Below are 53,889 nucleotides of genomic sequence, written 5' to 3'. Positions count from 1 at the left end.
GGCAATGTCGTGCGGCGCATGTTCGCCGACATCGATGCGGACATCTATCTGATGGCCGATGGCGACGGCACCTATGCGCCGGAAGATGCCTCGCTGCTGATCAACATCCTGCAGACCGAGCGCTGCGACATGGTGGTTGGCACCAGGCGCGGCGTCACCGACGATGCCGGCCGTTCCGGCCATGCCTTCGGCAACCGCATCTTCAACAGCCTCTACAAGCGGCTGTTCGGCGCCGACTTCACCGACATCTTCTCCGGCTACCGCGTCTTCTCGAGGCGTTTCGTCAAGAGCTTTCCCGCGGTTTCCGGCGGCTTCGAGATCGAGACCGAAATGTCGGTGCATGCCTCGCAGCTCAAACTGCCGGTGAGCGAGATCGCGCTCGATTATGGCCGCCGGCCTGAGGGATCGTCGTCGAAGCTGTCGACCTATCGCGACGGCGCCAGGATCCTGTGGATGTTCGCCATGCTGATGAAGGAAACGCAGCCGCTGCGCTTCTTCGGCGCCTTCGCGATTTTCTTCCTGGCGTCGAGCCTTGCCCTGATGACGCCGGTGCTGATCGAATTCGCCCAGACCGGCCTCGTGCCGCGCATGCCGACCTGGGTGCTGTCGGTCGGCCTGCTGCTGCTCTCGATGCTTGCGATGGTGACCGGATTGATCCTCGATTCGGTATCGCGCGGACGCGCCGAGCAGAAGCGCATTTTTTATCTCTCGGTGCCGTCAGGCCGGGTCGAACGGCGCGAACGCACTGGTGAAATCCCGAAGGCCGAACCGGGCAAGACGCCCCGGGCCGCCTGAGGCCGTGAGCCGGCTCGTCCGCTTCGTCCTGGCCGGCGGCGTTGGTTTCGTCGCCGATGCCGCGGCGCTCTGGCTGCTCTTGGCGGTGACGCCGCTCGGTCCCTTCGTCGCCCGTGTCCTGTCGATCGGCTTTGCGCTGTGCGTCACCTGGCAGATCAACCGGCACCTGACCTTTTCGCCGTCGAGCCGCGGCGTGGCGCAGGAGGGCGCACGCTATGGCGGCGTCGGCATTGCCACCAGCATCGTCAACTATCTCGTCTACTGCGCCATCCTGTTCGCGCTGCCGGCAATGCCGCCGCTGGCGGCACTTGCGATCGCCTCGCTGGTAGCGATGGCGCTGTCGTTCCTCGGTTACTCCCGGCTGGTCTTCGACCGTTAGGGGGTCTGGGCCAAGCAAGCGCGATTGGCAGAAGCCGCCAAGTTCCGTATATCGGCGACTTGCCTTGCCGCAATTCCGGACGGAAAACCGCTACGCACTTTTCCTGGACTTGCTCGACCCGCTGGAGACCAGAAGATGACCCTGAAGATCGCCGTCCAGATGGACCATGTCTCCACCGTCTCGATCGCCGGCGACACGTCGTTTGCGCTGTCGCTGGAGGCGCAGCGGCGCGGGCACCAATTGTTCCACTATACGCCGGACCGGCTGTCGATGCTGGGCGGCAAGGTGTTTGCCCGCATCGAGGAGATGAAGCTCCGCGACGAGAAGGGCAATCATTTTTCGCTGGGCGACAAGGTGCGCACCGACCTGTCGGAGATGGATGTGATCCTGCTGCGCCAGGATCCACCCTTCGACATGAACTACATCACCACGACGCATATTCTGGAGCGCATTCACCCGAAGACATTGGTCGTCAACGACCCGGCCTGGGTGCGCAACAGCCCGGAAAAGATCTTCGTCACCGAATTCCCCGATCTGATGCCCGAAACGCTGATCACCAAGGATCCCCAGGAGGTCGCGGCCTTCCGCAAGGAATTCGGCGACATCATCGTCAAGCCGCTCTATGGCAATGGCGGCGCCGGCATCTTCCATCTCAAGGAGGGCGACCGCAACCTCGCCTCACTGCTCGAAATGTTCGCCCAGCTGTCACGCGAGCCCTATATCGTCCAGCGCTATCTCAAGGATGTGCGCAAGGGGGACAAGCGCATCATCCTGATCGACGGCGAGGCGGTCGGCGCCATCAACCGCGTGCCGGCCGACCACGATTCCCGCTCCAACATGCATGTCGGCGGCCGCGCCGAAAAGACCGAGCTGACGCAACGCGAACGCGAAATCTGCGCCCGCATCGGCCCGTCCCTGAAAGAACGCGGCTTCATCCTCGTCGGCATCGACGTTATCGGCGACTACATGACCGAGATCAACGTGACCTCGCCGACCGGCGTGCGCGAAGTGCAGCGTTTTGGCGGCGCCGATATCGCCAGCCTGTTCTGGGACGCGGTAGAGGCGAAGCGGCGGAATTTGGCCGCGTAGTGTGCGTTGCTACGGAGGACTTTGGTGGGTCCAGAGAAGCATCGAAAGATGCTCTTTATCGGGTAAGACTGCCGAGCAAGCGGCTCATCAAATCAAACTATGTCCCCGAAGCGCCGAGGCCTCAGTTTCGGAGGAAGGAGACCGATAAGTCTGGTCTGCAATTTTCGCTGTGGTGTTGCCCAGTCTTTCAGCAGAAAACCCGCATCGGAGTTCTTTTCCAGCAATGCAAAAGCCGCAGACAGTCCGATCAGGTCGACCAAGGTCCTGCGCATTGAGTGGCGGGAGATTAAATGCGCCAGTCCCGGCGCCACTTCGCACCAACGATTGGCCAGTGCCCGCCGTATCGCTATTTCAGTATCAGGCGACATCCTGCCGAGGCCAACTCCGGTACCCAGGATGCGCCCGTCCGCCCAGCCATTGCCGCCGTGAAGCCGATAACTGCCAAGAGCCCGCCCAATCCTCACGGTTCCGCCGATCATATGGGCGGCACGAGCCATATAACCATCGGCACATATCTTTATTTCGTCCGGATCGGATGGACGCATGATTTCAAGCGGAGCTCGACGAAACATCATCCCCGATGTGGTTGACCAAAACCAACCCACGGTACCCCGATCAATAAATAATAATGTCGGGTCAGCTTCAGTGTCGACATGCAGGTAGCCGCTCATTTTCGGCATCGATCGCGGGTCGTTCAGGTGGAATACGGGATGACCGCCCGCAAGCAGGTTGCCGGCCGTATCTATCACCACCTCATCGGAGCTCGACATTGCCGCGATACGAGTGTGGCTGAGATGCGCTCTCACATGGCATTCTATGAAGTCAGGATGCCATGCATCGTCACCGTCAAGAAAGGAGATCAGGGGTCCGGCTGTCGCGTCAAGCCCGGTCATCATTGTTGCCAACTGCCCGCCATTTTGCAGTCGGGGCAGAAGGCGGAAACGACTGTCGCCAAGCTGAGACAGACACTCTTCAATCCTTCGGCGGGAAGCGTCGGTCGAAAAATCATCGACCACCACGCACTCGAACGCAGTGTATGTCTGCGCCGCTACGGATCGGATCGCAGTGTCGATGAATGCCTCTTGATTGAAACAGCCTACGCAAACGGATACGGTTGGTAGCGCGATGTGAGAACCAGCTCCGCTTGGGACGATGTTTTCTTTCAAGAGGCGCTTCTCCGTACACCAGATTTGATCGCCTGAGATATTCCGTCGATCAAATGGCGGTGTTTCTTTGCCAAATTTCTCTCTGTCGAAGCGAGTTTTGCCCCGCACTCAAGATCGCAATTGCCGCATGTTGACCCTACAGCACGGGTATCGCCCTCCTACCAAATTCGAGATTGTCAGAGCCATGCTGCGTCATGGCCACAAGCTCAGAAAAGGGCACCCTTCCGCGAAGTCGCAACCTGCTCTTCAGGCAAGTTTGCTGTCGGACGATCCGTTCATATCCTATTCGGGAATGTCCGGTACGCCGCTCGGATTAGCAAGTCATATGCCTTTCCGTCCACGCAGCCACCGCGCCTGGTTTCTCATCTCGCCAACCTGGTCCGTCGAAAACAGTGCTAGCGTCAAAACCATCCGGACCTATGCCGTTCTGAATAGACTCAAGAACCCCCGTCACTCGCTAATCTTCCTATCCAACACTCAGGCAGAGGCTGATCTGTTGAACCAGTCCGGCGAGGCCGCCGTCCTGCACAACAAGACGTCAACAACCTCCGAACACATATTCAGGCCTCTCGATGACGTCCCTGTAGAATTTGATGCAATCTACAATGCGCAGCTGGCTCCGTGGAAGCGCCATGACTTGTCGCTTGGCATCCAGCGTTGCGCATTTGTCTTCTATCGAGATTCAAGCGGATCCTCCACGACGGAGTCGGAAAGAGCGCGAATAAATCGGCATAGGGAGCTCGCGCCGCATCACGTCTTTATCAACGAGTTTGACGGCACCGGCAAGCCGGTCCGATTGGCACCGGCTCAGGTGAACACGCATCTAAATCGTGCAGCCGTGGGAATCTGTCTCTCTCACCTGGAAGGACCAATGTTCGCCAGCACGGAATATCTTCTCGCGGGCCTTCCAGTGGTCACGACGCCGAACCATGGCGGCCGAGACCTTTATCTGGATGACGACTATTCGCTCACAGTTCCACCCGATCCTCGATCCATCGCGGAGGCTGTCTTAGCGCTGAAGGAGCGACGAATTCCCCGGGATTACATTCGTTCCCAAACTTTGAAACGAATCGAACGAGACCGCGGGCGGTTCATAGACCTTGTAAACGAGATTTTTCTGGAGAGCGGCTCTTCGCGCCGGATCGCCCTGCCTTGGCCTTTCAGATATCCTGTCATGGAGTGGCTTCCACCCCAAATCGCAATCGATCGATCCCTTTCAGGTGCGGTCGATGCCTTCGTCACCGCTTAGACGGCAACAGCCTCGGATTGCCGGAGGAACTCTGTCGCCCTTGTTAAACGCGGTCGAGGAGGCGGAGCAGCCGTTCCATTTTGCTTGACCATCTTCCTTTTTTGCAACCGGCACAGCGCGCTGCAGCCACCACGAATGCATGTTCCTGTAATGTTCTTGCCTTGGCCTGAAATCTATGGTTGTCTTGTCCTGACGTCGCTCGCGGTCTGAACCACAAGGCCGAGGCGAGCCGATATCCGGGGGCAGAGCAAGATGGTGGCGCGGGTTCGCACGGTTGCTTTCCAGGGCATCGAGGCCGTACCGGTCGATGTCCAGGTGATGATCGCGCCGGGCAAGGTCGGCATGCAGATCGTCGGGCTGGCCGACAAGGCGGTGGCCGAAAGCCGCGAGCGCGTGCAGGCGGCACTGCATGCGTCGGGGCTGTCGATGCCGTCGAAGAAGGTGACGGTCAACCTGGCGCCTGCCGATCTTCCCAAGGAAGGGAGCCATTACGACCTGCCGATCGCGCTCGGCCTGATGGCTGCACTCGGCGCCATTCCGGGCGACATGCTGGCCTCCTATGTCGTGCTCGGAGAATTGTCGCTCGACGGCACCATTGCCACGGTGGCCGGCGCGCTGCCGGCGGCGATCGGCGCCAATGCCGAGGGAAAGGGCCTGATCTGCCCGTTCGGCTGCGGGCCGGAAGCGGCCTGGGCGGGCAAGGATTTCGACATATTGGCGCCGCGCAGCCTGATTGCCATCGCCAATCATTTTCGCGGCACGCAGGTGCTGTCGCGGCCCGAGCCCGGCATCCATGTCTCGGCCCGCGACCTGCCCGACCTTTCAGACATCAAGGGCCAGGAAAGCGCCAAGCGGGCGCTGGAAGTGGCGGCGGCCGGCGGCCACAATCTGTTGATGGTCGGGCCTCCCGGCTCGGGAAAATCGATGCTGGCGCAGAGGCTGCCTTCAATTCTGCCGCCACTGGCACCGAAGGAACTTCTTGAAGTCTCGATGATCGCCTCGGTGGCCGGCGAGCTCGGCGAAGGCAAGCTCACCGACCGGCGGCCGTTCCGCGCCCCGCACCATTCGGCCTCGATGGCGGCAATGGTCGGCGGCGGCATCAGGGCGCGGCCGGGCGAAGTATCGCTTGCCCATAACGGCGTCCTGTTCCTCGACGAGTTTCCCGAATTCACGCCGCAGACCTTGGATGCACTGCGCCAGCCGCTGGAGACCGGCGACTGCATGATCGCGCGCGCCAACCACCGCGTCACCTATCCGGCGCGCATCCAGCTGGTGGCGGCGATGAACCCGTGCCGTTGCGGCATGGCCGGCGAGCCCGGCTATCGCTGCCTGCGCGGCGAGCGCTGCCGCACCGACTACCAGGCGCGCATTTCCGGCCCGCTGCTCGACCGCATCGATCTCAGGATCGAGGTGCCTGCGGTCTCGGCCGCCGACCTGATCCGGCCGGATCGGGCGGAGAAAAGTGCCGCCGTTGCGCAGCGCGTCGCGCGCGCCCGCACCATCCAGCGCGAACGGTTCGAGCGGCTCGGCGTGACCAGCGCGACCACCAACGCGCATTGCTCGCCGTCTGTTATCGAAGACATCGCCGCGCCGGACGCAGCCGGCCTGTCGCTGCTTAAAGACGCCAGCGAGAAACTCGGCTTTTCGGCGCGCGCCTATCACCGCGTGCTTAAAGTGGCGCGCACACTGGCCGACCTCGACGCCAGCGAAACCGTCGGCCGCATTCACCTGGCCGAGGCGATTTCCTACCGCATGATGTCGGAGCGGGTGGCGCAGGCGGCTTAACCCTCCCCCCTTGAGGGGAAGGTGACCGCGAAGCGGCCGGGTGGGATCGCCGAAGAATGCTCGATTTTTGAAGCCGAGCCGAGAAAGGGCCTCTGCGCTGACATTGCTTGTAGTGTCGTCCGAAGGGAGTCGCCGCACTTCACGCAGGACCCCACCCGGCCCTTCGGGCCACCCTCCCCTCAAGGGGGAGGGAAATGCAGGCGCTAATTCGCCCGCGCTTTCGCCTTCAGCTCCAGCCTCCGCCTGTGCAGCACCGGCTCGGTGTAGCCATTCGGCTGTTCGCGGCCTCTAAACACCAGGTCGCAGGCGGCGTGGAAGGCGATGGAATTGTCGAAATCGGTGGCCATCGGGCGGTAGAGCGGGTCGCCGACATTTTGGAGGTCGACGATCGCCGCCATGCGCCGCAGCGAATCCATCACCTGGATCTGCGAGCACACCTTGTGGTGCAGCCAGTTGGCGATGTGCTGCGAGGAGATGCGCAGCGTGGCGCGGTCTTCCATCAGGCCGACATCGTTGATGTCGGGCACTTTCGAGCAGCCGACGCCCTGGTCGATCCAGCGCACGACATAGCCAAGAATGCCTTGCGCATTGTTGTCGAGTTCGCGCTGGATCTCGTCGGGGGTCCAGTTCGGCCGCACCGCCACCGGCACCGACAATATATCATCGAGCTTCGCCTTCGGCCGGCTCTTGAGCGCCGCCTGGACGGCATGGACATCGACCTTGTGATAGTGCGTGGCGTGCAACGTCGCCGCCGTCGGCGACGGCACCCAGGCGGTGCTGGCGCCGGCCTTGGGATGCGCGATCTTCTGTTCCAGCATCGCCGCCATCAGATCGGGCATCGCCCACATGCCCTTGCCGATCTGGGCATGACCGGCGAGCCCGCATTCGAGCCCGATATCGACATTCCACGCCTCATAGGCGGAGATCCAGGCGGCCTGCTTCATGTCGCCCTTGCGGATCATCGGCCCGGCTTCCATCGAGGTGTGGATCTCGTCGCCGGTGCGGTCGAGGAAGCCGGTGTTGATGAACACGACGCGTTCCTTGGCGGCGCGGATCGCCTCCTTGAGGTTGACGGTGGTGCGCCGCTCCTCGTCCATGATGCCCATCTTGATGGTGTTTGCCGCCATACCGAGCAGCGCTTCGACGCGGTCGAAAATCTCGACTGCGAAGGCGACTTCCTCCGGCCCATGCATCTTCGGCTTCACCACATACATCGAGCCCGCGCGGGAATTCATCCGACGCCCGTTGGCGCCGACATCGTGCAGCGCGATCAGCGCCGTCATCGCCGCATCCAAGATGCCTTCCGGCACCTCGTTGCCATCGCGGTCGAGGATGGCCGGATTGGTCATGAGGTGACCGACGTCTCGCACCAGCATCAGCGAGCGGCCAGGCAAGCTCAGCGCGCCACCACTGGGCGCGGTCCAGGCGCGGTCCGGATTGAGCTTGCGCGTGAAGGTTTTGCCGCCCTTGCTGATTTCCTCCGCCAGATCGCCCTTCATCAGGCCGAGCCAGTTGCGGTAGACGATGACCTTGTCCTCGGCATCCACCGCCGCGACCGAATCCTCGCAGTCCTGAATGGTGGTCAGCGCCGATTCCAGGATCACGTCGGCAATGCCGGCCGGGTCGGTGCGGCCGATCTGGTTGGTGCGGTCGATGAGGATCTCGATGTGCAGGCCGTTCTGGACCAGCAGGATGGCTTCCGGGTTGGCGCCGTCGCCGCGGTAGCCGGCAAATTGTTTCGGGTTGGCCAGTGTGGTGCCGCCGGCGCCGGCGCCGAGCCGCAAGGTGCCACCCGAAACCGTCAGCCCGTTCACGCCGGCCCATTTGCCCGAGGTGAGCGGCACGGACTCGTCCAGAAAACTCTTCGCCCAGGCAACCACCTTGGCGCCGCGCACGGGGTTGAAGCTTTTTCCCTTCTCGGCGCCACCGGTCTCGGCAATGGCGTCGGTGCCGTAGAGCGCATCGTAGAGCGAGCCCCAGCGGGCATTGGCGGCGTTGATCGCATAACGCGCATTCATCACCGGCACCACCAGCTGCGGCCCGGCAACGGTGGCGATCTCGGGGTCGACATTGTCGGTCGACACGGAAAAGGCCGGCCCTTCGGGCACGAGATAGCCGATCTCACGCAAGAAGCTTTTGTAGGTCTCCATATCGATGGGCGCGCCATTGGCGCGGTGCCAGGCGTCGATCTGTTCCTGCATGGCGTCGCGTTTGGCCAACAGCGCCCGGTTCTTCGGCGCGAGATCATGGACGATGGACGAAAAGCCGTTCCAGAAGGCGTCGGCGGCAATACCGGTACCCGGCAGCGCTTCGCCGACAAAGTCATGCAGTTCGCGGGCAATCCGCAATCCGGCGATCTCGACGCGATCGGTCATCAGGGCTTCTCCAGATGAAAGGCTTTGCGGCCTTTGGCATGTCAGGGGTGAAGGGTCAATTCAGCTTAGGGTGAAGGCGGGGATTTTGAAGCTGCTGATCTCCCCCCAAGGGGACCCCAAGGGGGGAGATTACCTAAACCGCAATCCTCGGCCGACCCGATGCAACCGCCACCACATGCGCTTCGATAAACATCCGTTGGGCCTCAACGGTAGACACCTTGAACTCGGTCGAAACGTCGATCTCGGCATTATCCGTGCCGGCATCCTTCGCCCGCTCGGCTACGATCGCCCGCACATCAGCCTCCGCTGCCGCGATCGCCTTGGCCTCGTCCGTGAAGTCGCGCACCGTTTGCCCCGACGCGACCCGGAACAAACCTTCCTTGGGCTGGCTGACGCGGGCTTCGGCCGAGACGCGGACCTGGCCGACGACGGCGCCGAGCGCGTTGGCGACGTCGGTATCCTCCGGCACCACGCACTCATTACCGACCAGCTCGGCCAAGCCGGCATAGTGCAGCGGCGCCGAGGCGCCGAGGCCAATGACCGGACGATCGAGCGCGACGCTGAGCCTTGCGATGCCGGGATGGGAATCGACGGCGCGCTGCACCAGCGCATGCGCGACGGTGGCGGCGCCATCCAGCCCGTCTTCGGCAAAGGCGGTCTCCAGAATGTATTCGGCCGACCAGCGCGTCAGCGTCAGCAGCACCCGTTCGGAAATCACCTCCGGAGACGGCGCGATGTACTGGCCTCGCCCATCACGCTTGCGGGCAAACAGTTCGGCGCCGAGCCGGGCCGCAAGCGGGTCCCAGTTGGCCTGCTTGCCGAGCACATGGGCGGCGTCCGAGGGGGTGAAGCCCGAGATATGCACAAGACCGCGCGAGACCAGCCGGTTCAGCGTGGCGTTCTGGGCGTTCGAGGTGAGCAGCCTGTCGATGGCGAGCGGCACCGCACCAATCAGTTCATACAGTTTCGCCTCGGGCGCGGTCAGGCCGGCGGCGAGCCTGTCCGGCACGCCGGTGCGCAACGCAAAGCGGCCGTCCATGCGGCCGGGGTTGGGCGCCCTGAGCTGGCGCTCGAGCTCCGATGTCACGGAAACACCATGCATCATGCCGGCCAGCGCCAGCGGCACCAGGCGGCGCGGCCCGAGCAGGATTTTCGGGTTGAGCGCGCCATCTTCCAGTGCCACCTCGGAATCGCCGCCGAGGCCGAAAGTGCGCATGGCGACCGCCTCGACCATGGTGCGGAAGCCGCCGACAGTGGCGCCTTCGGGATCGAGCCGAGGACGGCCGCCGTCGAGCACGGCGACATCGGTGGTGGTGCCGCCAATGTCGGACACCATGGCGTTGTCCAGGCCCGTCATGTGGCGGGCGCCGACCAGGCTGGCGGCCGGGCCGGACAGGATGGTCTCGATCGGCCGCTGGCGGGCAAACGCCGCCGAAACCAGCGCGCCATCGCCGCGCACCACCATCAGGGGGGCTACGATGTTGCGGGCCTCCAAAAATCCTTCGGTTGCCGCCACCAGCCGGTCGATCATCGAGATCAGCCTGCCGTTGAGCAAGGTGGTGAGCGCGCGACGCGGACCGCCGAGCTTGGCCGACAATTCATGGCTGGCGGTCACCGGCAGGCCGGTCTTTTCGCGGATGAGGTCGCGCGCGGCGAGTTCATGCGCCGGGTTGCGGGTGGCGAAATAGGCGCACACGGCAAAGCCCGACACCGAGGCGCCGAGTTCAGGGAGTGCTGCTTCCAGCCCCGACAGATCGAGCTTGGCCGCATTGCCGTGCACGTCATGGCCGCCCGGACAAAACACCACCGGATCGGTGCCGAGCGCCGTCTTCAGCCCGTCGCGCGCAAGGTCGGCCCCGGTAAAGCCGATCATGATGAGCGCCACACGCCCACCCTGGCCCTCGACCAGCGCATTGGTGGCGAGCGTCGTCGACATCGACACGAGTTTGATCGCGGCCGGATCGGTGGCCGATTTTCCCAGCACCGCATCGACCGCGCCGGAAATGCCGACGGCAAGATCGTGCCGCGTGGTCAGCGCCTTGGCCTTGGCCAGCACCTTGCCTTTTGGCCCGCCTTGTTCCGACCACAGCACGGCATCGGTATAGGTGCCACCGGTGTCGATACCGAGAAACAGGGGTTTTGGCTTGGCGGTCATGTCTGGCGGTCCGGGATTCTGCTCCCCCGCCCTTAGCCGATACGGCCCGGCTGATAAAGGCGGGAGAGGTGGGCCAGTTTGACCCTCGTCGCCGCTCATGCCCGCCAAACTTTGTAACGGTCACATTTTTTCATTGGTGCGTGGCCTGCCTTTGCGTGCACCATGCGCCGATCTCATCCCTTTCAGGACTTCGCCATGACCACGCTCCCCGGCATCGCCGACATCCATGCCGCCGCCGCGCGCCTCTCCGGCCTGATCGCCGAAACGACCTTGATCGAATCGCTGGAACTCAACAAACGCTTCGGCGGCCGCATCCTGTTCAAGCCGGAGACGCTGCAGCGCACCGGCTCGTTCAAGTTCCGCGGCGCCTACAACAAACTGTCTTCGCTGAGCGAAGAAGAGCGCAGCCGCGGCGTCGTCGCCTTCTCCTCAGGCAACCATGCTCAGGGCGTCGCCGCGGCGGCTGCCATGTTCGGCGTCAAGGCGGTCATTGCCATGCCGGCCGACGCGCCGGCGATGAAGATCGCCAATGTCCGCAAGATGGGCGCCGAAGTGGTGCCGTTCGACCGCTTTCGCGACGACCGCATGACGGTGGTGCGACCCTACATGGACAAGGGCATGGTGCTGGTGCCTCCTTTCGACGATCCGGCCATCATCGCCGGCCAGGGCACGATCGGTCTCGAACTGACGCGCCAGGCAAAAGCGCTCGGCGTCAGCCTCGATGCGGTCGTCATTCCCTGTGGCGGCGGCGGCCTGACGAGCGGCATTTCGATCGCCGTCAAGGATGCCTCGCCGGCCACAGCAGTCTGGGCCGTTGAGCCCGAGCATTTCGACGACACCCGCCGCTCGCTGATCGAAGGAAAAAGGGTTTCCAACGAGCCCGGCCACAGTTCGATCTGCGATGCCATCCTCACCGCAGAGCCCGGTGCCATCACCTTCGAGATCAACCGCAAGAACCTCGCCGGCGCCATCGCCGTCTCCGACAAGGCGGCCGCACAGGCGGTGCGCGACGCCATGGCCCATCTCAAGCTGGTGGTCGAACCCGGCGGCTGCGTGGCGCTGGCGGCGCTCTCGTCAGGCGAGATCGAACTGTCGGGCAAATGCGTCGCCGTCGTGCTGTCAGGCGGCAATGTCGATTTCACCACCTATGCCGAGATCATGGCCGCGGCCTGAGAACCGATATGGCAGACGCTGAGATAAGGGCGGCTCTCGATCGCCATTGGGCTGCCTCCGATGCCAATGATCTCGAGACGGAGCATCAGATCTATCGCGAGGACGCGGTGCTCGATTATCCGCAATCAGGCGAGCGCATCAGCGGACGGCACAACATCCAGTCGTCGCGCGCCACGCAGCCCAACCGGAAGCGCTTTGCCGTGCGGCGGATCACCGGGTCAGGCGACCTCTGGATCACCGAATATGTCCTGACCTATGACGGGATTCCGTCCTATACGGTGAGCATCATGGAGTTCGTCGATGGCAAAGTGGTTCGCGAGACCCAGTATTTCGGCGATCCGTTCGAGCCGGGGCAGTCGCGCGCGCAATGGGTCGAACGGATACCTTGAAACACGGCGGCGGTAGCATGACCGGCCACCATCCGCTCGATCGTGCCGAACTGCCTGATGATACGGCCGATCTCGCCCGCTATCTCATCGGCAAGCTCGTGGTGCGGGAGCTGCCGGAAGGCATCGTCAGCGGCCGTATCGTCGAGACCGAGGCCTATGTCACCGGCGACGCCGCCGGGCACGGCTATCGCGGCATGACGCCGCGCAACCGTTCGCTGTTCCTCGGGCCCGGACACGCCTACGTCTATCTCGCCTATGGGGTCTCCTGGATGCTCAATGTCTCAAGCGAGGGGCCGGGCACCGGCACCGGCGTGCTGATCCGGGCGCTGGAGCCGCTCGAAGGCATCGCCATCATGCGGCTGAACCGGGGCGTGGAGCGCCTGCGCGACCTGGCGCGCGGGCCGGGGCGGCTCGCCCAGGCATTGCGGATCGACCGTTCGCTGGACGGCCTCGATCTGTGCCGCCAAGGCCCGCTATGGCTGGCAGCCGACGAGCATCAGGCCAGCGACATCGGCCAAGGCATCCGCATCGGCATCACGAAGGATGCGGACCGCCCGCTGCGGTTCTATGTCAGAGGCAGTCCGTTCGTCAGCGGTCCGCGATCGCTCAATTCCTGAACGCTCAGTCGAGCGTGCGCCTGAACCGCACCAATGCGACGCCGGCAAACAAGGCCACGAACCCGACCAGCCAGGCGATCTCGCCCGCAACCGCCGGCAGTTCGGCGCCCTTCAGCATCACCGCGCGGGTGATGCGCAGAAAATGCGTCAGCGGAAAAATCTCGCCGAAGGTCTGCGCCCAGCCCGGCATGCCGCGATAGGGGAACATGAAGCCGGACAGCAGGATCGACGGCAGGAAGAAGAAGAAGGTCAGCTGCAGCGCCTGCATCTGCGTGCGGGCGATGGTCGAGATGGTGTAGCCAAGCAGCACCAGCGCCAGCACGAACACCAATACGGCTGTAAGCAGCAGCGACATGGAACCGGTGAAGGGGATGGCGAACAAGAGCTTCGACGCCGCCAGCACCACCACCACCTGGACGCCACCGACCACAAGATAGGGCAGCACCTTGCCCAGCATGATCTCAAACGGGCTGGACGGCATGGCGAGCAGGTTTTCCATCGTGCCGCGCTCGGTCTCGCGGGTCAGCGCGATCGAGGTCATCATCACCAGGGTCATCTGCAGGATGACGCCGAGCAGGCCGGGCACGATGTTGTATTGCGAGATGCCTTCCGGATTGTAGCGCTGGTGCACCACCACATCGAGCTGGCCCCTGGCGGCCTCACTCGCCGCCTCCTGCATGCCTTGCGCCCGAAGCAGCGCCTGGCTGGCCACTTTGCTTAGCGTCGAGATGGCGCCGCTGGCGGCGGCCGGGTCGGTGGCGTCGGCCTCGATGAGTATCTGCGGATTGTCGCCGCGCTCCACCCGGCGGCCGAAATCGGCCGGGATGGTGACGACGAAGGCGACATCGCCGCGCGCCATCAGGAATTCGGCATCCTCGGCACTTTGCGCGACATGGTCGAAGCGGTAGTAGCCGGTCGTCTGCAGGGCTGCGACAATGGCGCGGGTGTAGGGGTCGTTGCTGGTCGCCACCAGTGCGGCAGGCAGGCTTTTGGGATCGTTGTTGATAGCGTAGCCGAACAGCACCAGCTGCAAAAGCGGCACGCCCAGCATCATGGCGAAGGTGATGCGGTCGCGCCGCATCTGGATGAATTCCTTGATCAGCAGCGCACCGAGCCTGGCGAAGGAGAAGACGCTGTTCATGCCATATTGTCCTTCGAGCCGGACATGAACTGGATGAAGACGTCCTCGAGGCTGGTCTCGCCGGGTTTTACGCTGACGCCCTTGTGCTCCTTCTCGACATCGGCGAGCGCCTTTTCGAGCTTTGCCTTGTCGGAGCCGACGACATGCAGCGTCGCGCCGAACGGCGCCACCTGGTCGACGCCGGGCCGGTCCCTGAGTGCATCGGCGACCTGGTCGAGGCGCGGTCCCTGCAGCACGAAGGTGGTCAGACCGGCATTCGTCACCACCTCGTCCACCGTGCCGGTGGCCAGCATCTTGCCGTAGGAGATGTAGCTGATGCGGTGGCAGCGCTCGGCTTCGTCCATGTAGTGGGTGGACACCAGCACGGTCAGACCGCCGCTCGCCAGCCGGTGGATCTCGTCCCAGAATTCGCGCCGCGCCTTCGGATCGACGCCGGCGGTCGGCTCGTCGAGCAGCAGCAGCTTCGGCTTGTGCATGATGCAGGCGGCCAGTGCCAGCCGCTGCTTCCAGCCGCCCGACAACGTGCCGGCGAGCTGGTTGCGGCGGCTCGTCAGGCCAAGCTCTTCCAGCGTTTTCGACACATGCTCCTCGACCGGTTTCAGCCGGTAGAGCCGCGCCACGAATTCGAGATTCTCGCCGATCGTCAAATCCTCGTAGAACGAGAATTTCTGCGTCATGTAGCCGACTTCGCGCTTGATGCGGAGCGACTCGGTGCGGATGTTGAAACCCAGCACCGTACCTTCGCCCTCGTCGGGCGTCAGCAGGCCGCACATGATGCGGATGGTCGTCGTCTTGCCGGACCCGTTGGGCCCGAGAAAGCCGACGATCTCGCCCTCGGCCACCGTCATCGTCACATGGTCGACGACAGTCTTGTCGCCGAAACGCTTGACCAGGCCATGAACGTCGATGGCGTTCATTTTGAGGCCGCCAGCTCGACATCGACGATCTGTCCCGGCTGCAGCGCTTGCGCCTTGCCCTCAGGCCGCGCCTCGACGAGGTAGACCAGCTTCTGCCGGTTCTCGAGCGAGTAGATCACCGGCGGGGTGAATTCCGGGTCGGGCGAGACATAGCTGACGCGCGCCTTCACCTCCGGCCCGCAGCCGTCGCAATGCACGACAAGCAGCGTGCCGACCTTGATCGACGAGAACGCACTTTCCGGGACATAGACGCTGAGCTTCACCGCACCGTCCGGCAACATCGAAATGACAGGCGCGGTCGGACCGGCGGTGTCGCCGGGATTGCGGATGACGTCATTGATGCGGCCGGGCGAGGGTGCCGCCAGCACGCGCTTCGATAGCCGCCACTCAGCCTGTTCCAACGCCGACTGCGCCTGTTTGACCTGATTGTCTGCCGCCTTGATCGTTTCGGGACGCGCAGGCAGACCGCCGACGGCGAGGTTGGCCTGCGCCTGGCCGACCTGCGCATTGGCGGTCTCCAGCGTCGCGGCGGCGGTGTCGTAGTCGGCCTGCGTGCCGGCACCGCGCTTGAACAGGTCGGCGGCGCGGTCGTATTTGCGCTTGGCATCCGTGGCCTGGGCCTTGGCCATGTCGACCTCGGCCTTCAGCACCGCGATCTCCTCCGGCCGCTTGCCGATCTGCAGGTCGGCCAGCTGCGCCTGCGCCTGGGCGAGCGCGGCCCCTGCCTGGGCGACGGCGATTTTTGCGTCGGCGCTTTCGAGAGTCACCACCGGCGTGCCTGATACAACACGGTCGCCGCGCTTGACCGCGACGGTCTCGACCTGCGCCACCTCGATCGGAGCCAGCAAGACATAGTCGCCCTCGACATAGCCGACGGCAAGCGGCGCTGCCGGCGCGCAGGCGCCGAACAGCTGGGCTGCGAGCGGCAGGGAACAGAGAAAACTCATCGCTTGCCCTCCTTGCGGGCGACCGGATTTCGGGCCGCCAGTATGGCGCCAAGATTGCTTGTGACCGCCGCCACCACCTTGGCGGCTTCGGTGTTACCGATCTCGCGCCAGCCCATACGACGCATCACTGCTTCGCGGCCGATGCGGAAATAGATGACCTGGCCGATCAGCGTGAAGACCACGAGCTTGGTGGCCTCGCTTTCGGCCGGCTCGCCCGTCGCCTGTTCCCAGATCTGGCAGAGGCGGCGATGCGTCGGTTCGAACACCCCGTCATAGATGCGGTCGAGGGCGGCCGTCGGATGCGACAACTCTCTAAGTACGAATTGTACGATCTCGCCCGCCTCCGGCCTGGCGACGACAAATCCTACCATCCGCTCCAATGCGGTCGAGAGCTGCGCCCGCGCCGTCTCTGAACTGGCTTGACCTTGCAGCTGCATGCCGCCGAGCGCCTGGCCGGCAACCGCCTGGATGGTCTCAACGATGTGGTCGGCGGCGGCCCCGCGCAGCCCTTCCTTGCCGCCGAAATGATAGGCGATGGAGCCGATGTTGGCCTTCGCCTCCGCCGCGATCTCGCGCGTCGAGGTGCCGTCGAAGCCCTGCCGCCCAAACAGTTTGAGCGCGGCCAGCACCAGTGCGGCGCGCGTCTGCTCGGCGGGCGATGTCTCCTGGCGGGGCATTTTGTCGGGCGCGGATTTGATCATGTCGGCGTGTTTAATCAATCGATTGATTAAAGTCAAGTTGATTATCTACGGCCGCTTGCCATGTCGGGCCGCAGACGCTTTAGTGGGCGGCCATGGGCAAGGAAGTCGAACGCAAGTTCCTGGTCTCCAGCGCCGAATGGCTGGAAATGGCCGAGGCGAATATACGCATTCGCCAGTTCTATCTTGCCGCAACACCCGGCCGCACCGTGCGCGTGCGCATCAGCGACGGCAGTTCGGCGAAGCTGACGCTTAAATTCGGCAGCAAGATCCGCGAGCGTGACGAATACGAATATGAAATTCCACTGGCGGACGCAGAGGAGATGCTGGCCTTCGCCATCGGACATGTCATCGAGAAGACACGCCACCATGTTAGGCATCGCGGCTATCTCTACGAAGTCGATGTTTTCGGCGGGATTCTAGCCGGCCTTGTGGTGGCCGAACTGGAGACGCCGGAGGATGTACCTGACGAAATGCTGCCTGATTGGCTCGGCCGCGAAGTGACCGGCGAGCAGAGATTTTACAACGCGTCGCTCGCCCTAGAGCCGGATGATTTTAGGTCGGGTCGACCTAAAATCGGAATCCGGCTCTAAATCAAAAGAGATGGAGCATGATGTCGTCCGAAAACCGCTTCACACTTTTCGGCATCATGCTCTAGGGGGATTCCGGAGATCGCCGCATGAGCTTTCGCATCGATCCGCGCCTGCCGCTGACCGGCGAGGTCAGGCGTATCCTTGGCGAGGAGATCGGCAAGGCGCTTGCCCATCTGGCCGTCGCGCGCGACCAGCCGGAGCAGGCATTGCACAAATGCCGCAAGCGGCTGAAGAGCGCGCGCGCCTTGCTGCGGCTGGTCCGTTCCGGAAATGAAACATTCTGTCGGACTGAGAACCAATGCTACCGTCAGGTGGCGGCGCTGCTTGCCGGGCCGCGCGAGGCGACCGCGCTGGTCGAGACCGTCGACCGGCTGGCAGCCGCCTTTCCCGAGCAGGTTGCCGGCGGCGGCCTCGACAGCGTGCGCGACCGGCTGGTTGCCCGCCAGCATGAAATGCATGCCGGCGCCGGCCTCGACGCCGCCATAGGCGCGGCCACCGCCGCCTGCGAGGAAGGCCTCATCAGGATCGAGCGGCTGCTGCTCCCCGATCTGCCTGAGCATGCAGCCGATGTGCTTGCGGAAGGCGCTCGCAAGACCTTGCGCCGTGCCAGGAAGGCGCTGGACCGGGCGGGATCGCGCGGCGAAGCAGAGGATTTCCACGATCTGCGCAAGGCTGCCAAGACCCACTCGATGCATTTGTCGCTGCTCGGCCGGCTGTGGCCGACGCCGATCAAGGTGCGGCGCAAGGCGGTCGACGAACTGGGCGAAAGGCTCGGCGAACTGCACGACGTCTTCGTCATGCGCGTGTTGCTCGAGGCCGACGGTGAGCCGCTCGGCGATGCGCAGGACACAAGGCTTCTTGGCAAGCTTTTGAAGCGCTCGGAAAAAAGCCTGAAGAAGAGCTGCCTCGCCGGAGCGGCCGAGCTGTTCGGCGACAGCCCCAAGCGCTCGACAAAGAAACTCGCGCGCAATGCGCGCGACGACCTCGCCGGCCCGGTATTGTCGAAAGAGGTCCCGGTCGGTTGATCATGGCCGAGGACGTCACCTCGTGCTAGTCACACTTTACCATGACCGCGCCGCGCGACACGCTTCTCGACCGACTTGGCCGCTGGCTTGCCGGCCGGCTGCAGGACGAATCCTCGGGCTATGAGCCCTACACGCCGTCCGACGCCGAGACGTTGCGGCGCACGCTCGAACCCGGCGACATCCTGCTCATCGAAGGCAACCAGAAGATCTCCGCGGCCATCAAATACCTGACACAGTCGACCTGGTCGCATGCGGCCTTCTATATCGGCGATGCGTTGTCCGAACCGGAGGACGGATCGGAACGGCGTCGGCTGATCGAAGTCACGCTCGGCGAAGGCTGTGTCGCCGTGCCGCTGTCGCGCTACCGCACCTACAACACCCGCATCTGCCGGGCGAGCGGGCTGGCGCCGGAAGACCGCGACCATGTTGTCGCCTTCATGATCGGCAAGCTCGGCCTGAAATACGATCTCAAGAACATCTTCGACATGCTGCGCTTTTTCCTGCCGACGCCACCGGTGCCGGTGCGCTGGCGCCGCCGCATGCTGGCTTTCGGTTCCGGCGATCCGACGCGCGCCATTTGCTCGACGCTGATCGCCGAAGCCTATGGCGAGATCCGCTACCCGATCCTGCCCGAGATCACCCGCGCGCCCGGCCGCGCCTCGGCGCAGTCGAACTATTCGCGCCGCGAAATCCTGCACATCCGCCACCACTCGCTCTACACGCCGCGCGACTTCGACCTGTCACCATTCTTCCGCATCGTCAAACCGACGCTGGAATATGGTTTCGACTACCGGGCGGTGACCTGGGAGGACAAGGCAGGCACCGACGCCGCAGCCGCGAAGGCTGGCGCAATCGCCTCAGACACGTGATGGCTTCGGCCTGAGTCATGAGGTTCAGGCGTCTCACATGGCGGCCTGCATCACGCCGAAACCGCAATGGCGCCCTGGTTTTCGGCCCTGTGTTCGACCCAGACATGGACCGGTTCGTCCCGGCCGCGGATGCTCACCGGCCCATGGTCGCGCGCATTCAGCTGTGTCCCGAGCGATTCCGCCTTCGCGGCCTCGATCAGTCGTGACCCAAAGCAAATATTCGCCTGAAGCTCCCGGCAGAGCGCCTGCAAACGGCTGGCGACGTTGACGGTGTCGCCCACCACCGCGAAGGACAGGTTGCGCTCGCTGCCGACCGCGCCGAGGACGACGGCGCCATATTGTGCACCGATCCGAACGTCCAGCGGCGGATATCCTCTGGACACACGCTGGACATTCCAGTCTTCGATAGCGGCGATCATCGCTTCAGCGCACCGGATGGCCCGGGTCGCGTCGTCATGGCTGGCTTGCGGAACCCCGAAGGTCGCCATGATGCAATCGCCGATATAGTTGTCGACGGTGCCATGGTGGTCGAAGACGACCTGCTCCATGCGACGGTGGAACTGACGCAGTAGTTCGAACACTGCTTCGGCCGGATGATCCTCGGAATAGTGTGTGAAGCCGACGATGTCGGCGAACAGCACCGCGATATCCTGCCGGCGGACCGGGCCGAAGGGCTCGTCATCCGTGGCGAGCTGGTCGACGACATTGGGCGAAAAATGCCGGGCGAGATTGGCGCGGGCGCGCTCCGCCTTGACATAGTCTTCCGACAGATGTCGGGAACGAGAGACGACCAGCGCCATGATCGCGCCGATAATCAGCACAACCAACACATTGGTCGCCTGCGCGAACGTATCGACGAAATTGGGGTTGAGATAGAGATTCAGTCGCTCTGTCAGCGGCAGCGAATAGAGGTTCGTTGCCGGAATGACGGTTCCCGCATGAAAAACCACCCATCCCACCCCGATCGTCCACGTCAAGGCCGCGAGCGCGCCGAGATAGAGCGCCAATCGTGTCGAAAGGGTCAGCGCGCCAAGGCATACGAAAATCAGCAGGAATTTGAAGCTGCCCTCGCGCAGTTGCATCGCGGCCGGCGCGACCTCGAGGGAAAACGGGTTGGGCGTTACCAGCAGAACGGTCAACAGAATGATGTCCAGCGTACCGACGAGGTAACCGATCCACCATGGCGCGTTGCGACGGCGCGCAAAGCGAAACTGGATCAGGCCGACGAGTTGGAACAGCGCGAGGCCCGCCAGCACGAAGAGCAGCGAGGCATCCCAGCGGCTGATCAAGGAAAAGAAGCAGGAGATCACGGCGAGCGATGCCGTGCGCGCCCAGAACTGCAATGCAGCACCCTGGCGTTCTGCGCGCTCCCGCAAATTTTTCAGGCGCGAATAGCGGCGAAGTTCAAGTGTTGGCGCGGTCGGCATAGGATCACTTCGATCTTGCGGGGACGGTCACGCATTCGGCAAACCCGCCCCGTACAGTCTGGCAAATCAGCGCGCGAACTCTATCATGAATGTGGCTTCATTTTTGAAGCACCTCCGGACTGGAGCGCGACAAGCTCAGCCGCCAGATGCAATCCTGCTCGGATGATGGCCCAGTCAGGCCGGCAACGGGCGGCGTCCCTTTGCCGGAGCGGTGGGCCGGTCGGACGCACCGGCATCCCTGGGGTGCGGGCCGATCGGCATGATCGCCGGAAACGGGGTTGCGCCAAAAGCAAACGTCCATTTGTAGCCGGTCAGCCCGTCTTCCGGCGTCGTGTGCTGGTCGTGATGGGCGAGCAGTTTGGCGCGCTCGGCCAGTTCCTCCGCCTCGCGCTTCACCATCTCCGCCGTCTCCGGCCGCATCCGCCTGGAGAAAGAGACGAAGGTCGCTTCCCGCTCCAGATGGGTGATCGCCCAGCCGATGAAATTCTTGTTTGTCATCTCGAATAGCGGCCTGAGCGGCCCTTCGAAATTCCACTGGATCGGTGTGTCGACCAGCAGCCGTGCCGACAGCCCGCTGCCCAATGCGATCAGGCCGATCGCTTCGAGATCGCGCAGATAAAGGAACATCGAGGCTTCGCTCAAGCCTTGCGAGCGCATGACGCCTTCGGGCGTGAACTTCTCCGACAGCATGACGAAGATGAACAGCAGCGCCGGCCGTCCCGCGAGCTTGCGCTCGATCTCCGGCGCGATGCGATTGACCGGTCCCGGCCCCCGGTTCATCGACCCCAGCACGTTTTCCAGCTCGACGCCGGCGGCAGCGCAGATCCCGATGAGACGGTCGAGCTTGCAGTTGCGCTCGTGGAAGATGCGCTTCACCGTCGGCTCGGAAATGCCCATACGCCCGGCTAGCTCACGATAGGTGACGCCCTTGGCCTTCAGCGTCCGCTTCAGCGCCTCGAAGATCAGGCCGTTCATGGAATGCACCTCTTTTCTCGCGGTTTGGTATCGCGTTTCGATACTAGCGGCAATCGCCCTTCCGGAAAAGTATCGACATCTCTAGCTCTCCGCCATCCACCACAGGAGACCTGGCCGTGAAAACCCTCATCCCCTCTATTTGTCTCGCCGCCTTCGGTATCGCGCTCGTGCCTGCGGCCGAGGCCGCCGAACTCTGGCGCGCCTCGGGCTTCGAGCAACCCGAATCGGCGCTGTTCGATGCCGCCAACAATCGCATTATCGTCTCCAACATCGTCGGCAATCCCGGGGAGGCCGACGGCAACGGCTATCTCTCGGTGCTGTCGCTGGACGGCAAGGTCGTTAGCCGGCACTGGACCGCCGGCATGGATGCACCGAAGGGCTCGGCGATCTCTGGCGGCAAGCTCTACGTCGCCGACATCACCAAGGTGCGCATCGTCGATCTCGCCAGCGGCAAGCTCATCTCGACGATCGATGTGCCCGGCGCCGTTTTCCTCAATGACGTGACATCGGACAGTTCGGGCAAGGTTTATGTCACCGACATGCTGGCCGATGCGATCTACCGCATTGACGGCGACAAGCCGGAACTGTTCGTGAAGGATGCGAAGCTCGCCGCACCCAACGGCATCTTTGCCGATCGCGATCGGCTGATCGTGGCGTCCTGGGGCAAGGGCATCAAGCCGGACTTCAGCACTGCCGCGCCCGGGGGCCTGCTGTCGGTCGATCTCGCGACGAAAGCCGTGACGCCGCTGCCTGGCGCACAAAACTTTGCCGACCTCGACGGCGTCGTCGCCATCGGCGACAGCATCTACGCCACCGCCTTCATGACCGGCACGCTCTATCGGTACAAAGTCGGCGAGGCGCCGAAGGCTGTAGAGCAGTTCAAGCCGGGCAGCGCCGATATCGGCACAGACGGCACGCGGATCTTCGTGCCGCTGATGAACGAGGGCGAGATCGCGGTGCTGAGCCTGGACTGACAGCGCACACTTGCCGGCTCAGCCAGCGGGCGCGGCTTTGAGTTGCGCCCGCGAATCCTTGATCGAGGCGGCAAAGGTCACCAGCGGCCGCTTGACGCCGTGGTTGATCAGCATGCGCCGTGTCTGCGGCGAGGCACCGGCGATGATGAAACGCACCCCTGCGCGCTTCGCCTTGTGCGCCGCGCCCTCGATGACATTGGCCGCGGTGGAATCGAAGAACGGCACCGCCGAGCAATCGAGGATGAAGTTCTTGCGCTGGTCGGCGATGCGGTCGAGCACCGTGCCGACAGTCGAGGCGGCGCCGAAGAAGAAGGCGCCGGAGATGCGATAGACGACGGTGTCGGCGTCGCTTGCCTCGCTTGCATCGTAGGCGCGGCCGCTGCTGTCGGCGACATCGTCCTGCACCAGCGGCAAATCCGCCTCCACGGCGATCGACTTGGCCATGCGGTCGATGAACAGGATCGAGCCTAGCGCGAAGCCGACGACGATGCCTTCGGTGAGATCGCGGAAGACGACGATCAGGAAGGTTGCCATCAGCACCAGGGCGTCGCCGCGCGAAGCGCGCAGCAACGTGGCGAAGGCCTGCTTCTCGAACATGTTCCAGCAGACAACCGCCAGCACCCCGGCAAGGGCGGCAAGCGGGATGTAGCTCGCCATTGGTGCGGCCACCAGCATGAAGACCAGCAGAAAAAGCGAATGCAGCATGCCGGAAACCGGCCCATGCGCGCCGGCCCGCACATTGGTGGCGGTGCGGGCGATGGTGCCGGTGGTGCAGATGCCGCCGAACAGGGCAGACGCGATGTTGGCAAAGCCTTGCGCCACCAGTTCGCAATTGGAACGGTGACGCCGCCCGGTCATGCCATCGGCGACCACGGCCGAGAGCAGCGATTCGATGGCGCCGAGCAGCGCAAAAGCCACCGCATCCGGCAGCACCGCAAGCGCCTTGTCGAGGTTGAGTGCCGGCAGTGCCGGCAACGGCAGGCTGCGCGGAATGCCGCCATAGCGGGTGCCGATCGTTTCCGCCGGCAGCGAAAGCAGCGCCACGACAAGGGAGGCCAGTCCGACGGCGATCAGCATGCCCGGCCAGCCGGGCCGCCAGCGCTTCACCCCGACGATGGTGGCGATGGTCAGCGCCGCCACCAGCGTTGCCGAGATATTGAGCGTGCCGGCCGCGTGGCCGATCGCCATCAGCTTCGGCAGCAGCGGCCCGGGCTCCGGCCCGGCAAGCCTCAGCCCGAACAGTTCGACGATCTGGCCGGAGAAGATGATGACTGCGATGCCGGCGGTGAAGCCGACCGTCACCGGGTAAGGGATGAATTTGATATAGGTTCCGAGCCGGAGATAGCCGATGGCGAGCAGGAAAATGCCGGCCATCATCGTCGCCAGCAGCAGTCCGTCGACGCCTTCGCGCTGCACCGTCGCCGCCACCAGCACGATGAAGGCGCCGGCCGGGCCGCCGATCTGGAAGCGGCTGCCGCCGAGCGCCGAGACGATGAAGCCGCCGACAATGGCCGTGAACAGGCCGCGCTCCGGCGTCACGCCCGAAGCAATCGCAATCGCCATCGACAGCGGCAACGCGACAATAGCGACGGTCAGCCCGGCCATGAAGTCGGCCTTGAACTGCGGCAGGCGGTAACCTTCGCGCCAGACCGTCACCAGCTTGGGCGTGAACAGCTCTGAAAATGTCGGCTTTGCCGACTTCTGGGCCGGTTGATGCACTGCCCGCCGGATCTGATCCATGGACTGCCTTCCGCTTGCGTGAAGGCGGCGGGATCGTCGGCAGGACTGTCGGCGGTCGCCGTCGCGACTATATGCCGGCTCAGCCTTGCGGGTTCGGCGGCGCGACCGGCTTGAGGCGCACGCCCCGGCCGCCGCGCTCGCTGGTCTGGTTCTCGCCGATGAGCTCCACCCCGGCCTCGTCGAGAGCCTGGATAACCTTCATCAGCGTATCGACCACACCCCTGACCACGCCGTCACTCGCTTCCATGCGCTGGATTGTCGGAAGCGAAACGCCGGCACGCTCGGCGAGCGTCTTCTGATCGATGCCGGCCAGCGCCCTCGCGGCGCGCATCTGGGCGGCAGTGATCATCGGTCGGAACCCCCGTCTGAGTCTGCGGAGACGACGTGTAATACAATCATAGTGATGTTTCAACCATCATAAAGCATGCATGAAACATGATCTCTCCACAAAGCCGGATGGCGGGATACGGGATGAGCATGCTACGCTACCGCCTTGGCTCTTACTGGCGGGGAAATATCAGTTGAATATTTTCAGGACCTTGACGACGTCGGCAGCCTTGCTGTCGGCGGTTTTTCTGCTGGCAGGCTGCGGACACGGGCTGATCAACCGGCTGATTTGAATGTCGCTCCGGATCGTCAGTCTTCGGGCTCGTTGCCATCGGCCACCGCCTTGTTCCGCTGCAGCATTCGCGCCGCCAGCCAGCACAGCGTCGCCCAGGTGAAGCCGGCGCACCATCCCGCCAGCACGTCGGAAGGCCAGTGGACGCCGAGATAGACGCGGCTGACGCCGACCAGCAGCGTTACCAGCACCGCCAGGCTGAGGACATAGATTTTCGTCGTTCGTCCCGGCAGGAAGCGCGCTGCGAGCGAGCCTAGCGTGAGATAGGTCACCGCCGACAGCATCGCGTGGCCGCTGGGAAACGACAGCGACGTCTCGTTGGCCAGGTGCGAGACAAGATCGGGGCGCGGCCGGTCGATGCCGGCCTTGAGCAAGGTCGACAGCAGCTGCCCGCCGGCCACCGCGACAAAGATCAGCAGCGCCGTCCTCGGCCTACGGATCAGCAGGAGGTAGACGATCACCGCCGTTACGATCAGCACCAGCACGCTGGAGCTGCCGAGGCTGGTGATGTCGCGCATCGCGCCTTCCAGCCATGCCGGGCCGACGGGAACATCCGGCTGACCCACTTTTCGGAAAGCGAGCAGGATCTCAGTATCGAAAGCGTGCGGCGTGGTGGCCCGCGCCACCTCCATCAGTTCCTCGAAGCCCCACAGCCCGGCGGCTATCACCAGCCCGGCCAGCAGCACCGGAAATTCAAGCCAGTTGGTGAACGCACGCGGGGTCTTCATCGGATTACAGTCGCCCCTGCAGGTAAGGCCCGAGCGAGATCAGCACCACCGCCGCGATGGCCAGCACGATGCCGGTCGCCTGCAAGGCATTGACGCGTTCGCCGAAGAACACCAGCGCCACCACATTGACCGCCACCAGCTGGATCACCGCCGACAGACTGAACGACACCGACATGCCGAACTCACGAACCAGCCGCAGCATCATCAGATTGCCCGCCGTATAGAGCGCCAGTGTCAGCACGATCTTGCCAAGGCTTGGCGCCAGCCCCCATTGCTTGGCCGCGATGGCCGCCAGCAGGAAGATCACCGTCGAAATGACGAGCTGCGCCAGTCCCCAGAAACTCACTTTTGTGCCTCGCTGTCCTTTGTGGCAGCTCTTGTTTCGCAAGCGTGGCGGCACGTCAAGCAGACTGCGGCGGAACAGGCCACGGCCGAGGTGCTGAATGAATGGCAGCGCGATCGCGGTCTGACTGCCACGCTCGGTCGGATTCGTGCAAACCCAGGCAGCTGCGCTCAAGCATTGGAAAAGAATGGACTTTTAAACATGGCGCCCTACCTCTTCTGGAGGAGAGTGCCATGCCAAAGTCCGTCTATGACCGTGGCCTGCTGAAACCCGACGACATCGCCAGGCTGCAACGCGTGTTCGACGAAGCCTGCCGCAGGCGCGACGTGCATCCCGATTCGGCGGAGGCGCGGGAGATCGCGCTGAACCTGCTTGCGCTGCACAATGCCGGCATGGTCGAGGAAGATATGCTTATGGAAACCGTGGGTTTCCGCCGGTTGGAGCCGAAATCAGCCTGAGGCCCGCAAGGCGGCCTGGAGCGATTCCAGGAAAAGTGTGAAGCGGTTTTCCGTCCGGAATTGCGTAAAAATAAAGGCCTAGGAGCGGTTCGCCGTTTCCGTGAAACGGTGAAACGCTCTAGCCGGCGCGCTGCACGACGGCCACATTCATCTCTGCCCGCAGCCTGAAGCCGATGGATTCGTACAATCCAACCGCGTTGGCATTGCTGGCATAGGCATGCAGGTAGGGAACTTCGCCGCGCGCAAAAATTCGGTTGGCCACGAACACCGACAGCAGCCGGCCGAGGCCGCTGCCGCGAAATTCGGGATGCGAGCAGACGCCGCTGAGTTCGCTGTAGCCGGGCTGCTTCATGCGCTCGCCGGCCATCGCCGCCAGCCGGTCGTCGATTTTCACGCCCCAGAACTCGCCGAGGCTCAGCGCCTTGAGCGTGAACGGGCCGGGCTTGGTCAGTGACGCCAAAGCAAGCATCTCGGCCGCGTCGTCCTGCGTCAGCTGCTGCACACGCTCGTCCGACACGGAAGGCAATGGCGCCTCGGCAACCATCTGAACGCCGAAGGCGGTCACGGTCGCGGTCAGTTCCGGCGGCAAGGCAACGGGGTCCGCCTGGAGCATGAACACGCTCTCACCTGCAGGAATGAGGCTTGCGAGCGCCTGCAGACTCTCAGCGTCGTCTGCCCCGGAAGCCGCGAAGGGGACGATCGAGGAGGGATAGCGCCTGGCGAGCCTGTCGCCATACGCAAAGATCCGATGCCGCGTGTCGAGCGCGCTCCAGACCGGACGATCGAGGACATGGCTCATGGCGCGACATCCTGTTTCACACGGCGGTCGAGCGGGGCCGCCGCCAGGCCGTCCTCCATTGCCGAGAGTTGTTCGAGAAGCGGCCCTGCAAGGCCTTTGCACAAGTCGGCAACGGCGTTCTCGATGCGCGGCCAAACGTCCCGCTTCGCCTTATCGACCAGGCGCTGGCCGTTCGCGGTCAGCGAGATCATCCTGCGGCGCTGGTCGTCGTTCGATGGCGCGGCCTCGACCAGCCCCAACTCGGCCAGCAGCGCCACGCTGCGCGTCACCCCCGGCTGGGTGATCCCCAGTGACTGCGCCAGTTCGCCGACAGGCAGCGGCCCAAGCCGGTCGAGCGCGGCCAGCAGAGGATACTGGCTGGACTGCACCGGCACCTCCAGCCCATCGAGCATGCGCTGCGTATCGGCCTGCAACTGCTCGCCGATGCGCTTCAGCCTGCTGCCGAGGGTGAGGTAGCCAAGGGATCGAATGATGTCTTCCATGGGTGGTCCGTCTCCTGGATAACCATAACATGTTATATAACGATGCAATGAACGAGTTCAAGCGCCTGCTTTGGAGGTTGGCCGCAAGCATCTCAACTTCGTCGTCCTTGGGCGAAGCAGGAGCGAAGCTCCGTCGCGGAGACCCAGGGATCATGCCTTGGCCGTGGAAGCAGCGGAGCAGAACCTGCAACGCAGCGTAGTTCAGAAGTCACGGCATGGATCCTCGGGTCTGCGCCGTCGCTACGCTCCTTGCTTCGCCCGTGGATGACGACGGGATCGGCGTTTCAGCCAATCGCCAGGATATTCGATCCGTCTTGCAGATGCGTTGAACCACTAGTCCGCGCCATAGCAGCAGCCCGAAGTGCGCGGTGGTTCTCCGTCCAGAAGCGCTCGTCTACAACCCCTTGGCGATCTGACGGGCAATCGCTTCGGCCTGCAGGCCGGCGCTGTGAAAATAGCTGGTCAGGCTTGGCCGCATGCCGATGAACCACAGGCCGGGCTGGCCGCTCGGGGTGCCGCCATTGGCCTTCGGCACGCCCTTGGCGTCGAGCACGCCGAGATCGCCCAGCATGGCCTCCAGGCCGGTGCGATAGCCGGTTGCCGCGATCACCACATCCGGCTCGAGCACCGTGCCGTCGTTCAGCCGCACGCCGGCGCCTTCGAAAGCCGCCACCGGCGCCACCACCGAAATCCATCCGGCCTTCAGCGCGGCAACCGCGCCGTCGTCAACGGCGATCGCGATCTGCTCGACGCCGAGCCGGCTGGCGCCGCCTTTCGGCGCCGGCGGCAGGCCGAAGCGGGCGAGGTCGCCGAACACCAGCCGCTGCGTCGCGGCAATCGCGGCATCGGCAATCCACGTCGGCAGCATCGCCATGAAACCGCCGAAGCGCGCCACGGCGACCTTGCCGATCCGTTTCGGCATCAGCGACGGACCCTGCCTGGCTGACAACCAGATGGCCTTGGTGTCGGCACGGGCGAGGTGGTTGAGCACGTCGAAGCCGGAATTTCCGGCCCCGACCACCAGCACGCTTTTGCCCACATAGTCCTGTGCTGTGCCGAAATCGGCGGCGTGGCTAAGTTTGCCGGTGAAAGTCGCCTTGCCTTGCCAGTCCGGCGTCCATGGCAAGCGGTCGCGGCCGGTGGCGACGATGACATTGCGGGCGCTCAGCGTTTCCCGGCCCGTATGGACGAGCCAGCCATTGCCTCTGCGTTCGATCCGCTCGACGGCGGTGCCGAATTCGACCCTTATGCCGCGCGCGCGGGCAAAATCCTCGAGATAACCGATGATGGCATCCTTGTTCGGAAAGGCGGCGGTGCGGGGCGGATAGGCAAGGCCGGGCAGGGTCGACAGCGCGCGATGCGTGTTTAGGGTCAGCTTCTCGTGCCGCCGTCGCCACGGTTCGGCGATCCGCGGCTCCTTTTCAAGCACGACGACCCGCACGCCGCGCCGGCCAAGCGCGTCGGCGGCCGCCAGCCCCGCCGCTCCGGCGCCGATGACGATAACCGTATAGTCGGGTCCTTTCGGCCCCAGGACGATAGGCATCGTTTCGCTTGTCGTAGCCGCCATTCGGTCGAGATTTCCTTTCAGGTGCGCCATGGGGACCCGTCCTATATGGCACGTCCCATATGGCACAGGGGCGATATGATCGATAATGAGGTCGCGTCAATGCGACTGATTCGAGGCCTTGGGGGCAAGCCTCTGTTTATCATCGGCACGCGGAAGCTCGACCATGCCCTCCTTGCGCATCTTTCTCGACAGACTGCTGGAGGGCGCCGCAGCCAAGGTGCCGCGCCAGGATTTTTCGCATGTCGAGCGGCTGGCGCTTGTCCGCCAGCACGGCGACTTCTCGCTGGCCTATTCGACCGCCGTGCAGCAAAAACTGTCCTATTTCGGCGACGCCGACGGCTACATCGCCTTCGGCACCAAGATGAAGCACCATTTCGCGCTCGGTGACCCGGTGGCCCATCCGGCCGATCGGCCCGACTATATCAGGCGCTTTGTCGAAGCCGCCGACAGCCCGTGGTTCGTGCAGATCGGCGAACCGACGGCGCGCGTTCTGGCAGGGCTCGGCTACCAGGTCAACCGCCTCGGCGTCGACACGCGGCTGGAGCTGCCGGCTCACGATTTTTCCGGCAAGCGCAACGAAACCGTGCGCTATTCCGAACGCTGGCTCTTGAAGAAGGGGTTTTCCTTTGGCGAAGGAGCGGTCTATCTCGACGAGGTCCAGCGCCTGTCACAGAACTGGCGGGCCGACCGCATCGTCAAGCGCTGGGAGATGGCGTTCCTCAACCGCCCCTTTGCCGATCATCTCGGCATCGATATGCGCCGTTTCGTGCTCTACAGCCCGGAAGGCGAGCTCGTCGCTCTGCTCGATTTCGATCCGATGTTCCGGGATGGCAAGGTGATCGGCTATACCACCTCGTTCAAGCGCAAGCACATCGATGCCTCGCCGCATGCCGAGATCGGGCTGACCAAATTCGCCGTCGACCGGTTTCGCAATGAGGGCATTTCGGTCGTCACGCTCGGCCTGTCGCCGATGCTCGATGTCGGAGCCAACAGCTTTGCCGAATCGAGCTTCTGGCGCAACGCCTTCGAGCGGGCCTATGAGTCGCCCTGGGTCAACCGCAGCAAGTTCAACCTCAAGGGCCAGGCGGCGTTCAAGCGCCGCTTCCATGGCGTCGAAGAACCGACCTACATCGCCTTCCGCGAGGGCAGGCTGATCGAGATGCTGGGGTTGCTGCGCCTCATCAAGGCGATCTAGCAAGAAGCGTGGCGGCCAACGTGGCCAATTTGCCCCCAGGAAAACTGTTGATTTGACCGGCGCATGGGCGATCGCCTGATTTAGAGTGGCAGGGTCAGTTGCGCAGCCGGTAGCCGGTGCGGAAGATCCAGGCGACGATGGTGATGCAGATGGCGAGGAACACGACCGTCATGCCGAGGCTGACGGCGACCGAGACATCGGACTTGCCGTAAAAGCTCCAGCGGAAACCGCTGATCAGGTAGACGACCGGGTTGAACAGCGTCACCGTGCGCCAGGTCTCGGGCAGCATGTTGATCGAATAGAAACTGCCGCCGAGGAAGGTCAGCGGCGTGATGATCAACAGCGGCACCAGCTGCAATTGCTCGAAGCTTTTCGCCCAGATGCCGATGATGAAGCCGAACAAGCTGAAGGTCACCGCCGTCAAGACAAGGAAGGCCAGCATCCAGAACGGATGCTGGATGGTGAGCGGCACGAACAGCGAGGCCGTCGCCAGGATGATCAAGCCGAGGATGATCGACTTGGTCGCGGCGCCGCCGACATAGGCGATGACGATCTCCAGATACGACACCGGCGCCGACAAGAGCTCGTAGATGGAGCCGACGAATTTCGGGAAATAGATGGCAAAGGAGGCGTTGGAGATCGACTGCGTCAACAGTGAGAGCATGATCAGGCCGGGCACGATGAAGGCGCCGTAGCTGATGCCGTCGATCTCGGTGATGCGCGAGCCGATGGCCGAGCCGAAGACGACGAAATAAAGCGATGTCGAGATCACCGGCGAGACGATGCTCTGCAGCACGGTGCGGAACGCACGCGCCATCTCGACCCGGTAGATCGCCCATACTGCTCGCCAATTCATGGCTCTTGCCTCAACAGATTGACGAAGATCTCCTCGAGCGAGCTGTTTTGCGTGTCCATGTCGCGGAACTGGATGCCTGCCGTCTCGAGTTCGCGCAGCAGCGATGCGACGCCGGGGCGTTCGCTCTGGTTGTCATAGGTGTAGGTCAGCTGTGTGCCATCGTCCGACAGCTCCAACGCGTAGTGCGAGAATGCACCGGGAATGGCGGGGAGCGGGTTGCGCAATTCCACGATCAGGCGCTTGCGGCCGAGCTTGCGCATCAGTTCGGCCTTGCCCTCGACCAGGATGATCTCGCCGCGGTTGATGACGCCGACACGGTCGGCCATCGCCTCGGCCTCTTCGATATAGTGCGTGGTGAGGATGATGGTGACGCCGTCGTCGCGCAGCCGTCGCACCATCGCCCACATGTCCTGGCGCAGTTCGACGTCGACGCCGGCCGTGGGTTCGTCGAGGAACAGGATGCGCGGCTCATGCGAGAGCGCCTTTGCAATCATCAGCCGCCGCTTCATGCCGCCCGACAGCGTGATCGCCTTGGCGTCCTTCTTGTCCCACAACGACAGGTCGCGCAGCACCTTTTCGACGAAGCCCGGATTGGGCGGCCTGCCAAACAGGCCGCGGCTGTAGGTGACGGTTGCCCAGACGCTCTCGAACGCGTCGATGGTCAGCTCCTGCGGCACCAGCCCGATCAGGCTGCGCGCCGCGCGGTAGTCTCGGTTGATGTCGTGGCCGTCGACGGTCACCGTTCCCGACGAACGGTTGACGATGCCGCAGACGATCGAGATCAGCGTCGTCTTGCCGGCGCCGTTCGGCCCCAGCAGCGCGAAAATCTCGCCGCGTTCGATGTCGAGGTTGATTTCCTTCAGCGCCTTGAAGCCGGTGGCGTAGGTCTTGGTGACCCCGGAAATCGAAATGATGGAAGGCAAATTCGTGGAAGACATGAGGCCGAAAACGACTGTTTGAAAGAGGCGGGGATTATTATTGCGCTGAATGTCGGTGCGCAGGCTCGGAAGTCAATGCCGCTGCTGACAATTGTGGACAAACGTTCCCCTTTTGCCGTTTCGTCATGGGGGTGTCGGGGCGCTGACGGTTTGATCCCATCTGCTGCGACAACGCGCCCCGCGTGACGCCAAGCCGCTTTGACCGGACCGCATCCGCCGCCTATTCTGCGCCAACAAACAGCAGCCGGAGCCCGCATGGACCCGCTCATCCTGTCGCGAATGCAGTTCGGGGCGAATATCTCGTTCCACATCCTGTTTCCGACCATCACGATTGCGCTTGGCTGGGTGCTGCTGTTCTTCAAGCTCCGCTACAACGCCACCAATGATTCCGCCTGGATGCGCGCTTATTTCACCTGGGTGAAAGTGTTCGCGCTGTCCTTCGCCATGGGCGTGGTCTCCGGCGTCACCATGAGCTTCCAGTTCGGCACCAACTGGCCGGGCTATATGGAAAAGGTCGGCAACATCGCCGGGCCGCTGCTTGCCTACGAGATCCTCACCGCCTTCTTCCTCGAAGCGGCCTTCCTCGGCATCATGCTGTTCGGGTTCCGCCGCGTCTCCAACCGCGTCCACACGCTGGCGACGGTATTGGTCGCCGGCGGCACCACGCTGTCAGCCTTCTGGATCATTGCGCTGAACTCCTGGATGCAGACGCCGGCCGGCTTCGAGATGATCGACGGCAAGGCGCATCCCGTCGACTGGTGGGCGATCGTCTTCAACCCGTCCATGCCCTACCGTCTGACGCATATGCTGCTTGCCTCCGGCCTGACGGTGTCGTTCCTGATCGCCGGCCTGTCGGCGCTGCGCTACCTCACCGGCGACCGGTCGGAATCGATGTGGAAGGCGCTGCGCACCGGCGTCTTCACCGCCGCCATCCTGATCCCGATCCAGATCTTCGCCGGCGACCAGCACGGGCTGAATACGCTGGAGCACCAGCCGCAGAAGATCGCCGCCATGGAGGCGAACTGGAACACCGGCCCCAACGTGCCGCTGGTGCTGTTTGCGCTGCCCGACGAGGCGGCGAAGGAAAACAAATTCGAGATCGCCATTCCCGACGGCGCCAGCCTGGTGCTGCGCCACGCCACCAGCGGTATCGTGCCGGGGCTCAACGACTATCCCGGCCTGCACCCGCCGGTGTTCCCGGTGTTCTGGGGCTTCCGCATCATGGTCGGCGCCGGCATTTTGATGCTCATCGTCTCGTGGTCGGCGACCTTCTTCCTCAAGCGCCGCCACAGCCTGCCGAGGCCGCTGGCCATGCTGATGGTGCCGATGGCGCTGTCGGGCTGGCTGGCGACGCTGGCCGGCTGGTACACCACCGAAATCGGCCGCCAGCCCTGGCTGGTCACCGGCGTGCTGAAAACCGCCGACGCTATCGGCCCGGTCGCCGGCAGCCATGTCGCGCTGACGCTCGCCATCTATCTCCTCCTCTATGTGCTGCTGCTGATCGCCTATCTTGGCGTGCTGGTGCACCTGGCGCTGAAGGCCGCCAAGGACGGCGATACCTCGCCGCTGCCGGGCGTCATGAAGACGGCGATGTCGCAACCGGCCGCAGCGGAGTGAGGAATGGTCCGCGTAGCGGACGAAAAGCCAACGATTTGGCTTTTCGAATGACGAACGCCCGGAGCAATAGCGAAGGGCAGAACCGTTGATGAGAGGGATGACAGACCGATGAGCTTCGACTGGCCAACCGCGCTGCCCCTGATCTTCGCCGGCCTGATGGGCCTCGCCATCCTGATCTACGTCATTCTCGACGGTTTCGATCTCGGCATCGGCATCCTGTTCTCGGTCGCCGAAGATGCCGAGCAGGACACCATGATCGCGGCAATAGGCCCGTTCTGGGATGCCAACGAGACCTGGCTGGTGCTGGCCGTCGGCCTGCTCCTGGTCGCCTTTCCGCTGGCGCATGGCGTCATCCTCACCGCGCTCTACATTCCGGTCTTCGTGCTTTTGGTTGGCCTCATCCTGCGCGGCGTCGCCTTCGATTTCCGCGCCAAGGTGCCCGCCGGCAAGAAGCACCGCTGGAACCGCATTTTCTTCCTCGGTTCCGTCATCGCCTCGCTGGCGCAAGGCTATATGCTCGGCGTCTATGTGCTTGGCCTCGATGTCGGCTTTGGCGGCATCGCTTTCGGGGCGCTGGTGGCGCTCTGCCTGTCGGCGGCCTATGCAGCGATGGGCGCGGCCTGGGTCATCTACAAGACCGAGGGCGAATTGCAGAGGAAGGCGGTGGCCTGGCTGCGCACGGCCCTGGTGCTGACCGCGCTCGGCATGGCGGCGGTGTCGCTGGCGACCCCATTTGCCAGTCCGCGCATCTTCGCCAAATGGTTCGTCTGGCCCGAAATGCTCTATCTGTCGCCGCTGCCGATCCTGTCGGCGCTGCTGTTCCTGTGGCTGTGGCGGCAGACCTTCCACCTGCCCAAGCCCGACGATCGCCACGCGCTGCGGCCGTTCCTGACGCTCGCCGCCATCTTCGCGCTCGGCTTTGCCGGGCTTGCCTGGTCGTTCTACCCCTTCGTGGTGCCCGAGAGGCTGACCATCTGGCAGGCGGCGTCGGCGACGGAAAGCCTGGCCATCATCCTCGCCGGCACGGTGGTCGTGCTGCCGGTGATCATCTTCTATTCGTTCTATGCGTATCGGGTGTTTGGGGGCAAGGCGACGGATCTGACGTATGATTGAAGGGCTCTCTAATCGCGGTTTGCGCGAGGCACCCCCCTCTGGCCTGCCGGCCATCTCCCCCTCAAGGGGGGAGATCAGCTCCTCACTGCGGCCTTCGCCAACCTTGCAAGATGAGCACCGTCAGCGACGCTGCCAATCTCCCCGCATGAGGGGGAGATGCCCGGAAGGGCAGAGGGGGGTGCTGTCCCGCTGGCGTCTCAGGTAGGGCGTCGCCGCTCTCTGCGTCCGGCCAAGTCCTATCGCCCCTCAGCTCTTCCCCGCCAGCACCAGCACCGGTTTCTCGCTGTACAACCCCGGGAACAGCGACTTCAAATTCGCCACCTTGGGCAGGTCGTTGTAGACGATGTAGGGGTAGGTCGGGTTCAGCGTCAAAAAGTCCTGGTGATATTCCTCGGCCGGATAGAAGGTTTTGCCCGTCTCCAGCGTGGTGACGATGGGCTTGGCAAACACCTTCGCCTGGTCGAGCTGGGCGATGTAGCTCTGGGCGATCTTCTGCTGCGCATCGTTCTCGGCAAAGATGGTCGAGCGGTACTGGGTGCCCGAGTCGGGGCCCTGGAAGTTCAACTGCGTCGGGTTGTGGGCGACCGAGAAATAGACCTGCAGCAGCTGGCCGTAGGTCACCTTGGACGGATCGTAGGTGATCTCGACCGATTCGGCGTGGCCGGTGCGGCCGCTGCCCACCGTTTCGTAGACGGCGTCATCCTTGGCGCCGCCGGTGTAGCCGGAGACGGCCTTGGTCACGCCCTTGACGTGCTGGAACACGCCCTGCACGCCCCAGAAGCAGCCGCCGGCGAAGATAGCCTTCTCGCTGCCGCTGGCGGCCTTCTCGTCCACTGCCGGCGGCGGGATCACCACCGCGTCCTCGGCCGAACGCGCCGGGCTCTGCCAGAAGGCAGCCGCCGCGGCGGCGACGATGAGCGCGGCAAGCGCGCTCTTGAAGATCGGCGTTCTCGTCCTTGCAATGCCGGTCATGTCTGATCTCCTTGATGGTGGCGAAGACTATACGACAGAACGTCCCGCCTGGTTTCTCAAATTGCCGTGCGCCGGCCCGGCCATTGTGCGGCCGGGCCATGGGACCAAGCCTTATTGCGCGGGCGCCATGGCGTCCGCCGGCTTCATCGCATCCGTTGCGGGCTTCATCGCATCAACCGGCTTCATGGCGTCGGTGGCGGGTTTCATTGCATTCGTCGCCATTGGGTCGGCGGGCTTCATGGCACCGGTCGCCGGCGCCATGGCATCGGTCTCGGGCTTCATCGCATCGGTGGCCATCGCCGGCTTCATGGCGTTGGTCGCTTCGTCGGCACGGGCGCCGGCGGCGAAGCCGGTCATCGAAAGCGCAAGGGCGAGCGCGGTCAGGGTCTTGGTCATGATGGTATTTCCTCCTTGAAGAGGGCGCGCGGATGCGAGCCCGGTTATGCCGCGCTAGCGGCGTTGCGTAGAAAAAGAATCAGTCGGCGGCTGCAGCCAGGATCGGCCCACCACCCGGCGACTGCACCAGCACCGCGGTGCTCAGCCCGCCGCTTGCCGCCGGCAGCGGCAGTGTGGTGGCGTCGCCGCTCCAGCTGCCGAGTTTCTCCAGCGAGTGCACGACATTGGCATGCGGCAGCGTGCGGCCGGTGTTCTCGCCGCGCGCCACCGGCACTTCGACGACGCCCTTGTTGTAGCGGACCAGCCAGACATCGGCGCGGCCGGCCGGCGCGGAACCGGCGCCGATGCTGATCTTGCCGCCGTCGAGCGACAGCGTCGGCCCGTTCGTATGACCGCTCGCGGAAATCAGCTGCTCGATCTCGCCGGGCGCTGCACCCACCGCATCGGCACCGCCATTGACCACGACCTGCGGCGTGAACGGGCCGGAGCGGCCGAGCGACGGCTCATAGCGCACCTGGCGCTGGGTGAACTCCTCGCGGCCGAAAATGTCCTTCCAGCCGAGATAGTCCCAGTAGGTAACGTTGAACGACAGCGCCAGAACGCCCGGCTCGTCCTTGACCTTGATCAGATTGGCATTGGCCGGCGGGCAGGACGAACAGCCCTGGCTGGTGAACAATTCGACCACGGTGAGCGGCTGGGCGAAGGCGGTGCCGCCAAGCATCATCAGCGCCGCACCTGCGGCAGCCAGCATGCCGGCGCGTTTTGGGTTAAGTCCAGTCATCGGGGGTCTCCGTTGCGGCGGGTTCATGCCACACTTCGCCGCTGCCCGAGGCTTCGTTACATGGTTCACCGCTTCGTGATTGGGGGCGGAAGGCGTCGTTGCCTTCTCCCCTTGTGGGAGAAGGTGGATCGGCGCGAAGCGCCGAGACGGATGAGGGGTGTTCCAGCGGAGTGAGACGTTGGTTAATCTAACGTCATGCCACATCAGCCCGTCGCTCCTGCCAAACGAAACTTTGCCCGTTCGCTCCGACGTGAAATGACGGAGGCGGAAGACAAACTGTGGCACGAACTACGTGACCGCAGGCTCGATCGGATCAAATTTCGGCGCCAAGGTTCCTGTTGGAAAATACGTCGCCGATTTCGCTTGTCTTGAATCACTCCTCATCATCGAGATCGATGGGAGTCAGCATGCGGACTCAGAGTCAGACCAGGCCCGTAGAACGGAACTGGAGGCGAGAGGCTTTCGTGTGTTGCGCTTTTGGAACGACGATGTCCTGAAAGACATGGACAGCGTCTGCACCACGATAATCGCTTATGTAAGGGATGTCAGTTTGCAGCCATGGCGGTGAAAGAACGCCGGCGTCAAGCTGGAACACCCCTCATCCGTCTCGGCGCTGCGCGCCGATCCACCTTCTCCCACAAGGGGAGAAGGCAAGGGCACCGCCACCCCGCTTGCCCCTGCAACCCGCCCCTGCTAAAGCCGCCCCATCATGAGCACGCCTCTCGACCACATCCGCAATTTCTCCATCGTCGCCCATATCGACCATGGCAAATCCACGCTTGCCGACCGGCTGATCCAGTCCACCGGCGGGCTGGAGCTGCGCGACATGAAGGAGCAGGTGCTGGACTCGATGGACATCGAGCGCGAGCGCGGCATCACCATCAAGGCGCAGACGGTGCGGCTGAAATACCGCGCCAACAATGGCGAGGACTATATCCTCAACCTGATCGACACGCCCGGCCATGTCGACTTCGCCTATGAAGTGTCGCGCTCGCTCGCCGCCTGCGAAGGCTCGCTGCTGGTCGTCGATGCTTCCCAGGGCGTCGAGGCGCAGACGCTCGCCAATGTCTACCAGGCGATCGACAACAATCACGAGATCGTCGTGGTGCTGAACAAGGTCGACCTGCCGGCCGCCGAGCCCGAACGCATCCGCGAGCAGGTCGAGGAAGTCATCGGCATCGACGCCTCCAACGCCGTGCTGATCTCGGCCAAGACCGGCCTGGGCATTCCGGATGTGCTGGAGGCCATCGTCCACCAATTGCCGCCGCCGCGCGAGGGCGATGCCTCGGCACCGCTGAAAGCCATGCTGGTCGACAGCTGGTACGACGCCTATCTCGGCGTCATCGTGCTGGTGCGCATCATCGACGGCGTGCTGAAAAAGGGTGCGACCATCCGCATGATGGGCACCGGCGCAAAGCATCTGGTCGAGCGCACCGGCGTGTTCACGCCGGCCCGCATCAATGTCGACGAGCTCGGCCCCGGCGAGTTCGGCTTCTTCACCGGCTCGATCAAGGAAGTGGCCGACACCCGCGTCGGCGACACCATCACCGAGGACAAGCGCCAGACCGCGCATGCTTTGCCCGGCTTCAAGCCGGCGCAGCCGGTGGTGTTTTGCGGCCTGTTCCCGGTCGACGCCGCCGATTTCGAGGATCTGCGCGCCGCCGTCGGCAAATTGCGCCTCAACGACGCCAGCTTCTCCTACGAAATGGAGACCAGTGCCGCGCTCGGCTTCGGCTATCGCTGCGGCTTCCTCGGCCTTTTGCATCTCGAAATCATCCAGGAGCGGTTGGAGCGCGAGTTCAACCTCGACCTCATTGCCACGGCGCCGAGCGTCGTCTACCGGCTGCTGCTCAATGACGGCTCGGTTAAGGAGTTGCACAACCCCGCCGACATGCCCGACGTGGTGAAAATCTCAGCGATCGAGGAGCCGTGGATTCGCGCCACCATCCTGACGCCCGACGACTATCTCGGCGGCATTTTGAAACTCTGCCAGGACCGGCGCGGCATCCAGGCCGACCTGTCCTATGTCGGCAAGCGCGCCATGCTGATCTACGATCTGCCGCTCAACGAAGTCGTCTTCGACTTTTATGACCGGCTGAAGTCGATCTCCAAGGGCTACGCTTCGTTCGACTATCATCTGACCGACTACAAGGAAGGCGATTTGGTGAAGATGTCGATCCTGGTCAATGAGGAGCCGGTCGACGCGCTGTCCATGCTTGTCCACCGCACGGCCGCGGAAAAGCGCGGCCGCCAGATGTGCGAGAAGCTCAAGGAGCTGATCCCGAACCATTTGTTCAAGATCCCGATCCAGGCCGCGATCGGCGGCAAGGTCATCGCCCGCGAAACCATCTCGGCGCTGCGCAAGGACGTCACCGCGAAGTGCTACGGCGGCGACGTCTCGCGCAAACGCAAGCTGCTGGACAAGCAGAAAGAGGGCAAGAAGCGGATGCGCCAGTTCGGGAAGGTCGATATTCCGCAGGAGGCGTTTATCCAGGCCTTGAAGATGGGGGATTGAGCGGCCGGCCTTGGCCGGACGCATCGACCCAGTGGGTCGATGTGAGCGCAAATCCGGGTGGGAGCTGCCCAAGGCAGCGGATCCCACCCCGGGGGGAATCGCTATTTCCTCAGAACACCAGGACGCGGTGTAATCGTCGGCCATAGCTTGGCGATCTGTCGACAGGCTCCGCGAATAGACCTGAGCCGAATTGCGTGGTCTGTGGCTGGGCCGATGCGCTCCCCTAGGCGGACATCGGCGACAAAGCAAAGGTCGCGGTCGGGAACGCCCATCTTCCCGTTCTGGGCTTCCAAGAGCATTTGCAGCAGAGCAACCATGTACCGGGCCATTTCACGCCGATGCTCGCCACGCCTGCGCTTGGTTTCGTCAAGCTTGCATCCATCCGGGTCGGGGGCCTTTGCGACGCGCAACAGCCCAGCACCTATGCGGTCGCGCCCACCACTCACCAAAAAATCTGGCCGGACAGAAACCAAAACACCCTCGATATCTATGGCATCAAATTGCGAAGGTTGGCTTAGCGCCATGGCCCTCATCCCAAAGGCGTTTTCATGCCGCAGGAACAAGTCTATTGATTCGATGCAGCGCAAAGCTTCGTCTCGGGTTTTTGGCTTTACGTCCCATCCCGCCGCCCTTTGGTTTAACGCTTCCTTAACCCTATCGAGCGCGATTGTGTCGCGGCGGGGATCGCAATTGTATGCTCGTAGCGCTCGCATCGCATCGCCGTTCGCCGTGACAATCGGCGGCCGGGAAAATCGCGAGTCATGCAGGATTGTCTCTTGCCCGTCTGGTTGCAAAATCAAATACTCGGCAAGAGCGGTCGCTGACATTCGAGCCTCGCGCCGTTCGCGAACGGCAGGATGAAGAACTAGGGGTACGGCCATGGATGAAGACCTTTCGATTCAGTTGGACAATCACCGGACACTATGGCTTACCGAAATTTCCCGGGTGACCTTTGAAGACCAAGCCCTTGACGATCTCGGCGGCGACGGCGGTGTTTTCGTCGTCTTGGAAGACAGTGCTGAAGGCAAATTTGACGTACTCGCGAAAGCCGCGTCCGCTTGGGCGGGCCAAGCTCTACTGACATTGATTGCACAGGCGCTTTCACAGAAACCCATGCTTTCCCTCGTTAGGTAGATTTTCCAGTTCTGTGTTCATGGAATGTCGCCGCTCTCACGGCGTTGATCGGCAAGGCAAGTTATGAAGGGTTGCATGCCAGCCTCCTTATTCGAAAAACGAGGTGGCTGAGGAAGACGGTTCCGAGGTACCCTCAGCTACCAGTCCTCTATCGTCTCTCTCCAATTCAGGAATGAAGACCCAAGTTCTTCCTTTTCGGCGCACCGAACCCTCGTTGGACAGCCGGTAGAGAGTCATGCCGACTGTCTTCTCATGCATTTCGATACCCTGCGCCGAGACGAACTCTTTGATCTCGGATGCGCGGGCGCCCGCGTCACCGGCCTGCCGCAAGCGCTCCAGAACAATGTCTTTAATCTTCGGCGTATGTGATTCATCCACATTTCGGCTGTGGCTGGAGCCCTCGCCCTTAGCCGTCTCCTCAGTCTTGTTGCTTAGGTGGCTTTCGCTTGAGGCATCCGTTTGGCTTCCATTTTGTTCACCCTTCGCAACTTCGAAGGCCGCGTTATAGCGCTCGGCACCAATCGCCTCTTTAACGATGTCCCACAATTTCCCGGCACTAGTATCGAACCCGAAGACTCCCAAAGCCGGTCGAACATTTGCCATGATGGCTTGAGCGGCAGCCACGCGCTCGTTGGCGGCGGCGATTTCCCTGTCTGCCGCAGCCTTCAATTCCTGCGCCTCGAGCTGGCGAACCAAAATCGAGAAAACCGCTGCCTTTTCATGGTCACGTAGCTTCATCACCGTCGTCCTGCCATCTCGATTCTGTTTATGTCATGAATGGAGAAAATAGGCAATCATGTCAGGAAATCACGATTGGCATCACCGGTATGAATCAGCAAACGGAATCATTTCCACATGTTGTCCACAGGGGCGCAAATCCACACAGCGTCTTTAGGACCGCTGGCGCCTACTGGCATGCTGGAATCTCAACGGTCCCGTTGCCACCGGTGCTGCCCTTCCACCAATGCTCCACCTTGACGTATCCTCCCGGCTTGGGGGAAACACCAAATGCGCACCACCCTCGACACCGTCGCCGCGGTCCGCCTCGCCATCGGGGCGCCTTCGGCCTGGCCGGCACTTTCGTCGCCAGCGCGCCGCTGCGCGAAACGCTGTGGGCGATCGATGGCGCAGCGCTCGTGGTCGCCGCCGCTCTGCTCACCATGAAATACCAGCGGCTGGGCAATGATTGCGTCGCGGCCGGGTTCCTCACCTTCCTCGCCGGCGAAAGCTTGCTTTTGGCCGGCAATGCGGCGGGGCTGGAGGCCAGCGTTCCCGCCTATGTCGGCGGCATCTCGCTGTGGGCGGCCGCGCTCGGCTTGGTCGGCGCGTCGAACAACCTTTGCGCTGTGGATGCGGCTCCCCGGCGCGCCATCCTGTTTGTCGTGACGGTGGCCATGGTGCTGTGGGGCGCGCCCTTGCTGCCGACCTCGGCGCCGCTGCCCGCCGCTGGCTATCCGTTCCTGGTGCTGACGTTTGTCGGCTGGATATGGACGTTGCTGAAGTCGCCGAGGTGATTGACGCGATCCGGCGGCTGGCGCCGCATGTGAAGTGGGGCAGTAGGGGGCGTAGGGTATCACGAGGCCGCCCCCTCATCCGGCCGCTTCGCGGCCACCTTCTCCCCGCTGGGGAGAAGAGGCGAGCACCAGCGCCGAGCGAGCTCCTCTCCCCTCGGGGAGAGGTCGGATTGCCCCGAATTGCCTTTCGCAATTCGGCTGGCAATCCGGGTGAGGGGGACTTGCCTAGCCGTGGCTCTAGGCCCGGCCCTCGCGGCGTGCGACCCTCGCATCTCCGATTCGGGATCCCATCATGCTCCGCCTCACCCTTGCCGCCCTTCTCCTCGCCACCCCAACCCACGCCGCCGATATGGCGTTCTTCGTCAAGAACCTGCGCAAGCAGGCGGTCGCGGTGGAGCTGTTCAGCCGGGACCGCAAGATGTCGTGGCCGGGCGGCGACCAGGTGTTTCTGATCGAGCCCAGCTCGCAGAAATCGGTGCCGATCTCGTGCTCTCAGGGCGAAAACATCTGCTATGGCGCCTGGGTGAATGGCAATGATGCGGTCTCCGCCGGGGTCGGGCCGGATAATGACCAGCCATGCGATACGTGCTGTTTCATCTGCGTGGAGAAGACGACGGAGACGATCGATCTGGTGGAGTGAGGGGCGGGGCGCCGAAGCTGCTGATCTCCCCCCTCGTGGGGGAGATGTCCGGCAGGACAGAGGGGGGNCCCCCTCTGCCTTGCCAGGCATCTCCCCCACGAGGGGGGAGATCAGCCGTTCCGCCCTCCACCAATCCCCCCAAAATCAGTCACGCCCCGCCCTTCAATCTCCGCCGCCATCATGCGATGCTGATTCCCTCGGCCGGGGGGCCGATTTGCCTCGGGGGAAACACCATGTCTTTCACTTGTCTGCGCCGCGTCGTCGTCGCGCTCTCGCTTGCCGCGCTGTTTGCGCCGGCCGCTCACGCCGCCGACATCACCTTCGCCGTCAAGAACAGCCATCCCAACGCCATGCGCCTCGAGCTCTACAGCCAGGACCGCGACTATGTCTGGCCGGGCAATGACAAGGATTTCTATCTCGACGATGGCGAGACCAAGCAGATCCCGGTGTCCTGCGACGAAGGCGAGTCCATCTGCTACGGCGCCTGGGTCGACGGCGACGAGGGAACCTATTGGGGCGTCGGCCCCAACAACAAGGAAAAATGCGAGGATTGCTGCTACACCTGCAATGGCGGCGAGACGGAAGAGATTGAACTGACGCCGTAGGAAGTACAGCCAATCTCCCCCCAAGTGGGGGAGATGTCCGGCAGGACAGAGGGGGGCGCCATAGAGCGCAAGCCTCGGCAACCACCGAGCATCGTAATGCCGCACACGCCTCGACATCGCGCAAACGCCAGATCGATGCGCAAAGTCCTGACGCCAGCCGAACTCAAGCTCTGGAACGAACTTCGTGCCCACCGGCTATGGGGCTTGGCTTCCGGCGACAATTTCCGATTGCCGCCTACATCGTCGATTTCGCTTGCCCGGAGAAGAAGCTGGTCATCGAAGTCGATGGCTCCCAGCATGCGGACGCCGGCGCGGCTGCCGGTGATGAAACGCGGACATCGCACCTCGAACAAGATGGCTGGACCGTCCTGCGGTTCTGGAATGACGACGTCATCCGCGACGTCGACAATGTCTGCCAGCATATTGTGATTGCGGCTGGGCTTGGAGGCGCATCCTGAACCGTGCCGGTGCTGGGCTTTAGGCAGGGAAAGGTCGGCGGGACAGCGCCCCCTCTGGCCTGCCGGCCATCTCCCCCACGAGGGGGGAGATCGGGTTCCGCCTTGGCTTTCGCCAATTATCCCAGCAACGCCCTTTGACGCTTCGGGCCGCCCGCCTTGCGCCAGGAATTGAACCGGTGCGTCGCGGCGGCAAACGAGATCTTCATCTGCTGGGCGACCGAGTAGCGCGACTTGCCTTCGTCGAACAGGCGGTAGCAGCATTCGACGCCCTCCTCGGTCAGCTTGCCGTCGGGCGCCTTGTTGTGCGGATTGGCGGGGTCGAATTTTTCGACCTGCTGTTCGACCAGGCCTTTCAGCCGTTGCAAATCGGCCTCGATGCTGGCGATCAGATCGAGGACGGGTTTCGGATCGAAGTGGTCGTGCGGCTTTGCCGTCATCTTGCTCATGCCTTTCGCTTGCGTATCGCGACCGATATAGGCGAACATTTGCCGATAATGAAGGGCGCGTTGCAATCCGGCGCTTCAACATTTCTTGACTGGTGATTGACCGCGGAGACTGCAGCGCCTAGTTTAGAATTGTTCTAAACTGGGGTGAATTTCTCATGCTTTCCCGTGTCTTCGGTTTCGGCCGCCGTCCTTTCGAAACGCTGTCGGAACAGGAGATCCTGGCCCTGGCAATTTCATCCGAAGAGGATGACGGGCGCATCTACCGCGCCTATGCCGACGGGCTGGCGGACAGTTTTCCGCAATCGGCGAAAGTGTTCGAGGCGATGGCGGAGGAGGAGGACGGCCATCGTGATTCCCTGATCGAGCTTTACCGCAAGCGTTTCGGCGAGCGCATTCCGCTGCTGCGCCGCGAGCACGTGAAAGGCTATTACGAGCGCAAGCCCGACTGGCTGGTGCGGCCGCTCGGCATCGAGCATGTGCGGCGCCAAGCCGAAGAGATGGAGCGGCAGGCCTATCGCTTCTATGTCGAGGCGGCCAAGCGCACCGGCGATGCCTCGACCCGGAAACTGCTCGGCGACCTGGCCGCGGCCGAGCAAAGCCATGAGAATTCGGCGCATCGGCTGGAGCAGAAACTTGTGCCGGGCGAGGTGAAGGACGAGGAAGCCAGCGCCGAGCAACGCCAGTTCATCCTGACCTATGTGCAGCCCGGGCTTGCCGGGCTGATGGACGGCTCGGTGTCGACGCTGGCGCCGATCTTTGCCGCGGCGTTTGCCACGCACGACACCTGGCAGACGCTGCTGGTGGGCCTCGCCGCCTCGATCGGCGCCGGCATTTCGATGGGCTTTACCGAGGTCGCTTCCGACGACGGCAAATTGTCAGGGCGTGGCTCGCCGATCAAGCGCGGCCTCACCGTCGGCATCATGACGACGCTGGGTGGGCTGGGCCACGCGCTGCCTTACATCATCCCGCATTTCTGGACGGCGACGGCGGTGGCGGCCGTGGTGGTTTTCTTCGAACTGTGGGCAATCGCCTTCGTCCAGAACCGCTACATGCAAACCCCGTTTCTGCGCGCGGCGTTTCAGGTGGTGCTGGGTGGGGCGCTGGTGTTTGCGGCCGGGGTGCTGATCGGGAATGCGTGAGCGCCAAGCGCCCCCTCACCCAGCCTCCGCTACGCTCGGCTGACCTCTCCCCGAGGGGAGAGGAGATTTTCGACGCCTGCGCCAGTCTCTTCTCCCCAGCGGGGAGAAGGTGGCCGCGAAGCGGCCGGATGAGGGGGCCTGGCGCGACGCCGATACCTAGTCACAATTCACCGCCCTGCTGTCCGCCGGCGCTTCATCCCGCTCCGTCAGGCCATAGTCCCGCACCACATGCGCAATGCGCAGCCGGTAGCCGGCAAATATTCCGCCGCGGCCCGCATGCTGCGCCTGCCGATGCTCTTCCGTATTGCGCCAGGCTTTCACCGCTTCCTCGTCGCGCCAGAAGGACAGCGACAGGACGCGGTTCCGGTCGCCCAGGCTCTGGAAGCGCTCGATCGAGATGAAACCGTCTATGCCGTCGAGCAGCGGCCGCAGTTCGGCAGCGATGCCGAGATAGGCATCGCGCTTTCCCTCAGCCGGTTGCACCTCGAAGATGACAGCGATCATATCTCCTCCTTGACCGCGGTCTGGAACAGCTGCCGCGGTCCATGCGGCCCCGACACCAGCTTCAGGAAGATGCGGTCCTCTTTCAAGATGAACTTTTCGCGGCGGGCGAATTCGTAATTGGCCTTGCCCGCCGGATCGGCGGCCAGACGAGCGCGGTAGGCCTCGTAGGCAGCGAGGCTGTCGATGTTGTAGGCGGCGTAGGCCGTGGTGGCCGAGCCCTCATGCGGGGCGTAGTAGCCGATCAGATCGGCGCCGCAGCGCGGGATCGCCTGGCCCCAGGCCTTGGCATATTGCTCGAAGGCCGGCTTGCCGAACGGGTCGATCTCATAGCGGATGAAGCAGGTGATGGTCATCGTGATCTCCGGGTTTTCTGCGTGGATAGTTCGAGCGGCTTCGAAACGTTGTGCTGCCGGGTCTGCTAGGCAAACGTGCTGGCGGTCAGGCCTGCCAGAAGGATTTTGCGCATTCGCGGCGCACATCCTCACGGGTCAGGCCGAGATCGCGCAGCAGATGGTCGTCGATCTCCGCGAGGCCGAGCCGCTGCAGGTGGCGGTCGTACCAGCGGGCGAGCAGCCGCCGTTGCAGCCAGGTGACGAATGGAAAAGGCCGGCGGCTGGCGAGTGGGGCGGAAGCGGTTGGCATCGGCGTTCTCCTTGATCCCGCCCGACAATAATGCTTATCTGACGAGAATGCTTCGATGGAGACCTAACTATGCGTGAAGGACCCGACATTGCCCGCATCGCCAGCCTGGTCGGCGATCCGGCGCGGGCAAACATGCTGAATGCGCTGATGGGCGGCACGGCTTTGACGGCCAGCGAACTGGCGCTGGAGGCCGGCGTGTCGCTGCCCACCGCGTCCTCGCATCTGTCGAAACTGATGGAGGGCGGGCTTTTAACTTTGGCCAGCCAGGGACGGCATCGCTATTACGGCCTCGCAGGGCCGCAGGTGGCCGGCATGATCGAGGCGATCACCGGGGTGGCCGAAGCGGTCGGCCCCAAGCGGGTGCGGCCCGGCCCGCGCGACGGCGCCATGCGCGTCGCCCGTGTCTGCTACGACCACCTCGCCGGCGAACATGCGGTGGCGATGCTCGACCGCCTCGTCGCGCGCGGCATCCTGTTGCGCGACGACAATGAGATGAGGCTGGGGCCAGCAGCAGCCTCGCATTTTTCGGCCATCGGCATCGACGTCGGCGCCAAGCCGCGCCGGCCGGTCTGCCGCGCCTGCCTCGACTGGAGCGTGCGCCGCTCGCACCTTGCGGGAACGCTGGGCGCGGCTATTCTGGACAAGATCCTGGCGGAGAAATGGGCAAGGCGGGAGAAGGACAGCCGCGCGGTGGTGTTTTCACCGCCGGGGAAGCAGGCGTTCGAGCGGGTGTTTTTGGCGTAGAGGTTCGGCAGCGCTAATTGGGCGACGCTGGCGGGAACAGCACCCCCCCTCTGGCCTGCCGGCCATCTCCCCCTCAAGGGGGGAGATTACGCGCTCAACAGCTTTCGCCAATCTCGAACATCGTAAAGGTGAGCTGCGCCTCGAAGCTGCCAATCTCCCCCCTTGAGGACAGAGGGGGGTGTGACGGAACGCTTGCGTAGCAGGTGAGGCGCGCGACGCTCACCCCCGCTTCAGCACCTTCGCCTGCTCGAAGAAATCCGCCCACGGATCGGCCTTCTCCAATTCCTTCAGCGTCGTCTTGTCGCCGATCGGGAAGGAATTCGGCGCTAGCCCCTTCTCAACCTCCGCCCACGTCACCGGTACCGAGACCGTCGCGCCCTTCTTGGCGCGGGAAGAGTAGGGCGCGACGGTGGTCGAGCCCCTGCCATTGCGCAGATAGTCGACGAAGATTTTTCCGGTGCGCGCCTTTTTCGACAGCGTCGCCGTGTAGCGGTCGGGCGCGGCCTGCTCCAGCGCCTTGGCGAAATCATGCGAGAAGGTTTTGACCGCCTCCCAATCCGCCGACGGCTTCAGCGGCACCAGCACGTGATAGCCCTTGCCGCCTGACGGCTTGACGAAATTCGGCAGCGACAGATCGTCGAGCTTGCCTCTGATGTCGAGCGCGGCCTCGCGCACCGCCTTGACGTCGACGCCTTCGTCGGGATCGAGATCGAAGATGATCTGATCCGGCTTTTCCAGCTCATCGATCTTGCAGCCCCAGATGTGGACCTCGACCACGCCGTACTGGACCAGAGCGGCAAGGCCGTCGAAATCGCGGATGAACAGGATTTCCTCGCCATCGGTCGGGTCCTTCATGCGGGCAATCTTGTCGCTCATGCCGGCCGAAGCATGTTTCTGGAAGAAGCGCGGACCGCCGATGCCATCCGGCGCCCTGACCAGGCTGAGCGGCCGGTTGACGATGAACTGCTCCATGCGCGGCCAGACCAGCGCGTAGTGTTCGAGCAAGTCCTGCTTGGATATTTTTTCCTCGGGCCACAGCAGCTTGTCAGGATGGGATAGTTTTACGCTGGTCGTGATCGTCGCGGGCGCCTTAGCCCCGGCGGCCTTGCCGGCGCCGCCTGCCGCCGGCTTTGCCTTGTTTGCCGCCTTCGATGGCTTTTCCTGCACGACTTCCTCCGCCGGCTTGTCCTCGCGCAGTCCCTGGAACGACGCGTGGCGTATTATACGGTCCGAGGTCCAGCTGCGGAACTCCACTTCGCCGACAAGTTCGGGCCTGACCCAGACCAAACCCTTGCCCTTTGGCACCGCGGCGGCAAACGGCGAGGCGTCTGCCTTCAGCGCATCGAGTTTTTTCTTCAAATCGGTGGCGCTCCTGGCTGTGAAGCCCGTGCCGACGCGGCCGGCATAGTGGAGCTTGCCGCCCTCGTGGTAGCCGACCAGCAGCGAACGCAGGCCGCGGCCGGTCTTGTCCGAGGGCAGATACCCGCCGATGACGAATTCCTGGCGGGCCGTGCATTTCGACTTCACCCAGCTTGGGCCACGGCCGCTGCGGTAGGGCGCATCGGCGCGCTTGGAGACGATGCCTTCAAGGCCCATGCGGCAGGCGTGCTGCAGCATGATCTTGCCGGGCTCGGCGAAATGGTCGCTGAAGCGGACGGGGGCATTTTCGGCCGTCTCGCCGAGCAGCTCCTGCAGCGCCTGCTTGCGCTCGACCAGCGGCTCGCGGCGCAAATCGTTGCCGTCAAGCCGCATAAGGTCGAACACATAGTAGGTGAAGCGGTCGGTTCGATTGGCGGAGAGATCCTGCTGAAGCAGCGAGAAAGACGAAACGCCGCTGTCGGCGAGCACGACGATCTCGCCGTCGATGATGGCGTCGCTGCATTTCAGCTGGGCCAGTTCCGCGACGATCTCAGGGCCGAATTTCTCCGTCCAGTCGAGGCCGGTGCGGGTCAGCAGCCGCACCTCCGTGCCGGCGATCTGCGCCTGCATGCGGTAGCCGTCGAATTTGACCTCATGCAGCCAGTCCTCGCCGGGCGGCGCCTCGCGCTCCAGCGTCGCCAGTTGCGGCTCGACGAAGTCGAGGCGCTTGCCGGCTTTCGCCTTGCTGGATGCCGCAGGCTTGTTGGAGTGCCAGACCTTCGGCTTCTTGCCGTCGGCGGTCTTGCCTTCCGCGACCTCTTCGATGGTCAGGCCGGACTTCACCGATTTCGGTGCGTCCTTCAGGATATCCTCGCCGGGGCGGGCGGCGGCATCGTCGGATTTGATCAGCAGCCAGTTGTCGCGCTTTTCGCCAGGGCGGGGTCTTAACCTGACCAGATGCCACCGCCCATTCAGCTTCTGGCCGTTGAGTTCGAAGTCGATATGGCCCTTCTTCATCGCCTTGGCGGGGTCGATCTCTGGCGTCCATGTGCCTTCGTCCCAGACGATGACGGTGCCGCCGCCATACTCGCCCTTGGGAATGGTGCCCTCGAAGCCGGCATAGTCGATCGGGTGGTCCTCGACATGCACGGCCAGCCGCTTTTCGTGCGGGTCGAGGCTCGGGCCTCGCGTCACCGCCCAGCTCCACAACACGCCCTCATGCTCGAGGCGGAAATCATAGTGCAGCCTGGTCGCGTCGTGCTTCTGGACGACGAAGATGCCGCCGGGCTGCTTGCCGCGCGCGACCTTGCCCCCCGGCTCGGCCGTCTTCTTGAAATCGCGCTTGGACTGATATTGTTCGAGGCTGGCCACGGCGCCGACCCTCAAGCCGACTTGCGCTTGGGCGCAGAAGCTTTCGCCTTGCCGCTTTTTGCCGCCGGCTTGGCCTTCTTCGCCGAGACTTCCGCCTGGCCGCCATCGGACAGGCTCTTCTTCAGCGCGTCGAACAGATTGACGACATTGGACGGCTTGGGCGCGGCCTGCGCTTTCGGAGCCTTCTTTCCGGCCTTCTTGGCGCGGATCAGTTCGAGCAGCGCGTCCTCAAACTTGTCCTCGAATGTCGACGGATCGAACTTCCCCTTCTTCTTGTCGATGATGCGTTCGGCCATATCGGTCATCTCCTGGTCGGTCTTCACCGCCTTGATGTCGCCGAAGATGCTCTCCGGCTCCCGCACCGTGTTGCCGTAGCGCAAGGTGGTCAGCACCATGCCTTTGCCGCGCGGCTCGATGACCACGGGCCGCTCGCGGCTATAGAGCACGACGCGCGCCAGCCCGGCCATCTTCTTGTCCGCCATGGCATCGCGGATGACGGCAAAGGCCTCCTCCGACACCTTGTCGGCGGGCGTGACATAATAGGGCGTGTCGAGATAGATCTGCTCTATCGAGGCTTTGTCGACGAAGCCGTCCAGCGCCATCGTGTGCGAGGACTCGATCTGCACCGCTTCGATCTCTTCGTCCTCGATATGGACGAACTCACCGGGGCTCACCTCATAGCCCCTGATCTCGTCGCCATCGCCCAGCGGCTTGCCGGTTTCAGAATCGACATAGATGCGCTTGACCGTGTTGCCGGTCTTGCGGTTGAGCACCCGGAACGAAACTTTTTCGGCGTGGGTGACGACGTTGGTCAGTTCGACAGCGCAGGTGACCAGCGACAGTTTCAGATAGCCCTTCCAGGCGGGGCGAGGTGCCATGGCGAACTCCTGCGCGATGCGGTTAAAGCGAGAACGGGCAAGGCCCGTTCCGGTTCCGGGCGCGCAACCAGGGGCATTTCGGCAGCGAGCATGGAAATTTCGAGAGGCTCGCCAAATCTGAAACAGAACCGCGCTCAAGCGACATCCAGACGAAACATATGTGATGCAAAAGTCACAATGCCGGAAATGGCGACGAACCACACCGAAAGACCCCCAAACAGCCGCATTCCGGCCACGAAGCATGGGGTTTTCGACCAAAGATTAACATCGTGTTCACCGACTATTCACGCCTCGACGCTATGATCCCCGCAATCGGACGGGACATCCGAAAATCGGGACAGGGACTTGAGTAAAATGAAATTCTGGGGCCACATCGCCGGCTATGCCGCCGCCATCCGCGAGTTCATCGCGCCGACCTATCGACCGGAGCGCTACTACATGCGCGGCCCGGGTCCGGCCTGCGCCCGTCGCGGCAGTTCGCTCGGCGCGCATTGATCATGACATTCGAAACGCGTCACGACAGCCGGATCTGCAGACCGGAGGCCGATCCCCGCGCAACCACCTATCGCGCCGAGCGCCCCGCGCTGGCCGCGAGAAGCCGTGCGACAACGCCGCGACTTTGATCCCGCTGCCGGCGGGCTTAGTGTCTGAAGACACAAGCTGCCGGACGTCCCGTGACTTCTTCTCCTGAACCCTTCGATGCCAGCCAGCCATTGATCGTTTTCGACGGCGTCTGCGTGCTGTGCTCGGGCTTCGTACGCACGGTGGTCGGGCTCGACCGCAAAAACCGCTTCCGCTTCGCCACGGCGCAGTCGCCCTTCGGCGAGGCGCTGTTCCAGAGATACGGGCTGCGCACCGACAGCTACGAGACCAATCTGGTCCTTGTCGGCGGCGCTCCCTTCATGCGGCTGGACAGTTTCATCGCGGTGATGGCCGAACTCGGCTGGCCGTGGCGGGCGGCGAAAGCGCTGCTGCTCATCCCGCGCCCCTTGCGTGACTGGCTCTACGAACGCATCGCCAAAAACCGCTACGCCATGTTCGGCCGCAAGGACAGTTGCGAGATCCCGTCCGCCGCGATACGTGCGCGCATGATCGGCTAGTCGCATGTCACCCAAAACTGACCTCGGTTCTGGGGAAAACGACATACGCAAAAAGAGCGGCGATGAGGCTTCTGGTCGTTGGCGGCTATGGCATTTTCGGCGGCCGCATCGTGCAATTGCTGGAGAGCGAGCCACGCCTGATCCTGCTCGTCGCCGGGCGCTCACTGGGCAAGGCCGAGGCCTGGTGCAAAACCCGCACCGGCGCGGCGGCGCCGCTCGTGCCGGCGCGCTTCGGTCGCAACGGCGACGTCGCGCAAGGCCGGCCTGTTCGTTCGCGCCTCAGTCCGGCAGCGCCGCGACGGCGACGATCTCGATGACGATGTCTGCCTGGGCAAGCGCTGCGACGCCGATTACCTCCGAAGGCGGCGGATTGTTGTCGCTACAATGCTTCGGACAATGCTCGGCGAAAAACGCGTCCGGCACGTCGAGACGAAAATTAGGCGAGCTGAGGACGCCGCCGTCGGGAAATGGCCCTTTGACGAAAAAGGTCAGCCTGATGAGATGGTCGAGCCCGCTGCCAAGTTCTTCCAGATCCGATTTGATGTTGCCGAGAACTTCCCGCCACTGCGCCGCGGCATCGCCAGCGAAGCCGCCACCCTTCTTGCCGGCCGGATCGTAGTCAGCCGATGTCGCGGTGTTGCCGCAGAGATAGACGGTGCCTTTCGCACCGCTGACGACCGTGCCTTTGCCCCATGGCATCAACCGGCCGTTCTTGAATTTCTTGTGGGTCACGAGTTCCATTCTCTTCTCCCATGCCTCGTGTGACGTGCCCGCCAACGACCGAGGATAGTGCTGTGCGGAGCCACGGCCAGTCCGCTGCCGGTCATCCGCCAGCAGACGGAGGAACATCTGGTCCTTGCGAAATCTCCTGGCGGAGGCGAAAGTTTTTTCTGAAGCCCGTCGAAATCGGCCGCCGCCGCGCGACATACGTCTGGCCCCGCTAGGACGCGGCCTTCGAAACCACGGGAGAAGACCCATGCGATACATGCTTTTGATCAACAGCGACGAAGCCGCGCAGGCGAACACGCCAATCGAGAAGGCTCAGCAGATGAGCGCAGCATATGCCGCCTATACCGAAGCGTTGAAGAAATCCGGCGCATGGCTCGCCGGCGAACGGTTGCGCCCAACCCAGGCGACCACCTCGGTGCGAATCACAGACGGCAAGACCAACGTGATCGACGGCCCCTATGCCGACACCAAGGAGCAGCTTGCCGGCTTCTACATGATCGAGGCGGCCGATATCGATACCGCCATCGACTGGGCGGCGCGCTGTCCGGCGGCGAGCGCCGGCACGGTCGAGTTGCGGCCGATCTGGGAAATGGCCGACTACATGCCCAAGAAATGACACCGTGATGGACAATCGCCCGGAGATCGCGCGGGCGGCGGCCGAAGCGGCCGCCCGGCAGAGTTACGGCAAGCTGGTCGCCTGGCTAGCGGCGCGCACCCGCGACGTGGCCGGCGCCGAGGACGCGCTGGCCGAGGCCTTCGCCGCGGCGCT

General features: G+C 63.5%; 60 protein-coding genes and 2 pseudogenes (1 of these 62 only partly in view). 32 read left to right on the top strand and 30 right to left on the bottom strand.

All coding sequences use genetic code 11. The features are described 5' to 3' along the window. From X750_RS142490 to gshB, 3 genes are all read left to right on the top strand, one after another. Positions 1 to 795: the 3' portion of a glycosyltransferase gene (locus X750_RS142490; protein ID WP_023710382.1), read on the top strand. 210 nt of this gene lie to the left of the window's left edge; 795 of the gene's 1,005 nt are visible here — the last part of the coding sequence; its start codon lies off the left edge, out of view; it ends in the stop codon at positions 793 to 795. A gap of 4 nt (positions 796 to 799) precedes the next feature. Beyond that, a complete protein-coding gene (locus tag X750_RS142495) occupies positions 800 to 1,174 on the top strand; it encodes a GtrA family protein (RefSeq protein WP_023739808.1) in 375 nt (124 codons plus the stop codon). 135 nt (positions 1,175 to 1,309) lie between these two features. Continuing rightward, positions 1,310 to 2,263, top strand: coding sequence for a glutathione synthase (gene gshB / locus X750_RS142500; RefSeq protein WP_023739809.1), 954 nt, complete (start codon positions 1,310 to 1,312; stop codon positions 2,261 to 2,263). 92 nt (positions 2,264 to 2,355) lie between these two features. Here the strand turns inward: gshB and X750_RS1000000163835 are convergent, their stop codons facing one another. Continuing rightward, positions 2,356 to 3,429: a glycosyltransferase gene (locus tag X750_RS1000000163835; RefSeq protein WP_023748250.1), complete on the bottom strand. Its 1,074-nt coding sequence runs from the start codon at positions 3,427 to 3,429 to the stop codon at positions 2,356 to 2,358. Positions 3,430 to 3,613: 184 nt separating this feature from the next. Here X750_RS1000000163835 and X750_RS0133460 point away from each other — a divergent pair, with 184 nt between their 5' ends. Next, positions 3,614 to 4,678, top strand: coding sequence for a glycosyltransferase (locus tag X750_RS0133460; protein WP_156932433.1), 1,065 nt, complete (start codon positions 3,614 to 3,616; stop codon positions 4,676 to 4,678). 252 nt (positions 4,679 to 4,930) lie between these two features. Continuing rightward, positions 4,931 to 6,463, top strand: a complete 1,533-nt coding sequence (locus X750_RS142505) for a YifB family Mg chelatase-like AAA ATPase (protein ID WP_023687500.1) — start codon at positions 4,931 to 4,933, stop codon at positions 6,461 to 6,463. A 203-nt stretch (positions 6,464 to 6,666) separates the two neighbouring features. Here X750_RS142505 and X750_RS142510 read toward each other — a convergent pair whose 3' ends face one another. Together X750_RS142510 and X750_RS142515 are read right to left on the bottom strand one after the other, a co-directional pair. Next, positions 6,667 to 8,838 carry a malate synthase G gene (locus X750_RS142510; protein ID WP_023748248.1) on the bottom strand — a complete coding sequence of 724 codons (2,172 nt, stop codon included), beginning with the start codon at positions 8,836 to 8,838 and terminating at the stop codon, positions 6,667 to 6,669. Between the two features lie 133 nt (positions 8,839 to 8,971). Further along, entirely contained in the window at positions 8,972 to 10,993 is a 2,022-nt protein-coding gene (locus tag X750_RS142515; RefSeq protein WP_023748247.1) for a hydantoinase/oxoprolinase family protein, read from the bottom strand. Positions 10,994 to 11,188: 195 nt separating this feature from the next. Between X750_RS142515 and X750_RS142520 the strand changes: the two genes are divergently transcribed. From X750_RS142520 to X750_RS142530, 3 genes are read left to right on the top strand one after another with little or no spacing between them, the layout of a single operon-like run. Next, a complete protein-coding gene (locus tag X750_RS142520; protein WP_023748246.1) occupies positions 11,189 to 12,166 on the top strand; it encodes a threonine/serine dehydratase in 978 nt (325 codons plus the stop codon). A gap of 8 nt (positions 12,167 to 12,174) precedes the next feature. Further along, positions 12,175 to 12,555: a nuclear transport factor 2 family protein gene (locus X750_RS142525; RefSeq protein ID WP_023681284.1), complete on the top strand. Its 381-nt coding sequence runs from the start codon at positions 12,175 to 12,177 to the stop codon at positions 12,553 to 12,555. A 17-nt stretch (positions 12,556 to 12,572) separates the two neighbouring features. Beyond that, positions 12,573 to 13,172 (top strand): DNA-3-methyladenine glycosylase, encoded by a 600-nt coding sequence (locus X750_RS142530; protein WP_023748245.1) that lies wholly within the window; start codon positions 12,573 to 12,575, stop codon positions 13,170 to 13,172. Positions 13,173 to 13,176: 4 nt separating this feature from the next. On the opposite strand, the gene X750_RS142535 is transcribed toward X750_RS142530, so the two are convergent. From X750_RS142535 to X750_RS142550, 4 genes are read right to left on the bottom strand one after another with little or no spacing between them, the layout of a single operon-like run. Beyond that, positions 13,177 to 14,313, bottom strand: a complete 1,137-nt coding sequence (locus X750_RS142535; protein ID WP_023696062.1) for an ABC transporter permease — start codon at positions 14,311 to 14,313, stop codon at positions 13,177 to 13,179. Then, positions 14,310 to 15,230 (bottom strand): ABC transporter ATP-binding protein, encoded by a 921-nt coding sequence (locus tag X750_RS142540; RefSeq protein ID WP_023673289.1) that lies wholly within the window; start codon positions 15,228 to 15,230, stop codon positions 14,310 to 14,312. Before X750_RS142540 ends, X750_RS142535 begins: the two co-directional genes overlap by 4 nt. After that, positions 15,227 to 16,177 (bottom strand): HlyD family efflux transporter periplasmic adaptor subunit, encoded by a 951-nt coding sequence (locus X750_RS142545; RefSeq protein ID WP_023748244.1) that lies wholly within the window; start codon positions 16,175 to 16,177, stop codon positions 15,227 to 15,229. The genes X750_RS142540 and X750_RS142545 overlap by 4 nt, the downstream gene beginning before the upstream one ends. Continuing rightward, positions 16,174 to 16,878, bottom strand: a complete 705-nt coding sequence (locus X750_RS142550) for a CerR family C-terminal domain-containing protein (RefSeq protein WP_023748243.1) — start codon at positions 16,876 to 16,878, stop codon at positions 16,174 to 16,176. Before X750_RS142550 ends, X750_RS142545 begins: the two co-directional genes overlap by 4 nt. Before the next feature lie 92 nt (positions 16,879 to 16,970). Here X750_RS142550 and X750_RS142555 point away from each other — a divergent pair, with 92 nt between their 5' ends. The 3 genes from X750_RS142555 (at position 16,971) to X750_RS142565 (ending at position 19,362) form a co-directional block, all read left to right on the top strand. Then, positions 16,971 to 17,468, top strand: a complete 498-nt coding sequence (locus X750_RS142555; protein ID WP_023728787.1) for a CYTH domain-containing protein — start codon at positions 16,971 to 16,973, stop codon at positions 17,466 to 17,468. A gap of 86 nt (positions 17,469 to 17,554) precedes the next feature. Beyond that, positions 17,555 to 18,493, top strand: coding sequence for a CHAD domain-containing protein (locus tag X750_RS142560; protein ID WP_023748242.1), 939 nt, complete (start codon positions 17,555 to 17,557; stop codon positions 18,491 to 18,493). 41 nt (positions 18,494 to 18,534) lie between these two features. Continuing rightward, positions 18,535 to 19,362 (top strand): hypothetical protein, encoded by an 828-nt coding sequence (locus X750_RS142565; RefSeq protein WP_023748241.1) that lies wholly within the window; start codon positions 18,535 to 18,537, stop codon positions 19,360 to 19,362. 50 nt (positions 19,363 to 19,412) lie between these two features. Here X750_RS142565 and X750_RS142570 read toward each other — a convergent pair whose 3' ends face one another. After that, entirely contained in the window at positions 19,413 to 20,789 is a 1,377-nt protein-coding gene (locus X750_RS142570; RefSeq protein WP_023681273.1) for an adenylate/guanylate cyclase domain-containing protein, read from the bottom strand. Between the two features lie 174 nt (positions 20,790 to 20,963). Then, positions 20,964 to 21,764 carry a helix-turn-helix transcriptional regulator gene (locus X750_RS142575; RefSeq protein WP_023681272.1) on the bottom strand — a complete coding sequence of 267 codons (801 nt, stop codon included), beginning with the start codon at positions 21,762 to 21,764 and terminating at the stop codon, positions 20,964 to 20,966. Positions 21,765 to 21,880: 116 nt separating this feature from the next. Here X750_RS142575 and X750_RS142580 point away from each other — a divergent pair, with 116 nt between their 5' ends. After that, positions 21,881 to 22,738, top strand: coding sequence for an SMP-30/gluconolactonase/LRE family protein (locus tag X750_RS142580; RefSeq protein ID WP_023692976.1), 858 nt, complete (start codon positions 21,881 to 21,883; stop codon positions 22,736 to 22,738). Between the two features lie 18 nt (positions 22,739 to 22,756). On the opposite strand, the gene X750_RS142585 is transcribed toward X750_RS142580, so the two are convergent. Together X750_RS142585 and X750_RS142590 are read right to left on the bottom strand one after the other, a co-directional pair. After that, positions 22,757 to 24,478: a SulP family inorganic anion transporter gene (locus X750_RS142585; protein WP_023692975.1), complete on the bottom strand. Its 1,722-nt coding sequence runs from the start codon at positions 24,476 to 24,478 to the stop codon at positions 22,757 to 22,759. A 79-nt stretch (positions 24,479 to 24,557) separates the two neighbouring features. Next, on the bottom strand, positions 24,558 to 24,827 hold the full coding sequence (locus X750_RS142590) for a helix-turn-helix transcriptional regulator (RefSeq protein WP_023673276.1): 270 nt from the start codon (positions 24,825 to 24,827) through the stop codon (positions 24,558 to 24,560). A gap of 79 nt (positions 24,828 to 24,906) precedes the next feature. Between X750_RS142590 and X750_RS1000000165980 the strand changes: the two genes are divergently transcribed. Further along, positions 24,907 to 25,098, top strand: coding sequence for a hypothetical protein (locus tag X750_RS1000000165980; protein ID WP_023755330.1), 192 nt, complete (start codon positions 24,907 to 24,909; stop codon positions 25,096 to 25,098). A 16-nt stretch (positions 25,099 to 25,114) separates the two neighbouring features. Here X750_RS1000000165980 and X750_RS142595 read toward each other — a convergent pair whose 3' ends face one another. Beyond that, positions 25,115 to 25,825 (bottom strand): phosphatase PAP2 family protein, encoded by a 711-nt coding sequence (locus tag X750_RS142595; RefSeq protein ID WP_023687516.1) that lies wholly within the window; start codon positions 25,823 to 25,825, stop codon positions 25,115 to 25,117. A gap of 4 nt (positions 25,826 to 25,829) precedes the next feature. Continuing rightward, on the bottom strand, positions 25,830 to 26,171 hold the full coding sequence (locus X750_RS142600) for a hypothetical protein (RefSeq protein WP_023681268.1): 342 nt from the start codon (positions 26,169 to 26,171) through the stop codon (positions 25,830 to 25,832). Positions 26,172 to 26,401: 230 nt separating this feature from the next. On the opposite strand from X750_RS142600, the gene X750_RS142605 reads away from it, so the two are divergent. Continuing rightward, positions 26,402 to 26,626: a hypothetical protein gene (locus tag X750_RS142605; protein ID WP_023673272.1), complete on the top strand. Its 225-nt coding sequence runs from the start codon at positions 26,402 to 26,404 to the stop codon at positions 26,624 to 26,626. A gap of 118 nt (positions 26,627 to 26,744) precedes the next feature. Here the strand turns inward: X750_RS142605 and X750_RS142610 are convergent, their stop codons facing one another. From X750_RS142610 to X750_RS142620, 3 genes are all read right to left on the bottom strand, one after another. Beyond that, on the bottom strand, positions 26,745 to 27,425 hold the full coding sequence (locus X750_RS142610) for a GNAT family N-acetyltransferase (protein ID WP_023732788.1): 681 nt from the start codon (positions 27,423 to 27,425) through the stop codon (positions 26,745 to 26,747). Then, positions 27,422 to 27,907 carry a MarR family transcriptional regulator gene (locus tag X750_RS142615; RefSeq protein WP_023687520.1) on the bottom strand — a complete coding sequence of 162 codons (486 nt, stop codon included), beginning with the start codon at positions 27,905 to 27,907 and terminating at the stop codon, positions 27,422 to 27,424. Before X750_RS142615 ends, X750_RS142610 begins: the two co-directional genes overlap by 4 nt. Positions 27,908 to 28,301: 394 nt before the next feature. Beyond that, positions 28,302 to 29,504, bottom strand: coding sequence for an NAD(P)/FAD-dependent oxidoreductase (locus X750_RS142620; protein ID WP_156932432.1), 1,203 nt, complete (start codon positions 29,502 to 29,504; stop codon positions 28,302 to 28,304). A 133-nt stretch (positions 29,505 to 29,637) separates the two neighbouring features. Here X750_RS142620 and X750_RS142625 point away from each other — a divergent pair, with 133 nt between their 5' ends. Then, a complete protein-coding gene (locus X750_RS142625; RefSeq protein ID WP_023748240.1) occupies positions 29,638 to 30,669 on the top strand; it encodes a phosphatidylglycerol lysyltransferase domain-containing protein in 1,032 nt (343 codons plus the stop codon). Positions 30,670 to 30,763: 94 nt separating this feature from the next. Here the strand turns inward: X750_RS142625 and X750_RS142630 are convergent, their stop codons facing one another. Together X750_RS142630 and X750_RS142635 are read right to left on the bottom strand one after the other, a co-directional pair. Beyond that, on the bottom strand, positions 30,764 to 31,525 hold the full coding sequence (locus X750_RS142630) for an ABC transporter permease (RefSeq protein ID WP_023736973.1): 762 nt from the start codon (positions 31,523 to 31,525) through the stop codon (positions 30,764 to 30,766). Beyond that, on the bottom strand, positions 31,522 to 32,448 hold the full coding sequence (locus X750_RS142635) for an ABC transporter ATP-binding protein (protein WP_023748239.1): 927 nt from the start codon (positions 32,446 to 32,448) through the stop codon (positions 31,522 to 31,524). The genes X750_RS142630 and X750_RS142635 overlap by 4 nt, the downstream gene beginning before the upstream one ends. 270 nt (positions 32,449 to 32,718) lie before the next feature. Here X750_RS142635 and X750_RS142640 point away from each other — a divergent pair, with 270 nt between their 5' ends. Then, the gene (locus X750_RS142640) at positions 32,719 to 34,080 is read left to right on the top strand and encodes a cytochrome ubiquinol oxidase subunit I (RefSeq protein ID WP_023748238.1); all 1,362 of its coding nucleotides are present in this window, start codon (positions 32,719 to 32,721) and stop codon (positions 34,078 to 34,080) included. 108 nt (positions 34,081 to 34,188) lie between these two features. After that, the gene (locus tag X750_RS142645; protein WP_023739830.1) at positions 34,189 to 35,193 is read left to right on the top strand and encodes a cytochrome d ubiquinol oxidase subunit II; all 1,005 of its coding nucleotides are present in this window, start codon (positions 34,189 to 34,191) and stop codon (positions 35,191 to 35,193) included. A gap of 246 nt (positions 35,194 to 35,439) precedes the next feature. Here X750_RS142645 and msrA read toward each other — a convergent pair whose 3' ends face one another. The 3 genes from msrA to X750_RS142660 form a co-directional block, all read right to left on the bottom strand. Next, positions 35,440 to 36,165, bottom strand: a complete 726-nt coding sequence (msrA, locus tag X750_RS142650) for a peptide-methionine (S)-S-oxide reductase MsrA (RefSeq protein ID WP_023681259.1) — start codon at positions 36,163 to 36,165, stop codon at positions 35,440 to 35,442. Positions 36,166 to 36,276: 111 nt separating this feature from the next. Continuing rightward, on the bottom strand, positions 36,277 to 36,561 hold the full coding sequence (locus tag X750_RS142655) for a hypothetical protein (RefSeq protein WP_023748237.1): 285 nt from the start codon (positions 36,559 to 36,561) through the stop codon (positions 36,277 to 36,279). Positions 36,562 to 36,640: 79 nt separating this feature from the next. Then, on the bottom strand, positions 36,641 to 37,342 hold the full coding sequence (locus tag X750_RS142660; RefSeq protein ID WP_023748236.1) for a DUF1223 domain-containing protein: 702 nt from the start codon (positions 37,340 to 37,342) through the stop codon (positions 36,641 to 36,643). 195 nt (positions 37,343 to 37,537) lie between these two features. On the opposite strand from X750_RS142660, the gene X750_RS1000000167630 reads away from it, so the two are divergent. The 3 genes from X750_RS1000000167630 to lepA all read left to right on the top strand — a co-directional run bounded on the left by X750_RS1000000167630 (position 37,538) and on the right by lepA (position 39,857). Next, positions 37,538 to 37,714 carry a DUF559 domain-containing protein gene (locus X750_RS1000000167630; RefSeq protein ID WP_348524488.1) on the top strand — a complete coding sequence of 59 codons (177 nt, stop codon included), beginning with the start codon at positions 37,538 to 37,540 and terminating at the stop codon, positions 37,712 to 37,714. Then, positions 37,635 to 37,910, top strand: coding sequence for an endonuclease domain-containing protein (locus X750_RS01000000163250; RefSeq protein ID WP_348524487.1), 276 nt, complete (start codon positions 37,635 to 37,637; stop codon positions 37,908 to 37,910). The genes X750_RS1000000167630 and X750_RS01000000163250 overlap by 80 nt, the downstream gene beginning before the upstream one ends. A gap of 141 nt (positions 37,911 to 38,051) precedes the next feature. Further along, positions 38,052 to 39,857, top strand: a complete 1,806-nt coding sequence (gene lepA, locus X750_RS142665) for a translation elongation factor 4 (RefSeq protein ID WP_023673259.1) — start codon at positions 38,052 to 38,054, stop codon at positions 39,855 to 39,857. Positions 39,858 to 39,958: 101 nt separating this feature from the next. Here lepA and X750_RS142670 read toward each other — a convergent pair whose 3' ends face one another. Next, positions 39,959 to 40,684 carry a hypothetical protein gene (locus X750_RS142670; protein WP_031243277.1) on the bottom strand — a complete coding sequence of 242 codons (726 nt, stop codon included), beginning with the start codon at positions 40,682 to 40,684 and terminating at the stop codon, positions 39,959 to 39,961. A gap of 52 nt (positions 40,685 to 40,736) precedes the next feature. On the opposite strand from X750_RS142670, the gene X750_RS142675 reads away from it, so the two are divergent. Beyond that, positions 40,737 to 40,991, top strand: coding sequence for a hypothetical protein (locus X750_RS142675; RefSeq protein ID WP_023748234.1), 255 nt, complete (start codon positions 40,737 to 40,739; stop codon positions 40,989 to 40,991). An 87-nt stretch (positions 40,992 to 41,078) separates the two neighbouring features. On the opposite strand, the gene X750_RS142680 is transcribed toward X750_RS142675, so the two are convergent. Beyond that, on the bottom strand, positions 41,079 to 41,729 hold the full coding sequence (locus tag X750_RS142680) for a hypothetical protein (RefSeq protein ID WP_023748233.1): 651 nt from the start codon (positions 41,727 to 41,729) through the stop codon (positions 41,079 to 41,081). Between the two features lie 254 nt (positions 41,730 to 41,983). Here X750_RS142680 and X750_RS1000000166520 point away from each other — a divergent pair, with 254 nt between their 5' ends. From X750_RS1000000166520 to X750_RS01000000163240, 4 genes and pseudogenes are all read left to right on the top strand, one after another. Continuing rightward, entirely contained in the window at positions 41,984 to 42,505 is a 522-nt protein-coding gene (locus X750_RS1000000166520; protein WP_245271901.1) for a hypothetical protein, read from the top strand. Positions 42,506 to 42,797: 292 nt separating this feature from the next. Further along, positions 42,798 to 43,145 (top strand): hypothetical protein, encoded by a 348-nt coding sequence (locus X750_RS142685; protein WP_031243274.1) that lies wholly within the window; start codon positions 42,798 to 42,800, stop codon positions 43,143 to 43,145. A 233-nt stretch (positions 43,146 to 43,378) separates the two neighbouring features. Continuing rightward, positions 43,379 to 43,750, top strand: a complete 372-nt coding sequence (locus X750_RS142690; protein ID WP_023703874.1) for a hypothetical protein — start codon at positions 43,379 to 43,381, stop codon at positions 43,748 to 43,750. Positions 43,751 to 43,846: 96 nt separating this feature from the next. Continuing rightward, positions 43,847 to 44,208, top strand: a pseudogene (locus X750_RS01000000163240) (endonuclease domain-containing protein). 116 nt (positions 44,209 to 44,324) lie between these two features. Here X750_RS01000000163240 and X750_RS142695 read toward each other — a convergent pair. Then, positions 44,325 to 44,645 carry a hypothetical protein gene (locus X750_RS142695; protein ID WP_023681249.1) on the bottom strand — a complete coding sequence of 107 codons (321 nt, stop codon included), beginning with the start codon at positions 44,643 to 44,645 and terminating at the stop codon, positions 44,325 to 44,327. A 164-nt stretch (positions 44,646 to 44,809) separates the two neighbouring features. Here X750_RS142695 and mbfA point away from each other — a divergent pair, with 164 nt between their 5' ends. After that, positions 44,810 to 45,793 (top strand): iron exporter MbfA, encoded by a 984-nt coding sequence (gene mbfA, locus X750_RS142700; protein ID WP_023681248.1) that lies wholly within the window; start codon positions 44,810 to 44,812, stop codon positions 45,791 to 45,793. 156 nt (positions 45,794 to 45,949) lie between these two features. On the opposite strand, the gene X750_RS142705 is transcribed toward mbfA, so the two are convergent. The 3 genes from X750_RS142705 to X750_RS142715 all read right to left on the bottom strand — a co-directional run bounded on the left by X750_RS142705 (position 45,950) and on the right by X750_RS142715 (position 46,939). Continuing rightward, complete coding sequence (locus tag X750_RS142705) at positions 45,950 to 46,297, bottom strand: antibiotic biosynthesis monooxygenase (protein ID WP_023687539.1); 348 nt, start codon at positions 46,295 to 46,297, stop codon at positions 45,950 to 45,952. Then, complete coding sequence (locus X750_RS142710) at positions 46,294 to 46,650, bottom strand: NIPSNAP family protein (RefSeq protein WP_023673248.1); 357 nt, start codon at positions 46,648 to 46,650, stop codon at positions 46,294 to 46,296. Before X750_RS142710 ends, X750_RS142705 begins: the two co-directional genes overlap by 4 nt. An 85-nt stretch (positions 46,651 to 46,735) precedes the next feature. Then, positions 46,736 to 46,939: a DUF1127 domain-containing protein gene (locus X750_RS142715; protein WP_023687540.1), complete on the bottom strand. Its 204-nt coding sequence runs from the start codon at positions 46,937 to 46,939 to the stop codon at positions 46,736 to 46,738. A 69-nt stretch (positions 46,940 to 47,008) separates the two neighbouring features. Between X750_RS142715 and X750_RS142720 the strand changes: the two genes are divergently transcribed. Then, positions 47,009 to 47,683, top strand: coding sequence for a winged helix-turn-helix domain-containing protein (locus X750_RS142720; protein WP_023687541.1), 675 nt, complete (start codon positions 47,009 to 47,011; stop codon positions 47,681 to 47,683). A 219-nt stretch (positions 47,684 to 47,902) separates the two neighbouring features. Here X750_RS142720 and ligD read toward each other — a convergent pair whose 3' ends face one another. Together ligD and X750_RS142730 are read right to left on the bottom strand one after the other, a co-directional pair. Continuing rightward, on the bottom strand, positions 47,903 to 50,413 hold the full coding sequence (gene ligD / locus X750_RS142725) for a DNA ligase D (protein ID WP_023687542.1): 2,511 nt from the start codon (positions 50,411 to 50,413) through the stop codon (positions 47,903 to 47,905). Positions 50,414 to 50,424: 11 nt separating this feature from the next. After that, complete coding sequence (locus X750_RS142730; RefSeq protein WP_023748231.1) at positions 50,425 to 51,291, bottom strand: Ku protein; 867 nt, start codon at positions 51,289 to 51,291, stop codon at positions 50,425 to 50,427. Positions 51,292 to 51,636: 345 nt separating this feature from the next. On the opposite strand from X750_RS142730, the gene X750_RS1000000164940 reads away from it, so the two are divergent. The 3 genes from X750_RS1000000164940 to X750_RS142740 all read left to right on the top strand — a co-directional run bounded on the left by X750_RS1000000164940 (position 51,637) and on the right by X750_RS142740 (position 52,708). Then, positions 51,637 to 51,786: a hypothetical protein gene (locus X750_RS1000000164940; protein WP_196813601.1), complete on the top strand. Its 150-nt coding sequence runs from the start codon at positions 51,637 to 51,639 to the stop codon at positions 51,784 to 51,786. Positions 51,787 to 51,965: 179 nt separating this feature from the next. Further along, complete coding sequence (locus tag X750_RS142735; protein ID WP_031197023.1) at positions 51,966 to 52,391, top strand: DCC1-like thiol-disulfide oxidoreductase family protein; 426 nt, start codon at positions 51,966 to 51,968, stop codon at positions 52,389 to 52,391. Positions 52,392 to 52,453: 62 nt separating this feature from the next. After that, positions 52,454 to 52,708: a hypothetical protein gene (locus X750_RS142740; RefSeq protein WP_023703882.1), complete on the top strand. Its 255-nt coding sequence runs from the start codon at positions 52,454 to 52,456 to the stop codon at positions 52,706 to 52,708. On the opposite strand, the gene X750_RS142745 is transcribed toward X750_RS142740, so the two are convergent. Further along, positions 52,671 to 53,132 (bottom strand): RidA family protein, encoded by a 462-nt coding sequence (locus tag X750_RS142745; protein ID WP_023748230.1) that lies wholly within the window; start codon positions 53,130 to 53,132, stop codon positions 52,671 to 52,673. The genes X750_RS142740 and X750_RS142745 overlap by 38 nt on opposite strands. Positions 53,133 to 53,367: 235 nt before the next feature. Between X750_RS142745 and X750_RS142750 the strand changes: the two genes are divergently transcribed. Both X750_RS142750 and X750_RS1000000167120 read left to right on the top strand, forming a co-directional pair. After that, positions 53,368 to 53,736, top strand: coding sequence for a YciI family protein (locus X750_RS142750; RefSeq protein ID WP_023681239.1), 369 nt, complete (start codon positions 53,368 to 53,370; stop codon positions 53,734 to 53,736). A 7-nt stretch (positions 53,737 to 53,743) separates the two neighbouring features. Then, a pseudogene (locus X750_RS1000000167120) lies at positions 53,744 to 53,889 on the top strand (RNA polymerase subunit sigma-70); the annotation flags it as partial.

The sequence above is a fragment of the Mesorhizobium sp. LNJC391B00 genome, from assembly GCF_000502535.1.
Classification (GTDB): Bacteria; Pseudomonadota; Alphaproteobacteria; order Rhizobiales; family Rhizobiaceae; genus Mesorhizobium.
Note: the sequence above shows the minus strand (reverse complement) of the source record. Positions and strands in the feature narration are given on the sequence as shown.

Bases quoted from the DNA above. Each gene is read 5' to 3' on its own strand.
- gshB (WP_023739809.1), top strand. From the start codon at position 1,310: ATGACCCTGAAGATCGCCGTCCAGATGGACCATGTCTCCACCGTCTCG.
- X750_RS0133460 (WP_156932433.1), top strand. From the start codon at position 3,614: ATGCTGCGTCATGGCCACAAGCTCAGAAAAGGGCACCCTTCCGCGAAG.
- X750_RS142505 (WP_023687500.1), top strand. From the start codon at position 4,931: ATGGTGGCGCGGGTTCGCACGGTTGCTTTCCAGGGCATCGAGGCCGTA.
- X750_RS142510 (WP_023748248.1), bottom strand. From the start codon at position 8,838: ATGACCGATCGCGTCGAGATCGCCGGATTGCGGATTGCCCGCGAACTG.
- X750_RS142515 (WP_023748247.1), bottom strand. From the start codon at position 10,993: ATGACCGCCAAGCCAAAACCCCTGTTTCTCGGTATCGACACCGGTGGC.
- X750_RS142520 (WP_023748246.1), top strand. From the start codon at position 11,189: ATGACCACGCTCCCCGGCATCGCCGACATCCATGCCGCCGCCGCGCGC.
- X750_RS142525 (WP_023681284.1), top strand. From the start codon at position 12,175: ATGGCAGACGCTGAGATAAGGGCGGCTCTCGATCGCCATTGGGCTGCC.
- X750_RS142530 (WP_023748245.1), top strand. From the start codon at position 12,573: ATGACCGGCCACCATCCGCTCGATCGTGCCGAACTGCCTGATGATACG.
- X750_RS142535 (WP_023696062.1), bottom strand. From the start codon at position 14,313: ATGAACAGCGTCTTCTCCTTCGCCAGGCTCGGTGCGCTGCTGATCAAG.
- X750_RS142540 (WP_023673289.1), bottom strand. From the start codon at position 15,230: ATGAACGCCATCGACGTTCATGGCCTGGTCAAGCGTTTCGGCGACAAG.
- X750_RS142545 (WP_023748244.1), bottom strand. From the start codon at position 16,177: ATGAGTTTTCTCTGTTCCCTGCCGCTCGCAGCCCAGCTGTTCGGCGCC.
- X750_RS142550 (WP_023748243.1), bottom strand. From the start codon at position 16,878: ATGATCAAATCCGCGCCCGACAAAATGCCCCGCCAGGAGACATCGCCC.
- X750_RS142555 (WP_023728787.1), top strand. From the start codon at position 16,971: ATGGGCAAGGAAGTCGAACGCAAGTTCCTGGTCTCCAGCGCCGAATGG.
- X750_RS142560 (WP_023748242.1), top strand. From the start codon at position 17,555: ATGAGCTTTCGCATCGATCCGCGCCTGCCGCTGACCGGCGAGGTCAGG.
- X750_RS142565 (WP_023748241.1), top strand. From the start codon at position 18,535: ATGACCGCGCCGCGCGACACGCTTCTCGACCGACTTGGCCGCTGGCTT.
- X750_RS142570 (WP_023681273.1), bottom strand. From the start codon at position 20,789: ATGCCGACCGCGCCAACACTTGAACTTCGCCGCTATTCGCGCCTGAAA.
- X750_RS142575 (WP_023681272.1), bottom strand. From the start codon at position 21,764: ATGAACGGCCTGATCTTCGAGGCGCTGAAGCGGACGCTGAAGGCCAAG.
- X750_RS142585 (WP_023692975.1), bottom strand. From the start codon at position 24,478: ATGGATCAGATCCGGCGGGCAGTGCATCAACCGGCCCAGAAGTCGGCA.
- X750_RS142590 (WP_023673276.1), bottom strand. From the start codon at position 24,827: ATGATCACTGCCGCCCAGATGCGCGCCGCGAGGGCGCTGGCCGGCATC.
- X750_RS1000000165980 (WP_023755330.1), top strand. From the start codon at position 24,907: ATGAAACATGATCTCTCCACAAAGCCGGATGGCGGGATACGGGATGAG.
- X750_RS142595 (WP_023687516.1), bottom strand. From the start codon at position 25,825: ATGAAGACCCCGCGTGCGTTCACCAACTGGCTTGAATTTCCGGTGCTG.
- X750_RS142605 (WP_023673272.1), top strand. From the start codon at position 26,402: ATGCCAAAGTCCGTCTATGACCGTGGCCTGCTGAAACCCGACGACATC.
- X750_RS142610 (WP_023732788.1), bottom strand. From the start codon at position 27,425: ATGAGCCATGTCCTCGATCGTCCGGTCTGGAGCGCGCTCGACACGCGG.
- X750_RS142615 (WP_023687520.1), bottom strand. From the start codon at position 27,907: ATGGAAGACATCATTCGATCCCTTGGCTACCTCACCCTCGGCAGCAGG.
- X750_RS142620 (WP_156932432.1), bottom strand. From the start codon at position 29,504: ATGGCGCACCTGAAAGGAAATCTCGACCGAATGGCGGCTACGACAAGC.
- X750_RS142625 (WP_023748240.1), top strand. From the start codon at position 29,638: ATGCCCTCCTTGCGCATCTTTCTCGACAGACTGCTGGAGGGCGCCGCA.
- X750_RS142630 (WP_023736973.1), bottom strand. From the start codon at position 31,525: ATGAATTGGCGAGCAGTATGGGCGATCTACCGGGTCGAGATGGCGCGT.
- X750_RS142640 (WP_023748238.1), top strand. From the start codon at position 32,719: ATGGACCCGCTCATCCTGTCGCGAATGCAGTTCGGGGCGAATATCTCG.
- X750_RS142645 (WP_023739830.1), top strand. From the start codon at position 34,189: ATGAGCTTCGACTGGCCAACCGCGCTGCCCCTGATCTTCGCCGGCCTG.
- msrA (WP_023681259.1), bottom strand. From the start codon at position 36,165: ATGACCGGCATTGCAAGGACGAGAACGCCGATCTTCAAGAGCGCGCTT.
- X750_RS142655 (WP_023748237.1), bottom strand. From the start codon at position 36,561: ATGACCAAGACCCTGACCGCGCTCGCCCTTGCGCTTTCGATGACCGGC.
- X750_RS142660 (WP_023748236.1), bottom strand. From the start codon at position 37,342: ATGACTGGACTTAACCCAAAACGCGCCGGCATGCTGGCTGCCGCAGGT.
- X750_RS1000000167630 (WP_348524488.1), top strand. From the start codon at position 37,538: ATGCCACATCAGCCCGTCGCTCCTGCCAAACGAAACTTTGCCCGTTCG.
- lepA (WP_023673259.1), top strand. From the start codon at position 38,052: ATGAGCACGCCTCTCGACCACATCCGCAATTTCTCCATCGTCGCCCAT.
- X750_RS142670 (WP_031243277.1), bottom strand. From the start codon at position 40,684: ATGTCAGCGACCGCTCTTGCCGAGTATTTGATTTTGCAACCAGACGGG.
- X750_RS142675 (WP_023748234.1), top strand. From the start codon at position 40,737: ATGGATGAAGACCTTTCGATTCAGTTGGACAATCACCGGACACTATGG.
- X750_RS142680 (WP_023748233.1), bottom strand. From the start codon at position 41,729: ATGAAGCTACGTGACCATGAAAAGGCAGCGGTTTTCTCGATTTTGGTT.
- X750_RS142685 (WP_031243274.1), top strand. From the start codon at position 42,798: ATGCTCCGCCTCACCCTTGCCGCCCTTCTCCTCGCCACCCCAACCCAC.
- X750_RS142690 (WP_023703874.1), top strand. From the start codon at position 43,379: ATGTCTTTCACTTGTCTGCGCCGCGTCGTCGTCGCGCTCTCGCTTGCC.
- X750_RS142695 (WP_023681249.1), bottom strand. From the start codon at position 44,645: ATGACGGCAAAGCCGCACGACCACTTCGATCCGAAACCCGTCCTCGAT.
- mbfA (WP_023681248.1), top strand. From the start codon at position 44,810: ATGCTTTCCCGTGTCTTCGGTTTCGGCCGCCGTCCTTTCGAAACGCTG.
- X750_RS142705 (WP_023687539.1), bottom strand. From the start codon at position 46,297: ATGATCGCTGTCATCTTCGAGGTGCAACCGGCTGAGGGAAAGCGCGAT.
- X750_RS142710 (WP_023673248.1), bottom strand. From the start codon at position 46,650: ATGACCATCACCTGCTTCATCCGCTATGAGATCGACCCGTTCGGCAAG.
- X750_RS142715 (WP_023687540.1), bottom strand. From the start codon at position 46,939: ATGCCAACCGCTTCCGCCCCACTCGCCAGCCGCCGGCCTTTTCCATTC.
- X750_RS142720 (WP_023687541.1), top strand. From the start codon at position 47,009: ATGCGTGAAGGACCCGACATTGCCCGCATCGCCAGCCTGGTCGGCGAT.
- X750_RS142730 (WP_023748231.1), bottom strand. From the start codon at position 51,291: ATGGCACCTCGCCCCGCCTGGAAGGGCTATCTGAAACTGTCGCTGGTC.
- X750_RS142740 (WP_023703882.1), top strand. From the start codon at position 52,454: ATGAGGCTTCTGGTCGTTGGCGGCTATGGCATTTTCGGCGGCCGCATC.
- X750_RS142745 (WP_023748230.1), bottom strand. From the start codon at position 53,132: ATGGAACTCGTGACCCACAAGAAATTCAAGAACGGCCGGTTGATGCCA.
- X750_RS142750 (WP_023681239.1), top strand. From the start codon at position 53,368: ATGCGATACATGCTTTTGATCAACAGCGACGAAGCCGCGCAGGCGAAC.